General features: G+C 72.4%; 44 protein-coding genes (1 of these 44 only partly in view). 21 read left to right on the forward strand and 23 right to left on the reverse strand.

The features are described 5' to 3' along the window. Positions 1-1387, forward strand: partial view of a bifunctional serine/threonine-protein kinase/ABC transporter substrate-binding protein gene (locus AB0K65_RS16645; protein WP_365717001.1) — the 3' portion only. It extends 1052 nt beyond the left edge of the window; 1387 of the gene's 2439 nt are visible here — the last part of the coding sequence; its start codon lies beyond the left edge, outside the window; its stop codon occupies positions 1385-1387. 247 nt (positions 1388-1634) lie between these two features. On the opposite strand, the gene AB0K65_RS16650 is transcribed toward AB0K65_RS16645, so the two are convergent. The 8 genes from AB0K65_RS16650 to AB0K65_RS16685 form a co-directional block, all read right to left on the reverse strand. After that, a complete protein-coding gene (locus AB0K65_RS16650; RefSeq protein ID WP_365717003.1) occupies positions 1635-1859 on the reverse strand; it encodes a chaplin in 225 nt (74 codons plus the stop codon). 181 nt (positions 1860-2040) lie between these two features. Continuing rightward, the gene (locus tag AB0K65_RS16655; protein ID WP_365717005.1) at positions 2041-2703 is read right to left on the reverse strand and encodes an alpha/beta hydrolase; all 663 of its coding nucleotides are present in this window, start codon (positions 2701-2703) and stop codon (positions 2041-2043) included. Continuing rightward, the gene (locus AB0K65_RS16660; RefSeq protein WP_365717007.1) at positions 2700-3509 is read right to left on the reverse strand and encodes a DUF1295 domain-containing protein; all 810 of its coding nucleotides are present in this window, start codon (positions 3507-3509) and stop codon (positions 2700-2702) included. The genes AB0K65_RS16655 and AB0K65_RS16660 overlap by 4 nt, the downstream gene beginning before the upstream one ends. After that, on the reverse strand, positions 3506-4792 hold the full coding sequence (locus AB0K65_RS16665) for a cyclopropane-fatty-acyl-phospholipid synthase family protein (protein ID WP_365717008.1): 1287 nt from the start codon (positions 4790-4792) through the stop codon (positions 3506-3508). Before AB0K65_RS16665 ends, AB0K65_RS16660 begins: the two co-directional genes overlap by 4 nt. After that, positions 4789-6078, reverse strand: coding sequence for a cyclopropane-fatty-acyl-phospholipid synthase family protein (locus tag AB0K65_RS16670; RefSeq protein ID WP_365717160.1), 1290 nt, complete (start codon positions 6076-6078; stop codon positions 4789-4791). Before AB0K65_RS16670 ends, AB0K65_RS16665 begins: the two co-directional genes overlap by 4 nt. A 35-nt stretch (positions 6079-6113) precedes the next feature. After that, the gene (locus AB0K65_RS16675; protein ID WP_365717010.1) at positions 6114-6815 is read right to left on the reverse strand and encodes a DUF1365 domain-containing protein; all 702 of its coding nucleotides are present in this window, start codon (positions 6813-6815) and stop codon (positions 6114-6116) included. A gap of 56 nt (positions 6816-6871) precedes the next feature. Continuing rightward, positions 6872-8137 carry an FAD-dependent oxidoreductase gene (locus AB0K65_RS16680; RefSeq protein WP_365717162.1) on the reverse strand — a complete coding sequence of 422 codons (1266 nt, stop codon included), beginning with the start codon at positions 8135-8137 and terminating at the stop codon, positions 6872-6874. 397 nt (positions 8138-8534) lie between these two features. After that, complete coding sequence (locus AB0K65_RS16685; protein ID WP_365717012.1) at positions 8535-9305, reverse strand: isocitrate lyase/phosphoenolpyruvate mutase family protein; 771 nt, start codon at positions 9303-9305, stop codon at positions 8535-8537. A gap of 271 nt (positions 9306-9576) precedes the next feature. On the opposite strand from AB0K65_RS16685, the gene AB0K65_RS16690 reads away from it, so the two are divergent. Continuing rightward, on the forward strand, positions 9577-10566 hold the full coding sequence (locus tag AB0K65_RS16690) for a Gfo/Idh/MocA family oxidoreductase (RefSeq protein WP_365717014.1): 990 nt from the start codon (positions 9577-9579) through the stop codon (positions 10564-10566). A 109-nt stretch (positions 10567-10675) separates the two neighbouring features. Here the strand turns inward: AB0K65_RS16690 and AB0K65_RS16695 are convergent, their stop codons facing one another. The 4 genes from AB0K65_RS16695 to AB0K65_RS16710 all read right to left on the reverse strand — a co-directional run bounded on the left by AB0K65_RS16695 (position 10676) and on the right by AB0K65_RS16710 (position 15528). Further along, positions 10676-12118 (reverse strand): GH1 family beta-glucosidase, encoded by a 1443-nt coding sequence (locus AB0K65_RS16695; protein WP_365717016.1) that lies wholly within the window; start codon positions 12116-12118, stop codon positions 10676-10678. An 82-nt stretch (positions 12119-12200) separates the two neighbouring features. Further along, positions 12201-13124 carry a carbohydrate ABC transporter permease gene (locus tag AB0K65_RS16700; RefSeq protein WP_365717018.1) on the reverse strand — a complete coding sequence of 308 codons (924 nt, stop codon included), beginning with the start codon at positions 13122-13124 and terminating at the stop codon, positions 12201-12203. 12 nt (positions 13125-13136) lie between these two features. Beyond that, entirely contained in the window at positions 13137-14129 is a 993-nt protein-coding gene (locus AB0K65_RS16705) for a sugar ABC transporter permease (RefSeq protein ID WP_365717020.1), read from the reverse strand. An 88-nt stretch (positions 14130-14217) separates the two neighbouring features. Then, positions 14218-15528: an extracellular solute-binding protein gene (locus tag AB0K65_RS16710; RefSeq protein WP_365717022.1), complete on the reverse strand. Its 1311-nt coding sequence runs from the start codon at positions 15526-15528 to the stop codon at positions 14218-14220. 292 nt (positions 15529-15820) lie between these two features. Between AB0K65_RS16710 and AB0K65_RS16715 the strand changes: the two genes are divergently transcribed. Both AB0K65_RS16715 and AB0K65_RS16720 read left to right on the forward strand, forming a co-directional pair. After that, the gene (locus tag AB0K65_RS16715) at positions 15821-16834 is read left to right on the forward strand and encodes a LacI family DNA-binding transcriptional regulator (RefSeq protein ID WP_365717024.1); all 1014 of its coding nucleotides are present in this window, start codon (positions 15821-15823) and stop codon (positions 16832-16834) included. A gap of 187 nt (positions 16835-17021) precedes the next feature. Next, positions 17022-17306, forward strand: a complete 285-nt coding sequence (locus AB0K65_RS16720) for a hypothetical protein (RefSeq protein ID WP_365717026.1) — start codon at positions 17022-17024, stop codon at positions 17304-17306. A 252-nt stretch (positions 17307-17558) separates the two neighbouring features. Here the strand turns inward: AB0K65_RS16720 and AB0K65_RS16725 are convergent, their stop codons facing one another. The 3 genes from AB0K65_RS16725 to AB0K65_RS16735 all read right to left on the reverse strand — a co-directional run bounded on the left by AB0K65_RS16725 (position 17559) and on the right by AB0K65_RS16735 (position 31369). Continuing rightward, positions 17559-30131, reverse strand: coding sequence for an amino acid adenylation domain-containing protein (locus AB0K65_RS16725; RefSeq protein ID WP_365717028.1), 12573 nt, complete (start codon positions 30129-30131; stop codon positions 17559-17561). Between the two features lie 312 nt (positions 30132-30443). Continuing rightward, complete coding sequence (locus AB0K65_RS16730; RefSeq protein WP_365717030.1) at positions 30444-30821, reverse strand: FKBP-type peptidyl-prolyl cis-trans isomerase; 378 nt, start codon at positions 30819-30821, stop codon at positions 30444-30446. Positions 30822-31126: 305 nt separating this feature from the next. Continuing rightward, positions 31127-31369 (reverse strand): DUF5302 domain-containing protein, encoded by a 243-nt coding sequence (locus tag AB0K65_RS16735; protein ID WP_365717032.1) that lies wholly within the window; start codon positions 31367-31369, stop codon positions 31127-31129. Positions 31370-31565: 196 nt separating this feature from the next. Between AB0K65_RS16735 and AB0K65_RS16740 the strand changes: the two genes are divergently transcribed. Together AB0K65_RS16740 and AB0K65_RS16745 are read left to right on the forward strand one after the other, a co-directional pair. After that, positions 31566-32489, forward strand: coding sequence for an LLM class F420-dependent oxidoreductase (locus tag AB0K65_RS16740; protein WP_365717034.1), 924 nt, complete (start codon positions 31566-31568; stop codon positions 32487-32489). A 79-nt stretch (positions 32490-32568) separates the two neighbouring features. Further along, positions 32569-33393, forward strand: a complete 825-nt coding sequence (locus AB0K65_RS16745) for a DUF1684 domain-containing protein (protein ID WP_365717036.1) — start codon at positions 32569-32571, stop codon at positions 33391-33393. A 58-nt stretch (positions 33394-33451) separates the two neighbouring features. On the opposite strand, the gene AB0K65_RS16750 is transcribed toward AB0K65_RS16745, so the two are convergent. Continuing rightward, positions 33452-33910, reverse strand: a complete 459-nt coding sequence (locus tag AB0K65_RS16750) for a hypothetical protein (RefSeq protein WP_365717038.1) — start codon at positions 33908-33910, stop codon at positions 33452-33454. A 340-nt stretch (positions 33911-34250) separates the two neighbouring features. On the opposite strand from AB0K65_RS16750, the gene AB0K65_RS16755 reads away from it, so the two are divergent. From AB0K65_RS16755 to AB0K65_RS16765, 3 genes are all read left to right on the forward strand, one after another. After that, entirely contained in the window at positions 34251-35093 is an 843-nt protein-coding gene (locus tag AB0K65_RS16755) for a helix-turn-helix transcriptional regulator (protein ID WP_365717040.1), read from the forward strand. A 95-nt stretch (positions 35094-35188) separates the two neighbouring features. Further along, complete coding sequence (locus AB0K65_RS16760) at positions 35189-35554, forward strand: VOC family protein (protein ID WP_365717042.1); 366 nt, start codon at positions 35189-35191, stop codon at positions 35552-35554. A gap of 591 nt (positions 35555-36145) precedes the next feature. After that, positions 36146-37558, forward strand: a complete 1413-nt coding sequence (locus AB0K65_RS16765) for a non-reducing end alpha-L-arabinofuranosidase family hydrolase (RefSeq protein WP_365717044.1) — start codon at positions 36146-36148, stop codon at positions 37556-37558. A gap of 73 nt (positions 37559-37631) precedes the next feature. Here AB0K65_RS16765 and AB0K65_RS16770 read toward each other — a convergent pair whose 3' ends face one another. Then, on the reverse strand, positions 37632-38663 hold the full coding sequence (locus AB0K65_RS16770; protein ID WP_365717046.1) for a LacI family DNA-binding transcriptional regulator: 1032 nt from the start codon (positions 38661-38663) through the stop codon (positions 37632-37634). Positions 38664-38802: 139 nt separating this feature from the next. Here AB0K65_RS16770 and AB0K65_RS16775 point away from each other — a divergent pair, with 139 nt between their 5' ends. Genes AB0K65_RS16775 through AB0K65_RS16790 form a run of 4 tightly spaced genes read left to right on the forward strand, consistent with a single transcriptional unit; the run spans position 38803 to position 44349 of the window. Beyond that, positions 38803-40107: an extracellular solute-binding protein gene (locus AB0K65_RS16775; protein ID WP_365717048.1), complete on the forward strand. Its 1305-nt coding sequence runs from the start codon at positions 38803-38805 to the stop codon at positions 40105-40107. 32 nt (positions 40108-40139) lie between these two features. Beyond that, a complete protein-coding gene (locus AB0K65_RS16780; protein WP_365717050.1) occupies positions 40140-41075 on the forward strand; it encodes a sugar ABC transporter permease in 936 nt (311 codons plus the stop codon). Further along, positions 41072-41893, forward strand: coding sequence for a carbohydrate ABC transporter permease (locus tag AB0K65_RS16785; RefSeq protein ID WP_365717052.1), 822 nt, complete (start codon positions 41072-41074; stop codon positions 41891-41893). The genes AB0K65_RS16780 and AB0K65_RS16785 overlap by 4 nt, the downstream gene beginning before the upstream one ends. Next, positions 41890-44349 (forward strand): glycoside hydrolase family 3 N-terminal domain-containing protein, encoded by a 2460-nt coding sequence (locus tag AB0K65_RS16790; RefSeq protein ID WP_365717054.1) that lies wholly within the window; start codon positions 41890-41892, stop codon positions 44347-44349. The genes AB0K65_RS16785 and AB0K65_RS16790 overlap by 4 nt, the downstream gene beginning before the upstream one ends. Positions 44350-44435: 86 nt before the next feature. Here AB0K65_RS16790 and AB0K65_RS16795 read toward each other — a convergent pair whose 3' ends face one another. Beyond that, entirely contained in the window at positions 44436-45824 is a 1389-nt protein-coding gene (locus AB0K65_RS16795; RefSeq protein ID WP_365717056.1) for an endo-1,4-beta-xylanase, read from the reverse strand. Positions 45825-46148: 324 nt separating this feature from the next. Then, positions 46149-46589 carry a VOC family protein gene (locus AB0K65_RS16800; RefSeq protein ID WP_365717058.1) on the reverse strand — a complete coding sequence of 147 codons (441 nt, stop codon included), beginning with the start codon at positions 46587-46589 and terminating at the stop codon, positions 46149-46151. Positions 46590-46852: 263 nt separating this feature from the next. Between AB0K65_RS16800 and AB0K65_RS16805 the strand changes: the two genes are divergently transcribed. Then, positions 46853-47587 carry a class I SAM-dependent methyltransferase gene (locus tag AB0K65_RS16805; RefSeq protein ID WP_365717060.1) on the forward strand — a complete coding sequence of 245 codons (735 nt, stop codon included), beginning with the start codon at positions 46853-46855 and terminating at the stop codon, positions 47585-47587. Positions 47588-47711: 124 nt separating this feature from the next. Here AB0K65_RS16805 and AB0K65_RS16810 read toward each other — a convergent pair whose 3' ends face one another. Further along, complete coding sequence (locus tag AB0K65_RS16810) at positions 47712-48590, reverse strand: NAD(P)H-binding protein (RefSeq protein WP_365717062.1); 879 nt, start codon at positions 48588-48590, stop codon at positions 47712-47714. Positions 48591-48653: 63 nt separating this feature from the next. On the opposite strand from AB0K65_RS16810, the gene AB0K65_RS16815 reads away from it, so the two are divergent. Beyond that, entirely contained in the window at positions 48654-49250 is a 597-nt protein-coding gene (locus AB0K65_RS16815) for a TetR family transcriptional regulator (RefSeq protein WP_365717064.1), read from the forward strand. A 252-nt stretch (positions 49251-49502) separates the two neighbouring features. Here AB0K65_RS16815 and AB0K65_RS16820 read toward each other — a convergent pair whose 3' ends face one another. Further along, positions 49503-50249, reverse strand: a complete 747-nt coding sequence (locus AB0K65_RS16820; protein ID WP_365717066.1) for a methyltransferase domain-containing protein — start codon at positions 50247-50249, stop codon at positions 49503-49505. 204 nt (positions 50250-50453) lie between these two features. After that, positions 50454-50963, reverse strand: coding sequence for a DUF6069 family protein (locus AB0K65_RS16825; protein ID WP_365717068.1), 510 nt, complete (start codon positions 50961-50963; stop codon positions 50454-50456). Positions 50964-51489: 526 nt separating this feature from the next. Between AB0K65_RS16825 and AB0K65_RS16830 the strand changes: the two genes are divergently transcribed. From AB0K65_RS16830 to AB0K65_RS16850, 5 genes are all read left to right on the forward strand, one after another. Beyond that, positions 51490-52854, forward strand: coding sequence for an APC family permease (locus AB0K65_RS16830; protein WP_365717070.1), 1365 nt, complete (start codon positions 51490-51492; stop codon positions 52852-52854). Positions 52855-53155: 301 nt separating this feature from the next. Then, positions 53156-54082 carry a Rieske (2Fe-2S) protein gene (locus AB0K65_RS16835; protein WP_365717164.1) on the forward strand — a complete coding sequence of 309 codons (927 nt, stop codon included), beginning with the start codon at positions 53156-53158 and terminating at the stop codon, positions 54080-54082. Between the two features lie 656 nt (positions 54083-54738). Then, a complete protein-coding gene (locus AB0K65_RS16840) occupies positions 54739-54963 on the forward strand; it encodes a DUF5133 domain-containing protein (protein WP_365717072.1) in 225 nt (74 codons plus the stop codon). A gap of 31 nt (positions 54964-54994) precedes the next feature. Beyond that, positions 54995-55450, forward strand: coding sequence for a DUF6098 family protein (locus AB0K65_RS16845; RefSeq protein WP_365717074.1), 456 nt, complete (start codon positions 54995-54997; stop codon positions 55448-55450). 248 nt (positions 55451-55698) lie between these two features. Next, entirely contained in the window at positions 55699-56544 is an 846-nt protein-coding gene (locus AB0K65_RS16850) for an RNA polymerase sigma factor SigF (RefSeq protein WP_365717076.1), read from the forward strand. Positions 56545-56635: 91 nt separating this feature from the next. Here the strand turns inward: AB0K65_RS16850 and AB0K65_RS16855 are convergent, their stop codons facing one another. After that, a complete protein-coding gene (locus AB0K65_RS16855; protein ID WP_365717078.1) occupies positions 56636-57220 on the reverse strand; it encodes a DinB family protein in 585 nt (194 codons plus the stop codon). Between the two features lie 208 nt (positions 57221-57428). On the opposite strand from AB0K65_RS16855, the gene AB0K65_RS16860 reads away from it, so the two are divergent. Beyond that, on the forward strand, positions 57429-57659 hold the full coding sequence (locus AB0K65_RS16860) for a hypothetical protein (protein ID WP_365717080.1): 231 nt from the start codon (positions 57429-57431) through the stop codon (positions 57657-57659). Positions 57660-57671: the final 12 nt, after the last annotated feature.

Raw genomic sequence — 57671 nt, forward strand, 5'->3', positions numbered from 1 at the left:
ACCCGACGACGGTCCCGGCAGGCCCGTACCGGACCGGCCGACCGCGCCGCCCGTGTCCCCGGCCGAGGCCACGGTGCCGCTCGGAGGAGGTGACCGGGACGGGCGGGCGGGGGAGAAGGCCGGCCGGCGGCGGCTCCACACCCGGCGCTCCGCCGTCCTCTCGGTGGCGGTGTCCACGCTCGCCGCCGCCTCCGTGCTGACCTGGACCCTCAACCGCGACGAGACGCCCGGCGACGGCGACAAGACCGGCGGCGGCTCGACGGCTGCCCCCGTCACCGTGGTGATCGGAGTGGACGCACCCCTGAGCGGCAGCCTGTCCTCCCTGGGCCTCGGCATCAAGCACTCGGCCGACCTGGCGGCGAAGACCGCCAACCGGACCCGGCACGTCCCCGGTGTGAACTTCACGGTCCAGGCACTGGACGACGAGGCCCTTCCCGCCAACGGCACCCTCAACGCATCGAAGTTCGCGGCAGACAAGAAGGTGCTGGGCATCGTCGGACCACTCAACTCCGCCGTCGCCCGCACCATGATGGAACAGCTCGCTCAGGCCAACCTGGTCACCGTGTCACCTGCCAACACCAATCCCGCGCTGACACGGGGCCCCCGCTGGGCCGAGGGCGTCACCTCCCGCCCGCACGAGAACTACTTCCGTACCGTCGCGCCGGAGACCGACCAGGGGCCGTTCGCCGCCCGCCATCTCCACCGGGACGCCAGGAAGACCAAGCTCTACGTCATCGACGACGGCACCGCCTACGGCACCAGCCTCACCTCCGGGTTCACCGCCGAGTTCACCCGACTCGGCGGAACCGTCGTCGGCACGGACCGGGTCGAGGCCGGGGAGAGCGACTTCTCCTCCCTGGCCGGGAAGGTCAGGGCGTCCGGCGCGGAAGCCGTGTACTTCGGTGGCGACTACACCATCGCCGGACCGCTCTCCCTGCAGATCAAGCAGGCGGGCGTGCGCATCCCCCTCATGGGCGCCGACGGCATCTTCGACCAGCAGTACCTCACGGACAATCCGGAGGGCGAGGGCGACCTCGCCACCAACGTCGGTGCGCCCGCCGAGAGCCTGGCGGGAGGAGAGGCGTTCCTCGCCCAGTACCGGGACGCGGGCTACCCCGACGAAGCCGGGCCGTACGGGCCCTACGCGTACGACGCGGCCTGGGCCGTCATCGAGGCGGTGAAAGCCGTGGTGAGGGCCAACGGAGGCAGGCTTCCCCAGGACGCCCGGGCGAAGCTGCCGCAGGCGGTGGCCGATGTGCGGTTCGACGGCGTCACGGGCCGCGTGGCCTTCGACGAGCACGGCGACGCGGTCCACCGCCGGCTGACGGTCTACGCCGTACGGGACGGCAGCTGGTCCACCGTCACCAGCGGCCCCAGCGTGCCCTGACCCGCCTGGACGGACGGAGCGCCCGCACGACGGGACACGCGCGGCCGAGGCGGGGCGCGGCGTCGAACGCGGTCGCCCGCGGCCGGCGCGTCGCGGACGGGGCGAGAGGCCGCAGTCGCCTCCCGCCCCGCTCCGGCCCGCACACACCCTCGCTTCGCCCGTCTCTGCCAAGGCGGGCTCGTCACGCGGGCCGGCCGGCTGCCTTCCGCCCCCGCATGTCAGCGGAGGCAGCCGATGTCCTTCACCTTCAGCGGTTCACGCAGACGTTGCCGAACGCGGGGTTCAGCAGTCCGATGACCGACACCGTGTTGCCACAGGCGTTGACCGGCACGTGCACGGGAACCTGGATCACATTCCCCGAACCCAGGCCCGGGGAGTAGGCCGCCGCGCCCTCGGACCAGCTGTCCGCCGAGGCGGCCGACGCTCCCCCCACCACCGTCGCTCCCGCCGCCACGGCCAGACCGGCACTCATCCACATACGAGACATAACTGACTGCTCCTCGTTCACTCGTTCACCGGCGCATGGAACGCCGCACCGACCTCGTCGAGGTCTGCGCACGTGATTCGGCCGTACCGGTGCCGCGGCTTGGATCAGCGCCCCCGTTCACTCGAAGGAGCGATACCGGGCGGGCCCCCGCGGCGCTTCACCGCGGTCAGGCGACCGAGAGCATCGCCGCGGTGAGTTCCGCCGTGCGCCGGTGCCACGCGCCGGCGGTCCGGAGCATGGCGTGGCCGCCCCGGGGCATCGGTATGCCGACGGCATCGGCGCCGGCGGTCCGGGCCCGGCGTACGAAGTGCCACGACTCGGACGCGGAGGTGATCCGGTCGCTCTCGTCGTGCAGGAGGAAGAGCCTCCGGCCGGCCAGGTGCTCGACCGGCTCACCCGGCGGACACCACGGCGCGAGGGCGACCACTCCGCGCACGAGGGGATCCCGGGCGGCCCGGAGAGCCGCGCGGCCCCCCATGGAGTGGCCGACGAGGATCACCGGCACCGCACCGGCGTGCTCCCGGAGGCGGGTGAGGGCCGCGGTGGCGTCGGCGGCGGCGTCGCACCGCGTGCCGTTCCAGCCCCGGTGGCGGTAGCGCACCTCCGCCACCAGGACGTCACGCCCGCGGGTCGCGCGGACCACGGCGCGGGCGAAGGGCCGCATGCGCAGAGCGGGCAGGTCGAGGAGGGGCGGCGGCTCGAGGCCGTCCGAGCGGCCTCCGTGCAGAAGGAGCACCGCGGCCGTCGGTCTCCCCGGCGACGCCCGGAGCACCAGCGTTCCGCCCTCGCGGGTGGCCGGCTGCTTACCGCGGCCTGTCCCGGCGGTCATCGCGGCGTCTTCCGGGGCGGCCGCGGGAAGAACCCGCTGGTGCGTGCGGCGTACTCGGCGAACCCTGGCCGCCCGGCCATGTGGGCCTCCAAGAGCCTCTTGCCGCTGCCCCAGACGAGCAGGGCGCTCATCACCACCGGCGAGACGAGTGTGAGCGCCGCGGTCTGCCAGGTCGCGCAGGCCGTCAGGTAGAGCCCCCACCAGACGAGGAAGTCGCCGAAGTAGTTGGGATGCCGTGTCCAGCTCCACAGACCGCGGTCCATGATCCGGCCACGGTGCGCCGGGTCGGACGTGAAGCGCGCCAGCTGGTGGTCGCCGACCGCCTCGAACACGAACCCCGTCGCCCACACGAGCAGGCCCAGAGACCCCAGGAGCCCCAGATCCTGCGGCAGGTAGGCCGCTGCCTGGACCGGCAGGGAGACGAGCCAGACGAGGCACCCCTGAAGCAGGTAGACCTTGCGCAGCGCGTAGACGCGAGGGTCGCCGGGGGCCTGGCTGAGCATGCGGGCGTAACGGGGATCCTCGCCGTGGCCCCTTCCGCGACGGGCGATGTGGAAGGCCAGTCGCAGGCCCCACACGCAGGTGGCGAGGGTGACCGCGAGACGGCGGCCGTCATCGCCGTACCCGGCCGAGAGCAGCCAGGTGGTGAGTGCCACCGCGGCGAAGGCCACACCCCAGGCGACGTCGACGATCCGGTGCATGCCCTTGGCCAGAGCGACGGCGAAGGTGCCCAGCATGACGGCGAGCGCGAGGCCGGCCGCGACCGCCAGGTTCAGGCCGAACGCGGCCCACGCGTCCCCGGTCACCGGGTGCCCTCGGCCCTGTGCCACGACGGTGTGGCGGGCATGGCGCTCCCGCCGCCCGGGTCGGGACGTACCGAGAGGATCTGTTCCACGCCCATGCGGTTGTGGGCGAACGCCAGAGCGCTTCCGGCGAGGTAGAGCCGCCAGACCCGTGTCGTGGGCTCACCCACGAGGCCGACGAAGTCGTCCCAGCGCTCCTCGAGCGTGCGGCGCCAAGCCTCGATGGTCCAGGCGTAGTGCTCACGCAGGGACTGCACCGAGCGGACCTCGAGTCCCGCCGACTCCAGGACGGCCACGGTCCCGCCGACCGGCCGCATGTGCATGTCCGGAGCGATGTAGGTCTCGATGAACGCACCGCCGCCGGGGGCGTTCGCGCCACGCGACATCTGCTGGACGAGCAGGCGTCCGCGCGGGCGCAGCAGCCCACCCAACTGCCGGGCGAAGGCGGGGTACTCGGCGTCGCCGACGTGCTCCCCCATCTCGATCGCGCAGACGGCGTCGTACCCGCCGCCCTGGACGTCCCGGTAGTGCGCCAGTTCGACCTCGACGAGATCCGCGACTCCTTCGCGTGCCACGCGGTCGCGCAGGTGGTCCCGCTGGCGTGCCGAGAGGGTGACGGCGGTGACCGCGGCCTTGTAGGCGCGTGCGGCGTGGACCGCCACGGAGCCCCAGCCGCATCCGACGTCCAGCAGACGCGTGCCGGGTCCGAGCCCCAGCTTGCGGCAGATCAGGTCGAGTTTGTCGCGCTGCGCGTCGGCGAGGTCGTAGTCGGGTCCTTGCGGGCGGGTCCAGTACGCGCAGGAGTACGCCATGGATTCGTCCAGGAGCAGCTCGTAGAACGCGTTGGAGAGGTCGTAGTGGTGCGCGATGGCCGCCCGGTCGCGGGCCGTGCTGTGGAGCCGGCCGGCCACCCGCGCGCGAGGTGCGGCGGGCGGGGCCGGACGAGGGCCGAGGGCGCCCAGACGGAGCGCCAGGGTCGCGGCGCGGGCGAGGTCGGCGGGACGGGGCCGGACGGCTCCTCGTTCGCGGACGTACCGCCACACCTGCGAGAGACTCTCACCCAGGTCACCGTCGACATCGATCTCGCCGGCGATGTACGCCTCGGCGAGGCCGAGTTCGCCCGGCTGCCACAGCAGCCGGCGCAGCGCGCGGGGCGTCCGGACGAGGACGGCAGGGGCGTCGGCCGGGCCGGCCTGACTACCGTCCCATGCGCGCAGCCGGACGGGGAGCGGGCCGGCGAAGCAGGGGGCGAGAGCGGCGGCGAGGCGCTGGGCGGCGGAGGTCATCGGGTCACCTGCGGCATGGGGTCGGCGGTCAGCAGGAGCTGGCGGACGTCGAGGTAGCGGGAGCGGAACCCGGCTTCGGAGTAGGCGAGGTAGAGCTCCCACAGGCGGCGGAAGGTGCGGTCGAAACCGAGGGCGTGGACCTCGTCGGCCCGTCGGCCGAACTCCTCCCGCCACAGTCGGAGCGTCTCCGCGTAGTGGTCGCCGTATCCGATGTCCGAGACGGTGCTCAGACCTGCGGCGGCGCTCTCCTCGGCGATCGCCTCGCGGGAGGGGATGAGACCGCCGGGGAAGACGTACTTGCTGATCCACGTGTGGGTACGGGCGGTGTGCAGCATCCGCTGGTGGGGCATGGTGATCGCCTGCAGCGCCACGCGACCGCCGGGAGCGAGGAGCCGGCGCAGGGCACGGAAGTAGGCGGGCCAGTACTCCGCGCCGACGGCCTCGATCATCTCGACACTGACGACGGCGTCGAAGGAGCCCTCGACGTGCCGGTAGTCGCGCAGGTCGACCGTGACCCGGTCGGACAGGCCGGCCGCTTCGATCCGTTCGCGGGCCAGGTCCCGTTGTTCCGTGGAGAGGGTCACCGTGAGTACGTGCGCGCCGCGGGAGGCCGCCCGGATCGCCAGCTCGCCCCAGCCGGTGCCGACTTCCAGCAGGCGGGTGCCGGGCCCGATCTCCGCGAGGTCCAGGAGGCGGTCGATCTTCCGGTGCTGGGCTGCGGTGAACGTCGCGGGCGACGCGGGGAAGGCGGCGAAGACGGCTGAGGAGTACGTCATGCTCGCGTCGAGGAAGAGGGCGAACAGCTCGTTGGACAGATCGTAGTGCCGGTGGACGTTGTCCCGGGCCCCTTCGGGGGTGTTGCGGTGGTGCTCGGGACGTCGGCGCACCCACGTGTTGCGCAGTCGGCGCAGTGGGGCCGGGACGAGGTCGTCCACGTGCGCGGCGAGGACGGTCAGGACGCCGGCCAGGTCGTCGCTGTCCCATTCGCCCGCCATGTAGGACTCGCCGAAGCCGATCAGGCCGTCGGCTCCGACCCGTCGGTGGAAAGCGTCCGGGTCGTGGAGGGTCAACACGGGTGCTCCACCGTCCTGGCGCGGGATCGCGGTCACGTGACGCCCCGCGGCGGCGTGCCGTATCCGCAGCGGGAGCCGGGTGAAGGCGCGCTCGACGAGTCGCCGGGCCACGGCGGTGCGCAGGGCGGAGGCACGAGGCAGCCGGGCGACGTCCGGCCAGCGTTCCGGGTCCACCCCCGCCGCGGGTGAGGTGCGGGCTCCGCCGACGGGCACGACGCCGCTCTTGTCGGTGGTGGGGTACGAGACGGTCACAGCATGCCTTCTTGGGGGAGGTGGTCGGGACGGGGACGGACGGGGAGCCGGCGCAGGTAGAGGCGGATGCCGTGCATCCGTATGCCGGCGGAGACCTTGGCCGCGGACCACGGGCGGCGCAGCGCGAGGGCGAGGAGAGTGCGCGGCCCGGCCGGCCGGCGGCATCCCCGCACGGTGGCGGTGAACGGGTGCGTACCGTCGCCGTGCCGGAGCTGCACACTCAGGTCGAGCGTGTCTCCGGGCAGCGGCAGCCGCATGCGATAGGAGCCCTCGACGCCGAAGAACGGCGAGACGTAGAAGTCCTTGGGAACCGAGGCCCGCCCCCGTGCGTCGGGGCGCAGGAGGTAGCAGTGCCGCTGGCCGTAGGTGTTGTGCACCTCTGCGACGACGCAGACCAGTGCGCCGAGGCGGTCGTGACACCAGTAGAGGCTGAGAGGGTTGAAGACGTGCCCCAGGACGCGGGGGTGAGCCAGCATCAGCACCTGCCCGTCCGCGTTGCGCACCCCGTTCGCGTGCAGATACGCATCGAGCGCGGCGCGCAGTGTCGGGGCCCGGCCGCCGAAGTGGTCGCGGACGTCGAAATGAGCCAGCCGACGCAGTCCTCGCGGCAGCCGGGGCGGGCCGTCGATGTCGACCAGCCAGAAGTGGGTGCGTTGCCGGAAGACATGGCGGACGGGGGCGGTCCGGGCGTGGCCCACCGTGCACGCGTACAGCGCCGGGACACGGCGCCGGGACGCATCGGCAGAGGCTGGCCTCACCAGCGCACCCCCAGGGCCGCGGCGGCGGCGACACCGGAGCGGCAACCGTCCTCGTGGAACCCCCAGCCGTGGTAGGCACCGGCGAACGCGGTGAGAGACGTGTTCAGCAGCGGCAACTCCCGCTGCGCGGCGACCGACCGGGGCGTGTAGACGGGGTGCTCGTACTCCATACGGGCCAGCACGGCCCCCGGGTCGACGCGTCCGCCGGCGTTGAGAGTGACGATGTGGGGATCAGCCGTCGCCAGCCGCTGCAGCCGGTTCATGTCGTAGCTGACCTGCACTGCGTCGGGCCGCGCGGTGCAGGAGGGGAGCCAGTAGTTCCAGGAGGCACGCGCGTGTGACGACCGGGGCAGGAGCGACGTGTCCCGGTGCAGCACCGTGGGGTTGCGCGCATAGCCGAACGCCCCGAGGACCCGTCGCTCCTGGTCCGTAGGGTCTCCCAGAATCCGGAGCGCCTGATCGGGGTGGACGGCGAGAACGACGGCGGCGTACGAGGCCGTGTCGCCGTCCGCGGTGGTCACGCGCGCGTGTTCGGCGAAACGCTCGACGACACGGACGGCGGTCGCGGTGCGGACGGCGGGGAGCTGCTTGGCAGCCCGCGCCACGTATGTGCCCGATCCGCCGGTCACGGTCCGCCATCGCGGCGAACCGGTGACCGACAGCAGCCCGTGATGGTCCAGGAAGCGGAACAGGTAGCGAGCGGGGTACAGCAGCGCCGTGTCCGGGGCGCAGGACCAGACGGCCGAGACCAGGGGGATGACGAAGTGACCGACGAAGTGGGCGGAGAAACCCTGCCGCCGCAGGAACCCGCCCAAGGTCGGGGCGTCGTCGCCGGACTTCAGCAGCCGCCGCGCCGCGCGGTGAAACCGGGGCACGTCGGCGAGCATCCGCAGGTGGCGGCCGCGCAGAACGTTGCCTCCCCCCAGCAGCCCGGCCGGCCCCCGGGCCCCGGCGTACTCCAGGCCGCACCCGTCACAGCGCACCGACATGCTCATCTCGGAGTCCTGGGTGGCGACGCCCAGTTCGCCGAGGAGCCTGAGGAACAGCGGATAGGTTCGGTCGTTGTGGACGATGAAGCCGCTGTCCACGCGGACGGTCCCGCCGCCGCGGGCCGGCAGCTCGTGGGTGTGGGCATGACCGCCCAGACGGTCATCCGCCTCGTACAGCACCACGTCGTACGCGCGCTGCAGGACATAGGCGGCCGTCAGCCCCGCCACGCCTCCGCCCACCACAGCGACTCTTTGCCGTGCCAAACCGCTCAGCCCCTCCCCATCAGCCGCGCACCGCCCGTGCGCGCGGTGCGTCGCCCCTACTTCGGAGCCGGGAGGCCGGCGGATGGGAACGACGTGGGGCCGGTGGAGGGGAGCGACGGGGGGCCGACGGCCGGCGGACACCTGTCCGACGGCCGACCGCCATGAGGGCGCGGGCCCGGCGGGGACCGGTGCGCTTCCACGCCACGAGCCGGAGGGTCAATCCGGTCCCGGCGCTCCGTGCCCGCGTGGCGAACCCCTCCGGGTCCGACCGCTCACGTGAGGGGCCGCCGTCGGCACACGGGCCGGGTGACGCGGCGGCCGTCCGGCCGGACCGCGCGCCCGCGGGCCCCCTCCTCCCGTCTGCCGGACGCCTCACCAGAAGGGCGCCCAGCGTCTCTGGCCGCCTCTACCGGGCTGAGGGCAGCCACGGCCCGAGCACGCCCTTCATCGCATCGGTCATCGCGAGTTGCAGCAGCGGGCCGTAGGTGACCCGGCCGACGCCGAGGCGGCGGAAACGCTCGAGATCGTGCTTGACGGGATGGGCCGTGGAATTCACGGGGATGGAGACGGCGCCGGTCACCGCCGTGAGCAGATCGTCGTCGTCCTGGATGCGGACGGGATAGACACTGTCCGCGCCGGCCTGCTCCATGGCCCGCAGTCGCTCGACGGCCTCGTCCAGGACAGCGGAGGGGTCCTCGGCGTGCAGGAAGAGGTCGGTCCGCCCGTTGACCCAGAGCGGGATCCCCGCGTCGTCGGCCGCCGCGCGCAGGCCGGCGATGTAGCTCGCGTGCTCCTTCGTATCGCGCACGCGCCCGCCGTCCGAGTGGACGGTGTCCTCGATGTTGAGTCCGACGCCGCCGGCCTCGGTGAGTCCGGCCACGAGATCCGCGGGCTCCCGACCGTACCCGGCCTCCAGGTCCACGGACACGGGGACGTCGACCGCCGCGGTGATCGGCCTGACGGCGGCGAGTACCTCCTCGAAGGTCTGCCCCTCCTGGTCGTCTGCGCCCCGGGAGGCGGCGAGCGGATGACTGCCGACCGTCAGTGCGGGGAACCCGGCGTCGGCGGCCGTCCGAGCGGACCAGACGTCCCACACGGTCGGCAGGACGAGCGGCTTGTACTCGGCGTGCAGCTGCTTGAGGCGTCGAGCGCGCTCGACGGTGGTGCGAAAGTCCATGCGAGGACGTTACCCCCGGATCGCCACCGGCAACGGACCGGCGGGGCGCCGCCCGTTGAAGGACGGCTGCGCGCGGCCGCGCGGGCCGCGAGGATCCCGTACACCGAGGCTGTCGACGAGGTGCCCGGCTGGTGCACAGGTGCCTCGTGTCCGGAGGGGCCGCCACCCCGAGGGGCCGACGCCGCCGTGCCCACGAGACCGTGGCCACGGGTGGGAACGTACCCATAGAGTTGCGACCGAGATCTACGTCGTGTTCCGAACAGGAGTCGTCATGAGCGAGCGGTCCATCCGCTGGGGAGTTCTGGCCACCGGCGGCATGGCAGCCGCCTTCACCGAGGACCTGCTGCGTGAGCCGGGCGCCCAGGTGGTCGCCGTCGGGTCGCGTTCGGAGGCGGGCGCGCAGCGGTTCGCGCAGCGGTTCGGCATACCCCGGGCGTACGGAAGGTGGCAGGACCTGGCGGCCGACCCGGAGGTCGACGTGGTCTACGTCGCGACGCCCCACGCGCACCACGTGACGGCCGCGACGGCCTGTCTGGAGGCGGGCAAGCCGGTGCTGTGCGAGAAGCCGTTCGCGCTGAGCGGCCGGCAGGCCCGCCTCGTCACCGAACTCGCCGCCAAGCGGGAGCTGTTCCTGATGGAGGCGATGTGGACGTACGTGAACCCGCTGGTGCGCCGGGTAGCGGAACTGACCTCCGACGGCGCCATCGGAGAGGTACGAGCGGTGCACGCCCACTTCGGCGCGCGGGTGTCGGTTCCGCCGGAGCACCGGCTCTGGGACCCCGCCGCCGGTGGGGGCGCACTGCTGGATCTGGGCACCTATCCCGTGTCGTTCGCGCACCTGCTCCTGGGTGCCCCGGAGTCGGTCACGGCCCATGCACGGCTTTCGCCGCAGGGCGTCGACGAGCAGACCGGCATCCTGCTCGGATACGCCGGCGGGGCCATGGCCGTGCTGACGTGTTCCCTGCTCGCCGACGACGAGCGCAGGGCGGTGGTGTACGGCACGCGCGGACGCGTCGAGATCCCGGCCGACTTCTACAACCCGCCCGCCTTCGTGCTGCACCGCGACGGACACGAGCCGCGGACGTACGCCGCGACGCCGCAGGAGGGCAACGGATACGGCCACCAGGCACGGGAGGTGATGCGGTGCCTGGGATCGGGACTGACCGAGTCTCCGCTGGTGCCGTCGGCCGGCACCCTCGCGGTCATGGACACCCTGGACGCGGTGCGCGCTCGGATCGGCGTGCGCTACCCGGGGGAGTGAGGGGCGGGACAGGCGAGCCTGCCCCGCGCCCCCGGATGAGGGGGCGGGGGGCAGGCTCGTGGGGTGCGGCACCGCGCGGAGAGGGGAGCGGGCGCCCCGCCGGGCCCGGTCAGGCGCCGGGCAGGACGCCGGTACGGGCCACCTGGGAGTACCAGCGGGCGCTGGCCTTGGGGATGCGGGTGCCGGTCGGATAGTCGACGAAGACCGCGCCGAAACGCTTGCTGTATCCGTGCGCCCACTCGAAGTTGTCCAGGAGCGACCAGAGGAAGTAGCCCCGCACGTCCGCGCCGTCCGCGATGGCCTGGTGGACGGCGGCCAGGTGCCCGTGCAGATAGGCGATGCGGGCGGGGTCGTTGACCTGGCCGGAGGGGTCGGCGTAGTCGTCGAAGGCGGCGCCGTTCTCGGTGATGACGAGCGGCACGCCCGGGAAGTCGGCGTCCAGTCGGCGCAGGAGGTCGTACAGGCCGCTGGGGTCGACGGCCCAGCCCATGGCGGTCGTGTCGCCGGGGGGCTGGTGGAAGGCGACCTGATCGGCGCCGGGCCACGGGCTGTGGGTGCTCCTGCCGTGTCCGTCCGACGTGTGGGTGCCGCTGCCGTCGGCCCGGGAGACGAGAGTGGGGGTGTAGTAGTTGACCCCGAGGAAGTCCAGGGGCTGGTGGATCTGCCGGAGGTCGGTGTCGCGGACGAAGGACCAGTCGGTCAGCGCCGCGGTGTCCTTGAGGAGGTCCTCGGGGTAGGCGCCCCGCAGCATCGGTCCGGTGAAGACCCGGTTCGCCAGTGCGTCGATACGACGGACCGCGTCGGCGTCGGCGTCGTCGCCGGAAAGCGGGCGGACGTGGTGGATGTTGAGCGTGACCGAGCACGCGGTGCCGGCCGGGGTCCGGTCCCGGACCGCCTGGACGGCCAGGCCGTGGGCCAGGTTGAGGTGATGGGCGGCGCGCAGTGCGGCGACCGGGTCGGTCCTGCCGGGGGCGTGCACCCCGGAACCGTAGCCGAGGAAGGCGCTGCACCAGGGTTCGTTGAGGGTGGTCCAGGTGCTCACCCGGTCCCCCAGCGCGTCGGCGGCCAGGGCGGCGTAGTCGGCGAACCGCTCGGCGGTGGCGCGTTCCGGCCAGCCGCCGGCGTCCTCCAACTCCTGTGGCAGATCCCAGTGGTAGAGGGTGGCGACCGGCCGGATGCCCTTGCTCAGGAGTTCGTCCACGAGACGCCGGTAGAAGTCGAGGCCCTTCTGCACGGCCGGGCCGCGCCCGGTGGGCTGGATCCGCGGCCAGGCGAGGGAGAAGCGGTAGGCCCCGATGCCGAGGTCGGCCATCAGAGCGACGTCCTCGCGCCAGCGGTGGTAGTGATCGGTGGCCGTGTCACCGGTGTCGCCGTTGCGGACACGACCCGGCGTGCGGGCGTAGGTGTCCCAGATGGACGGCGTGCGACCGTCCTCCGCGGCCGCCCCCTCGATCTGGTACGAGGCGGTCGCGGAGCCCCAGAGGAAGCCGTCGGGGAAGGCGCGGGAGGGCTCAGGGGTGGAAACGGTCGGCTGGTGGGCTGCGGTGACCACGAAAGTCCTTTCACGGTGAGGTGTTCGGGGTGAGGGGCGGCCGGCCGTCGGCGAGCGAGGGCCGGCCGGTCGATGAGGCGGGTCAGCCCTTGACGGCGCCGGCCATGATGCCGCTGACGATCTGCCGTCCGAAGACGATGAACATCGCCAGCAGCGGCAGCGTGCCGAGCAGAGCGCCCGCCATGATCAGGGACTGGTCGCGGACGTATCCGGCGCTGAGCTGGGTGAGGGCGACAGGGACGGTCGGATTGGTCATGTCGAGCACCACGAAAGGCCAGAAGAAGTCGTTCCAGGCGTGCACGAACGTGATCATGAAGAGGACCGCCATCGCGGGCCGCGCCACCGGCAGCACGATGCTCCAGAAGATGCGCAGGGAGTGCGCGCCGTCCACGCGGGCGGCCTCGACCAGTTCGTCCGGCAGCGCTTCCGTCAGGTACTGCCGCATGAAGAAGACGCCGACCGCGCTCACCAGGGTCGGGAAGATGACGGCGGGTAGTTCCTGCGACCAGCCGAGTTCGGACATCATCATGAAGAGCGGGACGACACCGAGCTGGGGCGGCACCATCATCGTGCCGATCACGAGCATGAGCAGGATGTTGCGGCCCTTGAAGCGCAGCTTGGCGAAGGCGAACCCGGCCAGCGTCGCGAACATGACCGTGGACAGGGCGATGACACCGGCCACGATCAGACTGTTGACCATGGCCTTCCCCATCGCCGCCTCGTCCCAGGCACGGGCGAGGTTGCCGAAGAGGTTCGGGCCGGGCAGGAGTGGTGGCGGCGTCTGGCTGACACGGGTGTTGTCGGTCGAGGCGGCCACCAACGTCCAGTACAGCGGAAAGATCGACACGACGGCCGTGATCGAGAGCAGGACGTAGGCGAGGGGGCCCGCGTGGTGCTGCCGGCCGGCCCGCTGGCCGAGCATCCGGCGGCGCGCGCGGCCGGCGGGCTTCTTCGGGGTGGTCCGGGCCGGGGTGTCCGTCCGGACCGGGAGGCTCTGTGTGGTCATGGGGACTCCTGGTCAGGACGCGCGGGAACGCAGGCGCTGGATGAGGCGCTGGGCCACGAAGACGAGGATGAGCAGCAGGAACATCGCCCAGGCGACGGTCGCCGAGCGGCCCATCTGGTAGTTCTTCCAGCCCTCCTCGTACAGCAGCAGACCGAGGGTCTGGTACTGGTTGTCCGCTCCGCCCGTGACTCCGTTGGGGCCCTGTCCGAAGATCAGCGGTTCGCCGAACAGCTGCGTCGCGCCGATGGTGGAGAGGACGATGGTGAAGACGATGGTCGAGCGGATTCCGGGCACGGTGACGTGGGTGAACTGCTTCCAGCGGGAGGCTCCGTCGATGGCGGCGGCCTCGTAACGCTCGGCGGGGATGGCCTGCATGGCGGCGAGGTAGAGCAGCGCGTTGTATCCGGTCCACCGCCAGATGACGATGGTGGAGATCGCGACCTGGGCGGGCCACTTGTCCGCCTCCCAGTCCACCGGGTCCAGGCCGACGAGTCCGAGCGCCCAGTTGATCATGCCGAAGTCGCGTTCGAAGAGCATGGTGAACACGAGGGCGGCGGCACCGACGGAGGTGGCGTAGGGGACGAGCGAGGCGATGCGGAAGAAGAGCGAGCCCCGCATCTTGTAGTTGAGCAGGTGGGCCAGGCCGAGCGCCATCAGCAGCTGCGGCACCGTGGAGATGACGCCGATGGTGACGGTGTTGGCCAGGGCGTTCCAGAACCGGGGGTCGCTCCAGAGTTCGACGTAGTTGTCGAACCGCACCCACTCCATGACGTCGAGAGTGGCCAGCTCCACCCGGTGCAGGGAGATCCAGGAGGTGTAGACGAGGGGGTAGAAGCTGAACGCGGCGAACACGACGAAGAACGGGGCGACGAAGGCGTACGGTGCGCCCTTGACGTCCAGCCGGTGGAGCAGCGCGCCCCGCCGCCGGCTCGCGTCGCCGCCCGGCGCGCGGGACGGTCCCCGACGCTCCTGGCCTGCCTGGGCCTTGGTGGTGGAGGTGGCCACCGGAGTTCCTTCCTGAGACGGAGATGTGAGCCGCTGCCGGGGCCCGCCCGCGTGGTGCGGGCGGGCCCCGGCGGCCGGAGGGCGACGGTCAGCCGACGGCCTTCTCGATGCGCTGCGCGGTGGTCTGCCAGGCCTTGTCCCGCGAGGTGCCCTGCTCGACCAGGGTCAGCCCCTGGGAGAAGGTGTCCTTGATCGTGCCGTCCTTGCGGCCCAGGACCTGCTTGTCCGGGATCTCCCGGGCGGCGGCGCCGAAGATCTGGCCGATCGGGGCGTTGTCGAAGTACTCGGAGGTCCCGTTCCGCACCTCGGCGGACTCCAGCGCCTTCTTGGAGGACGGGACGCTGCCCTGCTTCTGGAAGATGTGCGCCTGCTGCTCGGGGGCGGTCAGCCAGGCGACGAGCTTCTTGGCCTCTTCCTGCACCGGGCTCTGCTTCACCACGCCGAGGAAGGAGCCGCCCCAGTTGGCGCCCTTGGGCGCCTTGGCGACATCCCACTTGCCCTTGTTGGCAGGACCCGCCTTCTCACCGATGTGGCCGAGCATCCAGGCCGGGCAGACGGTCGTGGCGAAGGTGCCGTTGGCCAGGCCCGGGTCCCAACCGGGCTGGAACTGGCGCAGCTTGGCGGTCAGCTGCGCCTCGGCCGCGTCGGCGGCCAGGTTCCAGGCTTCCCTGACGACGGGGTTCTTGTCGTAGATCAGGTCACCCTTGGCGTCGTAGTACTGCTCGGAGTGGCCGTAGACCATGGCGTTGAACAGACCACTGGCCGCGTCCATGAAGGCCACGCCGTCACCCTTGAAGCCCTTCTGGAAGGTACGGCCGACCTCCACGTACTTCTTCCAGTCGCCCTGCCACAGCTTGGCGACCTCCTCGCGGTCGGTGGGCAGACCGGCCTTCTCGAAGTGGTCCTTGCGGTAGCAGACGGCCATGGGGCCGATGTCGGTCCCCAGGCCGAGCACCTTGCCGTCGGCGGTGGTGATCTGGGACTGCTTCCAGGGCAGGAAGTGGTCCGTGCCGCTGAGGCCGGCGAAGTCCGCGAACTTGTCGGCCTGGGTGTCGACGATCTCCTTGGCCCGGCCGATCTCGATGCCCTGGATGTCCTTCAGGCCCTTGCCTCCGGCCAGCCGCGTCTGGAGGGCGGTGTAGTAGGTCTGCTCGTCGCCGGCTATCTCGGCCTGGATGTCGACGTTCGGGTTCTCCTTCTCGTACTGCTCCAGGAGGCCCGTCTCCTTGAAGCCCATCACGCCGTACATGCCCATGGTGATGGTGACCTTGCCGTCCTTCCTGCCGCCGCCCGTCGCCGAGTCGTCGCCGGCTCCGCAGCCGACGACGAGCGCGAGCGCGCCGACGGCGGCGGTGACCGCGACCGCCCTGGTGCGCGGTGTCCTGCGAGCAGTGCTCATGACTTTCCTCCTCGTGACGGCGCTGGGCGCGCCGGGGTGGCGGTGGGGGCAGGGGGCGACGGCGGCTCGGTGGGAACGTGCCCATCGCGGGGTGGGAACGTGCCCACCGATGGGTCGAAGACTCGTGGTGTCGAGCCCTTCATGTCAATGGCTTGTAAACAATTCGCTGCGAAACCGGGCGCCCGGCGTTCGTTTCATGGCCATGGGAGGGTGAGGGCGCCGCCATTCCGTCTGCCACAATTGCCGCTGGTCACGTCCGCCGCGTCGCCGCGGCAGCCGCTCGGAGGAGCACATGACAGGGAACCGCCAGCCCACGATCAAAACCGTCGCCGCTCGTGCCGGGGTCGGGCGGACCACGGTGTCCCGCGTGGTCAACGGCTCCGATCTGGTGAGCCCGGAGGCCCGCGAGCGCGTCCTTGCGGCGATCAAGGAACTGAACTACGTTCCGAACTCGGTGGCCCGGGGGCTGGTGACCAGTCGCACCGACTCGGTGGCCCTCGTGATCCCGGAGTCCGAGAGCCGGCTCGGCTCGGAGCCGTTCTTCGCCGCCTTGATCCGCGGCGTGAGCGCGGCGCTGGCCGACACCCGGACTCAACTGCAGCTGACACTGGTCCGCGACCGGTCCGAGCGGGACCAGATGCTCGCCTCGGTGACCACCCGCCGGGTCGACGGCGTGCTGCTGGTCTCCGTCCACGCGGACGACCCGCTGCCCGGCATGCTGGAGGAGATGGGGCTGCCCACCGTGCTGGCCGGCCGCCGGGGCGAGGGGGAGGAGCTGAGCTACGTCGACTCCGACAACGCGGGAGGCGCCGCCGCGGCCGTCCGGCACCTGCTGGACACCGGCCGCCGCCGCATCGCCACCATCACCGGGACGCTCGACATGGACGTCGGCCGCAGCCGCCTGGCCGGATGGCGCGACGCCCACCGCAGGGCGGGCGTGCGGGCGGACGAATCCCTCGTGGAGAGCGGCCACTTCACCGAGGAGGGGGGTCGCCGCGCGATGCGTTCGCTTCTTGAACGCGCGCCTGACCTCGACGCCGTGTTCGCCGCGTCGGACCTCATGGCCGTCGGCGCCCTGGCCGAACTCCGCGTCCAGGAACGGCAGGTGCCGCGCGATGTCGCCATCGTCGGTTTCGAGGACTCCATCCTCGCCCGCCACGCGCACCCTCCGCTGACCACCGTGCGTCAGCCGGTCGAGGAGGTGGGGCGGACGATGGCCCGGATCCTGACCGACATCACCCGGCACGGCGCGGAACGGCAGCAGGTGACGTTGCCGACGGAGCTGATCGTGCGCGAGTCGTCATGACGCCCACGCCGACGGGACGGTGCTCGGAGGGGGCGGGAAGGCCGGCCGGCGACGTCCTCCCGGCCCCGGCGGCCGGAGCCGGGAGACGTCCTTCGGATCGCCTCGCCGGGGGAGACCCGAGGCGGATGCGGGGGGCTCGAAGTGGGGGCGGGTGACGGGGGCGGTTGCGGAGTGACACCCTGGGGCGATGCCATCCGAGACCTGCACCGAGAACGGCCTGCGGCATCTGCTCAACGAGTGGGATCCGATCGGTGTCGCTGACGTCGTGCGAGACGAGTACGACTGCATGCTCGACCCTCTCCTCCGACGGCTCCGCAGTGGCGCCGGCCGAAGAGAACTCGCCGAGTTCCTTCGGCGCGAGCTGACGGACCACTTCGGTCTTACGGTGCCGCCGTCGCAGCCGGAAGCGATGGCTGCCCGCCTGACGTCATGGTGGGCAGCTGCCGGCAGGGCGGACGGCACCGGCCAGTGAGCCACCTCTCGACAGCGACACCTCGTCCCATCAGCCCCGTCCGAGCGAGCACTCCATGCGCGCCGCCGGGACGAGAAGCCGCTCGCGCGCCGGCGAAGGGAGAGCGGGATCGCGACGTGCGAAATGCCCGGGGCGAGGGCGGATCGCGACGCACCCGGCGGCACGGGGGCGCGGGGATCACCCGCTTCGTCCGCGCCGGTGGCCGTGCCCGGGCGTGGACGGGAGCCGGCCGACGGGCCCCGCGTCGCCCGGTCACGTGACGCCCTCGGCGTCGGCGGTCACGAGGCCGGGCGGCTCCACCCCGAGGGAAGCCAGGGCGTGGCCCAGCAGGTGGAGCGGCCCGGCGGTGATGCCCGCCGCCCGCACCGCCCGCCAGTAGGACAGGCTCGTGGGAGCGTCGACCAGGCCTCGGACCAAGGGCACGTCCGCGCCGGACGCGTGCAGGAGGGACTCCGCGCGGCAGGAGGCCAGCGTGCCGGCGATCCCGTGCTGGGCAGCCGCCTCCGCCGCGGCGACGATGCCGGGCAGGCCGTCCGCAACGGTGCGCCGGGTGTCGCCCACGGACATCAGCCCTCCACCGACGACGAGAACGTCGCCGTGCTCGCGCATCCGGGCGAGCGCCCGGCCGGTGTCGAAGCAGTGCGGGAAACTGTCGTCCACGACGACGGCGCCGGGCCGCAACCGGTCCACGTCGAGGAGAGCGCGGTGCCCGCTGACCGCCGCGACGACCAGCCCCGCGCCGTACACGGCCTGCGGCAGTTCCGGGTCGGAGGGGTGGACGGCGATCTCCCGGGCCAGCCCGCGTTCACGCAGGGAGCGGGCCAGCTCCCGAAGGCGCGGACCGCTGCCGGGCACGTCGCACAGGACGAGCCGGGCGGGCGGCCGTTCGGCCAGGGTGAGCAGCAGCTCCAGCGACGAGGCGCCGATGGATCCGAGCCCCACGACGGCCGTCTCCAGGTCGGCCAGGTCGCGTCCGCTCGCGGCCAGCACGGCGTGCACCGTGCTCACCACGGAGACGACCGTGGCCGCGTGTCCGGTGGTGACCGAGGTCGTCGCGATGCGCTCATCGCGCAGCACGTCGAAGCCGTAGCCGGTCAGTGAGGGGATCATGCCGGCCAGGGAGACGCAGCGGGCGCCGTGGGCAGCGGCCGTCCGTACGGCCTGCGCGGTGCGGGCGGCCAGGGCCCGGTCGCCGGCGAGTTCGTCGGCGAACAGCGGCAGCGCGACGAAGCCGGAACGGCCCAGCGGCGTGGAGGTCGTCTCCAGCAGCCGCGGCTCGCCACCCGGGAACAGCAGGCGGCGGAGGTCCTCCCGCGCCGCGGGGGTGTCCGGCAGGCCCGTGAACCGGCTCAGCTGGGCGGGCGCGGGCAGATAGCCGACGAGTGCGGCGTCCAGGTCGTCCCCTGCGAGGCGCGGGACCCGCCGGGCGGGCCGGAAGGCCGGGGCACGATGGTCGGCGGATGGCGCGGTGCAAAGGAGCCGTTCGCGCAGTCCGTCGGCAAGGGCGGTGAGCGCGGCCGGGTCGAAGGCCGCCGCCGCGCCGCGCAGCGTGACCCTGAGCCGGTCCCCGTCGGGCCGCGCCGCCAGGAACACGTCGGTCCCGGCCGAAGGCGGTGTGAACCCGCTGTCCTCGGCCTCCTCGTCCCAGCGCACGGCCAGGACGTCCCCGCCCTGCGGGCCCAGCGCGCCGAAGTCGAGGAAGGTGAAGAAGAACTGCGACGTCAGCGGCAGGCCGTTCACGTCACGTGGCACGACGTCCTCGTGCACGCGCGCGGCGATCGTCTCCTCCACGACCCGGCGCAGGCGGCTCGCGAAGTCGTCGCCGCGGGGAACGACCGCGTCCGGTCCGAAGGGACGGACGGCGACGGCGGTGGCGTACGGCCCGAAGACGCGGTGGATGTCGGGCAGGGGATGGTCGCGCCCGGACACGGCCATGCCGATGACCAGGTCCTGCTGCCCGGTGTGGGCGGCGAGCACCTCGTGGTAGGCGGTGAGCACCGGAGCGTAGAGGGCGGAGCGCGCGTCGGCGGCGATCCTGCGGAGCGCACGGGTGGCGGCGGCGTCGAGGACGAAGCCGCGGGAGTGGAACTCCGGCGAGGGCGACGGTGGCCGCGCCGTCCCGTCGCGGTCCGGTGCCGTGCGCAGCTCGGGCCTGGCGTAGGGCGCGGACAGCACAGCGCGCCGTCGCCGCGCGTCGGCCGCCTCGGCCCGCGGCTCCCCCGCCCGCCCGGCCAGCTCCTCCGCGAACGCCCGGAAGGTGCCCCGCAGTCCGGGCAGCTCGGGTGCCCTGCCACGGCTCAGCGCGTCGTACACGGTGGTCAGTTCACCGAGCAGCAGGGCGGCGCTGTAGCCGTCGCCGATCACGTGGTGGGCGTGCACGACGAGCACGTGCTCACGAGGGGCCAGGGTGAGCACCCGCAGCCGCAGAAGCGGCCAGGCCCACGGCTCGAAGCGGCGGGACCGTTCCTCCTCGCACCGCCGCGCCGCCTCGTCCGGCCCGGACACGGCCGCGAAGTCGACCGGCAGCCGCAGCGACGCGGGCAGCTCCTGCTGCACCGGCGGCCGCGCCCCGGCCGGGAAGACCGTGCGCAGCATCGGATGCCGGGCCACCAGCACGTCCACGGCCCGCTGGAACAGCTCCCGGTCGAGCGGACCGGTCAGCCGCAGCCGGGCCAGCCAGGAGGCCCCGGTGCCGGGGGCGAGGGCCTCGGCGAGCAGGAAGCCGCGCTGGCTCGGGGTGACCGGGTAGGCCGACACCCCGGCAAGGTCCGACACCCCGGCGCCGGCGAGGTCACCCGTACCCGCCCCCGTACCGTTACCGGCACCCGTAGGACCCGTGCCGGCACCCGCCCCCGCACCGCCGGGGTGGTCCCCACCGGCTCCGCCGTCAGCCTCGGACCCGGCCCCGGCCGCACCGGCGGCCCGGTCGATGGCCCCGGCCGCACCGGCGGCCCGGTCGATGGCCCCGGCGAGCGCGGCCAGGGTGCGGTGCCGGTACACGGCGGTGGGCCTGGGCAGCGGACCGACGCCCAGCCCGGCGAGCCGGCCGAACACCCGCAGCGCCAGCAGCGAATCGCCGCCCAGCTCGAAGAAGTCGTCGTCCGCTCCGACCCGGTCGACGCCGAGCAGCTCGCACCAGATGCGCCCCAGCCGCTCCTCGGTGCCCATGGTGGCGGACGGCGGTACGTCCGCCACCACGGCCCGCTCACGCGCCGTCGACAGCGCCCGCCGGTCGACCTTGCCTGTCCCGGTCAGCGGCAGCGCGTCCAGCACCGTGACCTGCGCCGGCACCATGTAGGGCGGCAGCGTCCGCGCCATGTGGCGCCGCAGCGCCACCGCGTCCACGTCCGCCCCGGCAACCGGGTCCCGGAGCACGGCGAAGGCGACCAGCCGCCCTTCGGCGGCCATGACGACCGCCTGCGCGACGTCGGCACACGAGCGCAGTACGGCCTCCACCTCGCCGGGCTCCACCCGGTGGCCCCGAATCTTCACCTGGTCGTCGAGGCGGCCCACGAACCGCAGCGCACCGTCGGGCAGCACCTCCACCCGGTCACCGCTGCGGTACCAGCGGCGACCGTCCCGCTCGGTGAACGCGGCCTGGGTGAGCCCGGGTTCGCCGAGATATCCGGCCGACAGTCCCACGCCCCCGATCAGCAGTTCGCCGGTGCCGCCCGGGCCGAGCGGCGCCCCGTCGGGGCCCACGACGAGCAGCTCGGTTCCGAAGAGCGCACGGCCGATGGGCAGTGCCGCGACCTCCTCGCCCGGGCGCTCGGTGACGACGTGGAAGGTGGCGTTGATGGTGGTCTCGGTCGGTCCGTAGAGGTTGACGATCGTCTGCCCGGGCCCGAACAGGTCGTACCAGCGGCGCACCCAGTCCGCCCACAGCACCTCACCGCCGACGTGGACGAGGCGCAGCGCGGACAGGTCCGGCAGCGGCTCACCACGCCGGACGAGCTCCTCGGCCGCGCACAGCAGCCGCTCCCACAGCGACGGCACCGAACTCCACACGGTGATCCGGGACCGCGCCACGTGGTGCAGCAGCAGCTCCGGGTCGCGTACCAGATCGCGGTCGGCGGTCACGACGGTGGCACCGGTCAGCAACGGCGCGAGCAACTGCCGCACGGAGGCGTCGAAGCAGGGCGAGGACGTGTTGGCGAGGCGGTCGCCGGGGCCGTAGCCGAAGGTGGCCGACGCCCAGTCGAGGTAGTTCTCCATGGCACGGAAGGTGATGGGCACGCCCTTGGGGCGGCCGGTCGAGCCGGAGGTGAAGATGACGTACGCCGTCGCGTCGGCATCCGCCGTCCCGCTCGGGACGTCCTCGGCCGGCCCGGCGCCCGCGGCCGGGTCCGCCACGACCACCGGCACGGCCGTCAGGGCGGTGATCGCCCGCGCGGTGGCGTCGGTGCGGTCGTCGTGCACGACGAAGCGCACCCCGCACCGCCCGGTCTGGTCCGCCAGCCGGGCCACCGGGGACTCGGCGTCCAGCGGCACCCATCCCGCGCCCGCGCGGAGGATGCCGACCACGGCGATCACGGTGCCGGGGCCTGGCGTGGTGAGCATGCCCACCAGGTCGCCCCGGCGTACGCCCTTCTCCCGCAGACGCCGGGCGAGGGCACCGGTAGCCTCGTCCAGTTCCCGGTACGTCAGGGCGCGTCGGCCGTCGTCCACGGCGACCGCGTCGGGGGCGGTGCGGAACCGCTGCAGGAGCCTGCCGACCACGGTCGACCGGCGTCCGTCAGCCGGGCCAGGAACGGGTCCGGCCTCCGGGGCGCGCAGCTCCCGCTCGAAGGCGGCGGCGAGACGGGTGACCGTCGCGGGGGTGAAGAGGCGCGCGGGGAAGTTCCAGGAGAGCCGCAGCGCGTGCCCGTCCTCCCAGCAGAGCAGACTCAGCCGGGTCGCGGCCGACCCGGTGCCCGCCGCGGTGGGCCGCACCGTCACGGGGCAGCCCGGGTCCAGGGGCGCGGGGAAGTGGGCGTAGCTGAAGCTCGCGGGGCTCACCGTCCGCGGGCCCGACGCTTCGCCTGGCAGCAGCCGGGCGAGATCGAGGCTGCCGACCGAGGCATGCCGTTCGCTCTCCAGCCAGGCCGTGCGCACCCGGGCCGCGAGCCGGGGGAGTGGCTCGTCCGGGCCGGCCTCCAGCAGCACCGGCAGGGTGTCGGCGAGGGGGCCGACCAGCCGGTCGAGCCCCGGGAGCCGGGCGTCACGGCCGGCGCGGGCGACGTTGACGGCGACATCGCGCTGTCCGGTCCACCTGGCCAGGCAGCGGGCGTAGGCGGCGAGCAGGAGGTGGAAGAGGGAGACGTCCCAGCGGGCGGCCCGCTCGCGCAGGACGGCGACGAGGGTCTCGTCCAGGACACCGTGCTCGGCGACGAGCGGTCCGGAACCCTCGTCGGGGTCGGGACGTCCGTCGTAGGGCAGCGTCAGGGGGGAGCGGTCCGCCAGGCGGGCCGTCCAGTACGCGGTGTCCTCGGCGCGGACGGCGGGCACTCCTCCCTCGGCGACGGCGGCGAAGGCGGCGAAGTCCGCGCCGGGCGGCAACGGGGCCGGGCCGCGGCCCAGGACGAGGTCGGTGTAGATCGTCCAGAGTTCCGTACAGAGGATGTTGAGGCTGTAGCCGTCCGCGGCGACGTGGTGCACGGCGAGCACCAGATGCGCCACGTCGGGCTCCCCGGTCAGCAGCAGCGCCCGCAAGGGCGGCTCCTCCGCGAGGTCCAGCGGCCGGTTGGCCAGCTCCGTCTCGAGCGCTTCGAGGGCATCCCCGCTCTCGGGACACGGCCGGGTCTCGAACCACACGGAGGGTTCGGCGCCCGGTGTCACAATCTGGTGCGGTGCGCGGGAGGGACCGTCCTCGTCCAGCCCGATCCGCACGCGCAGCATGCCGTGCCGCTCGGCGAGCGAGGCGAGGGCGCGGCGCAGCAGACCGGGGTCGAGGGGCCCGTGCACGGTCTGCCGCACCCAGCCCCGGGCCGGGGTCTCGGGGTAGAGGACGCTGCTGGTGTACAGGGCCAGTTGTACGGGGGTGAGGGGGAACGGCACGCCCTCCGCGACACCGCCCGTCGTCCCCTTCGAGACGGGGCTCCGCGTGACGGTGGCCGAGCCGGGGCTCCCCCGCTCGGCCGGCGCGGCGGCGGCGTCGAGGTGGGCGCAGAGTTCCCGCACCGTCCGGTACTCGAAGAACAGCGTCGTCGGCAGGTCCCGTCCCAGCGCACGTTCCAGCCGCCGCACCAGATCGACCGCGGTGAGCGAGTCCAGTCCGAGGGAGAAGAAGGCGGCGTCCTCGTCGACCGCCTCGGCTGACAACCGGAGGGCGTCGGCGAGGAGGGCGCGTACGAGCGAGCGCGTGTCACCCGCCGTGCCGGCTGACGCGGCGTCGGCCGGAGCCGGAGCCGGAGCGGGGAGGGAGGGGCGAACCGGAGCGGGCGCCGAGCGCCGGGGACGAGGTACGGGTGCCACGAGGCCGCTGTCGCCGGCGCCGCCGGAAGCACGGACATGGCCGGTGTCGCCGCAGCCATGGAGGTCGGCGACCACAAGCTGAGCGGCGTCTGCGGAGCACGCCGCACGCACGGCACGCAGCGCTTCGGCCGGCGTGAGGGGTGCGCCTCCGGCGCGCAGAGGCATGCGCTCCGCCGCCGTGGCGGCGAGCCCCGTGCGGGCGACGGCGCCGAGGTTCAGCGCCAGCCACCGGCGGCCCGCAGCGCGTTCGGCCGCCGCGAAGGCGTCGAGGTAGGCGTTGGCAGCGGCGTAGTCGCCGAGGGCTCCCGCCGCGCCGGGGAGCACGGAGGCCACCGAGGAGAAGGCCACGCACAGCGCCGGACGGTGCCCGTGGCGGCGCAGCGCGCGGGCCAGGAGTCGCGTCCCGAGGGTCTTGGCGGCCAGGGAGCGCCCGGTGTCGTCCTGGTCGGTGCCGCGCAGGGAGCCGGGCGTGACCACCCCGGCCAGATGGAGCACGACGTCGGGCGCCGGGACGTGGGCGAGTACGGCGTCGAGCTGTCGTTCGTCGGTGACGTCGGCCTGCCGGTAGCGGGCGTCCGCACCGAGCGCGACGAGTTCCGCCAGCAGGGCGGCCGGGGGTCGCGGGGACCGGCCCGTCAGGACGAGCGTGGGGCGGCCGCGCCCGGCGAGATCCCGCGCGAGGGCGGCGCCGAGACCGCCCGCGCCACCGGTGATCAGATAGACACCGTCCGCGGGCAACGGGCCGACCGGACCGGCCTGGTCTCCCTCCCCAGCCCGGCAGGCTGGGCCCTCGCGTTCGGCTCGGTTCGTCGACGTGGTTCGGTCCTGGCGTTCGGCTCGGTTCGCCGGCGCCGTTCGGTCCTGGCGTTCGGCTCGGTTCGTCGACGTGGTTCGGTCCTGGCGTTCGGCTCGGTCCGTCGGCGCCGTTCGGTTCTCCCGTGCAGCCAAGCCTGCCGACGCCCCATCGTCCGCCCGCACCGCCCGTCCAGCCGGCTTCGCTCGGTCCGGCGTGGCGTCGCCGGGCCATGGCTCGACCCCCCGCACCAGCCGCGTGCCGCCGCGCCAGGCGGCCACGGACACGTCGCCGTCCGACGCGGACAGCTCGGCCACGACGCTCGCGAGTCTCCGTTCGGGCGTGTCCCGCGAGGACAGGTCGGCGCAGACGAGCCCCGCGCCCTCGGTCTCCTCCGGGAACGCGAGAGCGAGCCCGGTGAGCAGGGCCTGTCCAGGACGCGGCGCCGCCTCGTCCTCCGCGCCCGTGTCGTGCGCGTCCTCGGTGAGCAGCAGCAGCCGCCGCGCCCCCGCCCGGTCGAACTGGAGCAGCGTGTCCCGGAAGGCGGCCACGGCCTCCGTACCGGTGGTGTCGTCGTCCGTCGTCCGCGCGAGGTGGACGACGGTGTGCGCGGACTGCGTGCCCGCCTCGGCCACCGGCACCCCCTGGTCGGCGAGCCGCGCGGACAGCTCCCGCACCGCCTTACCGTCGGGCCCGGCGACCAGCGTGAGGGGCATCGGCCCGACCGCCCGCAGCGCCTCGGTGAGCGGAACGGGCGTCCACGCGACCCGGTGCAGCAGCCGAGCGGCGTCGGGGCCGGGCCAGTAGGCCCGCCGCTGGAAGGGGTAGGTGGGCAGCGGTACGCGTCGTCCCGTCGGCGCGAGGGCGCCGAGATCGACGGTGACTCCGCGTGTCCACAGCCGCGCGACGGTTCGTACCAGCCCGTCCCGGCCCCCGCCGTCCTCTCCGCGCGGGGCCGACAGGGCGGAGAGCGTGACCGGCGCCGTCCCCGGCCGGCCGGCCGCGGCGAGACGCACGGCCCCCGGCAGATCGGTGCCCAGCCCGATCTCGACGAACGTGTCGAAACCGTCCTCGACGAGCCGCCGGGCCGCGTCCTCGAACACCACCGGCCGCAGCGCGTGCTCCCGCCAGTGGGAGGCGTCGGGAGCCGGCGCCCAGTCGCCCGTGAGCGTACTCAGCAGCGGCACCCGGGCGGTCCCGGGCGTCAAGGCGCGGGCGGCGTCGTGCAGCGCCCGCGCGGCCGGCTCCATCAGCGGCGAGTGGAAGGCACGCGTGACCGGGAGGCGGCGTGCGGCGACTCCCCGCCCGGTCAGCCCGGCCACCGCGTCCTCGACCGCGCGCACGGTCCCGGACAGCACCCGGCGGCCGGGGGCGTTGCGCGCGGCGACGGTGAGGGCGCCGTCGGACGCGGCGACGAGCGCCTCCACCGCGTCGTCCGCCCCATGGACGGCGGCCATCGCGCCGTGCTCGGTCAGCTCGGCGAGGAGCCGGCCGCGTTCGGCGGCGAAGCGCACCGTGTCGGACAGCGACAGCCTGCCCGCCACGCAGGCGGCGGCCAGTTCTCCGACGCTGTGGCCGCAGACGGCGTCCGGCGCGACGCCCCACGCCCCCAACTGCCGGGTGAGCGCCACGGCGAAGGCGACGAGGGCGGGCTGGGCGATCTCGGTGCGGGCCAGGTCGGCCGGGTCGACGCCGGGGTCGACGCACCAGTCGGTCAGCGCACGGCCGTGCAACGGGCCGAGGCAGGCGGACGCTTCGTCGAGGGTGTCCCGGAACACGGGGGCGGTGGCGTACAGGTCCGCCGCCATTCCCGGCCGCTGCGTGCCCTGTCCGGGAAAGAGGAAGGCGAGGCGGGGGCGTGTCCGCACGGTGCCGGCGGACACGCCCGGTCCTCGCGGCGGGAGGGCGGCGGGACCGTCGGGTGCGGCGAGAGCGGCCAGACGTGCGCGCACGTCTCCGTCGCAGACGATCGCGAGCCGGTGGGGGTGGGCGTCGCGGGCCGTCCCCGCGGTGAGGCACAGGTCGGCCTCGGTGATGTCCGGGTGGGCGGCCACGTGGGCCGCAAGGTCCCGGACGAGGGCGCGCAGCGCTGCCGGTGTGGTGGCGGAGAGCGCGAGGAGGTGAGGGCTGTCCGCCGGCCCCTTCACCCGACCCGTACGGCCGGAGAGCGCGGAGGTCACCCGAGCCGTACGGCCGGAGGGTGCCGGTGTCGCCGGATCCGTACGGCCGGGTGCGGGAGCCTGCTCCAGGACGGCGTGCGCGTTGGTGCCGCCGAAACCGAAGGCGTTGACGCCCGCGAGGAGCGGGCCGCCCGAGTCCGGCGCGGGCCAGGGCACGAGCCGGCCGGGCACCTGGAACCCGGACCCCGCGACCGGCGCGGCGGGCGGCTCGGCGTGCAGCGAGGGCGGCACCTGACCGTGGCGCAGCGCCAGCACCACCTTCACCAGGCCGGGCAGCGCGGCGGCGTTCAACAGGTGGCCGATGTTGGTCTTGGCCGAGCCCAGCAGCCGTGCGCGTCCGCCGGGCAGGGGCGGGAAGGCGTGCGCGAGCGACGCCAACTCGACCGGGTCTCCGAGGGCCGTACCGGTGCCGTGCGCCTCGACGTACGTCACCTCGGCCGGGTCGACGGCCGCGGCGGCGTGGGCGGCGGTGATGACCTCGCGCTGGCGGGCGGGGTTGGGCGCGAGCAGGCTCAGGGAGGTGCCGTCGTTGTTGACGGCGGTGCCCCGGACCACGGCGAGGAGGTCGTCCCCGGCCCGCCGGGCGTCCGCCGCCCGCCGCAGCACGAGCACCGCGCCGCCCTCACCGGGCGCGAAGCCGTCCGCGTCGGCACCGAAGGCCCGGCTGCGGCCGGTCGGCGACAAGGCCTGCGCGGCGTGCAGCATGCGGTGAGCGGTCGGGGTGAGGTGCAGGTTGGCCCCGCCGACGAGGGCGAGGTCGCACTCGCCGTCCGCGAGGCTGCGGCGGGCCAGGTGGAGGGCGACCAGGGCGGAGGAACAGGCGGTGTCGACGGCGAGGGCGGGACCGTCCAAGTCGAAGTGCTGGGCGATCCGGGCGGCGAGGAGGTTGGGCAGGTTCCCGGTCAGCGCGGCCGGCGGCAGCTCCGTGCCCTCGGCCCGTGCCGCCCGCTCCAGCAGTTCCCGGTAGCCGCTGTCCCCGGCCGTCATGAAGACGCCGATGCGCCGGCCGCGGCGGCGCGGACCGGCGTACCCGGCCCGCTCCAGGGCCTCGTGGGCCAGCTCCAGCAACAGCCTGGCCTGGGGGTCGAGGGCGTGGGCCTCCGCGTCGCCGATCCCGAAATGAGCGGCGTCGAATCCCGCCGGGTCCTTCAGGAACGCCCCCCACCGGGCCGCGGGCACGTGCTCGTCGGCCCACCGGTGGGGCGGTGCCGGTGTGACGAGGTCCCGCCCTTCGGAGAGCAGCCGCCAGTACGCGTCGGGGGTGGCGGCTCCAGGGAAGCGGCAGGCGAGACCGACGACGGCGAGGGTGCCGTCCGCCCGCCGGCCGGGCTCGCCGGAGCCGTCGGTTCCTTCGGCGCGTTCCGCCTGTCGGCGGTCCGGCCGCGTCTCCCCTTCCGTCCGTTCCAGCAGATGGTCGACGACACCGGTGACGGTGTCCGCCGCCCCGGCGCGCAGCGTCGCCGTCTCCAGCGGTACGCCGAAGACGTCCTCGAGCGTGACCAGTACCTCCATCGCCTTCAGCGAGGTCCCCCCGAGAGCCCGGAACGACGTACGGGTGCCGATCCTCTCCGCGGGGAGCCCGAGCACGCCGGCCCACACCTCGCGCACGGCGCGTTCGACCGCCGCCCGCGACCGGGGCACACCCCGGCCGCCCGTCTCGCGCCCGGCGGGAGGGGGCGCCGTGTCGCCGGGGACGCGGGCGACGACGCGGGTGTAACGGCCGGCCTCGAACCGGTCGCGCAGCACATGGCGCCGTATCTTGCCGCTGGTGGTGCGGGGGAACCGGCCGGGCGGCAGGGCGACGACCCGTACGTCGTCGTGGAAGAGGGCCTCGCCCACCCGGTCCGCGACGCGTCGCAGGACCTCGTCGGCCGAGCGGGGCGGACGGGCCCAGGCGACGCACACCACCACGCGTTCGTGGCCCGTGACGGGGTCGGTGGAGCCGACCACCGCCGCCGGTCCGGCCGGCAGCCCCGGTGTACCCGCGGCGACCTCCTCCAGGTCGGGGGCGTGGAACTTCAGCCCGTTCAGGAAGAGCACGTCCTTGTGCCGGCCGCTCACGCACAGCCGACCTTCCCGGAGGAATCCCAGATCGCCGGTGCGGAGCCAGCCTTCGGCGGTGAAGGCCGCGGCAGTGGCGTCGGGCAGTCCCCGGTAGCCGCGGGCGAGCTGCGGCCCGCGCACCTCGACGTGTCCCACGCGCCGCTCCCCGAGCGCCCGTCCGTCGTCGCCGACGATCCGTACCGAGCAGCCGGGGACGGGGTGGCCGAGGTCCATGAGCTCCACGACGTCACCGGCCGCACCTCCCGCCGCATCGGAAGAGGCGGAGGCGGTGGAGGTCTCGCCGGGTCCGGAGGCGTCCACCACCCTGCCGCGGCCGAGCGCGCCGCGCCGCACCGCCACCGGCACGGCGACCTCGTTCGGCGGCGGGAACGTCACGGCGAGCGTCGCCTCGGCCAGTCCGTAGACCGGCTGGAGAGCGTGTTCCGCCAGCCCCGCCGGTCGCGTACGGCGGACGAAGTCGCGCCAGACGGTGGCGGAGATCGGTTCGGCCCCGACCACCAGGCGCCGTACGCTTCTCAGGTCGAAACGCGCCATGTCGGCGTCCGGTATCCGCCGGGCAGCCAGGGCGAGCGCGAAGTTGGCGGCTGACAGATGGGTGGCGCGGTGCGCGGTGGCCGTCTCGAACCAGATCCCCGGCCGCCGGGCGAACGCCATCGGCCCGATCTTGACCTGCCGTGCACGGGCGGCGAGCGGCGCGAGATGGGTGCCGATCAGCCCCATGTCGTGGAAGTACGGCATCCAGCTCACCACCACGTCGGCAGCGCCCAGATCGGAGACGGCCACGATCTGCCGCAGGTTGGCCGTCACCGCGGCGTGGGTCAGTTCGACCCCCTTCGGCTGTCCCGTACTGCCCGAGGAGAACTGCACGAACGCCGGATCGTCCGGCCGGCACGGAACGACCGCGCCGTCCCCGTCCGGCGCCTCGCCGTCCAGCAGCCCTTCCACCCGCACGACGGCAGGCTCCGCGTCCGCCGTCAGGTGCGCCGCCACCTCCGCCCCCGCCGCGTCGACGAACAGCGGCGGCCGGCCGAGATGCTCCCATACGGGCACCACCCGCCGGGCGTCCGCGGCGAGCGGCACCGGGACCAGACCGGCACCGATCAGCCCCCAGAACATCATCTGGAAGTGCTCGCTGCACTCGGCGACCAGCGGAACACAGGTGCCGGGGGCCACACCGGACGCCCGCAGACCGTGGGCGATCCGCACCGCGTCCGCCAGCAACTGCCGATAGGGCACGACATGTTCCGTGCCGTCGCCCCGCACGTGCACGGTCACCTGCTCGGGAGCCCGCCGGGCGGCGTCCCGTAGGACGTTCCAGAGGATGTCGTCGCTCATGTCGTCCGCTCACAGCAAGTCGAAGGAGACCATGCCGCGGGTGGGGCGGCACTCCGTCCGCGAGTCCGCGTGACGGAGCCGAGCCGTACGGCAGGGGGCCGGGCGGCCCACACCGTCGCGAGCCGTCCGTACGGTAACCCAGCGATCTTGTCGCCAGCGAGGTCGGCCTCGGCACCGGGCGCCCGAAACAGGCGTCCAGGAAGCCCGGTCGGTGCGTGCGCGCGATGGTCGACGCCGCACCCGTCCGTGCGGCCGGGCAGGTGCCGCCCTGCCCGGGTACCCACGGAGCTGCCGGGCAGCGGCGGAACGACCTCAGACCACGGAGAGCAGGTCCACCACGAAGACGAGCGTGGAACCGGCCGGGATCAACGGCGAGGGGGACTGGTTGCCGTAGCCGAGGCGTGGCGGCACGATGACCTCGCGCCGACCGCCGACCCTCATCCCCCTGATTCCCCGGTCCAAGCCCTTGATGACCCTGCCGCCGCCCACGGCGAACTTGAACGGCAGCCCCTGGTCCCACGAGGCGTCGAACTCCCTGCCGGACGCGAAGGCGACCCCGACGTAGTGAACCTGGACAACCCTGCCCGGCCTCGCCTCGGGCCCGTCCCCGACGACGAGGTCCCGGAGGGTCAGCTCCGAGGGAGCGTCGCCTTCCGGAAGGCCGATCGCGGGTTTCGTCGGTTCACTCATCGCCGTCTCTTCTCTCTCCGCCGGAAGCGCTGCACGGACCGGCCGGGCAGGTGGCCGGCCCCCCGCCGTACATGATGACGCTGCGGAGAACGCCGATCGACCGGACTCCGTCCCACCCGGCGGCGCACGTCGCGAAGCATCCGGGGCACGACGTTCGGCGAAAAGGCCTACGTCGCCGGGACTGCGGCGGGGTCTCCGCGTCCCGTGCCGCGCCACCGCGGCGCCGGCGGAACAGCGGGCGGAGGCGTTTGAAACGCACGGCCGGGACTTCGCGAGGACGTCCGGCCGCGCGGGACCGCCGTGGCTCAGCCGCCGCTCTTGCGCCTGAACGACCGCTGGCTCGAAGCCGGTCCGTGCGCCGCCCGGACCTTCGACCCACCCGGTCTGGCGGCGACATCGGCCGCGTCCGCCTGCGCACCGCGCTTGTGCGCGAGGGCTTCGCGGAACCTGCGCTTGAGATCGTCGGTGCCTTCGCCGTCCGGCACCAGAGGGGACGCCTCGGAGGCGGTCGGCTCCGAACCTTCCGTGGGCACGGGCTCTGCGGTCATGGTGACCTCCTGGGGTTCGGGGACGGGCGAGCACAGCTTGTCATGCCGGGCCCGGTGCGGGGTGCCGGCACCCTCATCCCGATCCGTTTCGGGGGGTATGCCCCGGCGGAGGGCACGGCCTCCGTACACATGAATGACAAGAAGCTGTCACACGCGGACCGGAATGCGGGTCCGGCGGACGTCCGTTCTGCATGGCATGACTGTTGGAGTAGCACTCAACGCCTCCGGCGCCCGGAACCAGGTCGACGCGAGCGTGGAGCTGGCCACGGAGGCCGCGGCCGCCGGGCTGCGTTCGGCCTGGTTCGGCCAGACCTTCGGCGCCGACTCACCCCAGCTCGCCGCGATCGTCGGGCGCGCGGTACCCGGACTGCAGGTGGGCACCTCCGCGATCCCCGTCTTCGGCCGCCACCCGCTCCTCGTCTCCAGCCAGGCCCAGACCGCCCAGGCCGCGACCCACGGCCGCTACCACCTCGGTCTGGCCCTGGGCACCAGGCTGCTGACGGAGACCGGCTTCGGACTGCCCTTCGAACGCCCCATCGCCCGCTTACGCGAATTCCTCACCGCATTCACGCAGTTGACGCGGACCGGCACGGCCGACTTCCACGGTGAGCTGCTCACCGCCACCACCCCGGTCCCGGCACGGGTACCGGGCGCCGAGAGCGGCGTCCCCGTGCTCGTCGCCGCGATGGGGCCGCAGGCGCTGCGGGTCAGCGGTGAGCTGGCCGACGGAATCCTGCCGTACCTCGCGGGCCCGCGCGCCCTGGCGGACCACATCGTCCCCGCCCTGACCGCGGCGGCGGAGGCCGCCGGCCGTCCCGCGCCCAGGATCGTCGCCCTGGTGCCCGGCGTGGTCACGGACGACGTGGACGCGGTGCGGGTGAAGGCGATCGACAACCTCGCGTTCTACGAACAGATCCCGTCCTACGCGCGGGTCATCGAACTGTCCGGCGGCCGCCGGGCCGCCGACGTCGCCGTGATCGGCGACGAGAAGGCGGTCGAGGCCGAAGTCCGACGCTACCGCGACGCGGGAGCCACCGAAGTCGTGTTCTCGAGCACCGAGATCGCGGGAGAGGCGGCCCGGCGCCGCACGTGGGCGCTCCTCGGCCGACTCGCCGGATGAGCAGGCCCCTCGGGTATCGGCCCGGCCGCTGCCCTGCACCCCTGTGCGAGGCCGAGCCTCGCGTGACGAAGGAGAACGCATGACCACCGAAGTGACCACGACCGACCTCCAGGCCTTCGCCGAGAACTGGGCGGAGTGGTACCGCGCCCAGGAGGCGAGGCTCGCCGACCCGCACGGGTTCCTGGCCATCACCGGCCTGCACTGGCTGGACGACCGGCCGCAGCGCTTCCCCGACGCGCCCGGCGCGTGGCACACCGGCCGCGACGGGGTCACGGTACAGCTCGACGACGGCGAGGAACTGGTCATCGGTGGTACGCCGGTGCGCGGTGAACACCGCTTCGGCGTGCTCGCCGAGCGCAGTGGCATCGACGCGGTCTGGGGGGACGCCGTCATCGAGGTCGCCAAGCGCGGCGGCCACGACATCCTGCGCCCCCGGCACCCGGACGCGCCGCTGCGCACCGCCTTCGCCGGGACACCCGCCTACGCCCCCGACCCCCGCTGGTCCGTGACGGGCCGGTACGTCCCCTTCGACGAGCCGCGGCCGACCACCGTGGGCGCGGCCGTCGAGGGCCTTGAGCACGTGTACGACGCCCCCGGCAGGATCGAGTTCGAGCTGCACGGGCGCCGGCAGTCCTTGACCGCGTTCCCCGGACATGGTGGCGGCCGGCTGATGGTGCTCTTCACCGACGCGACCTCCGGGGTCACCACCTACTCCGCCAACCGGTCCCTGACCGTCGAGCCGCCCGCTGCCGACGGCACGGTGGTGCTCGACTTCAACCGCGCCGCGAACCTGCCGTGCGCCTACACGGACCTGGCCACCTGCCCGCTTCCGCCGGCGGAGAACCGGCTGCCGGTGGCGATCGAGGCAGGCCTGAAGATCCCCCGCGAGCGCGGCGGTTCGTGAGGCCGGGCCGCGGGGGCCACGGCGAGGCGGAGGCCGGGGGAGTGGTCTCCCGGTCGTTCTACCCGCAGCTGTCGGCCTGCAGAGAGACCCGGTCCGGGCCGTGGGCCACGTGGCGGCGCAGTACGTGTGCCCGGATGAGGCGGACGCGTGGCGGAATGGGGACGCGGACGGGTTCGCGGCTCCAGCGGACCCACAGGGACAGATGGCCGAGTTCGGCGGCTTGCGTGAGCTTGTCGAGCGAGAGGAGCTTGCTGGTCCGGTCGATCTCGATGCTGATGGGCGCTCCTTTGCCGGAGCGGTGCCTGAGCTGAAGATCGAGCCGCCTGGCGCGTGGGGCGTCCGGTCGGGAGGGCAGGAGGACCTCCCGCCGGGCGTCATATCCGAGGCCTGTGGCCCATGCGGATATCGAGTCGGTGAAGAACCTGGTCACCTCCGGCGCGGACAGGTCGGTGAACTGCCGGCTGTTGAGCCAGGCCCGTAAGGAGACGGCGGCGGCATCGAGTCCCGAGTGCGACATAGTGCGAGTATCCGGTGCGGCACTGACACCGGGGGAGGCCTGCAAGAGCGGGTCCCGGCTGCCGAACCCCGCTGACGCGTTTCGTCGGCGCCGGCCCGACCCCGCCACCCGCCCCGGTCCGCCGGCGGAGATCCGGCCCTGCGAACCCGTCCGCGCTCCGACGAGTCCTCGTCGCGCCGGGTGGGGCTCCGCAAAGGGCATCGCCGAACGGCAAATTACATCGTCACAATCCATTTCCGCCCCGGGTGGAACCGGCGGCACGGCGCTTGATCAACAACTGCTGCTCCATGCCACTCTTCTATCGAACGCACAGGAGTTTGGAGCTGGAGGTACGCCACCCGTGGCGGCGAACAACATCCCCACCGTCAAGGGACGACGTCTGGGAGCGGAGCTGCGCCGGCTCCGCATGGCCAGCGGCCTGACCGGAGTCCAGGTGGCGGCACACCTGCTGATCTCCCAGGCCAAGGTCAGTCACATGGAGACCGGCCGCCGTGCCGTCAGCGCCCGCGACGTGCGCGACCTGTGCGAGCTCTACGGTGTCACCGACCAGAGTGTCGTCGACTCCCTGATGGAACTGGCCAGGGCGGCGAGCCGGCAGGGCTGGTGGCACTCCTACGGCGACATCCCCCACAGCATGTACGTCGACCTGGAGACGGTGGCCACCTCCGTCGACGCCTACGAGCCCATGCTGATCCCCGGTCTTCTCCAGGCCCCCGCCTACGCGGCCGCCGTCATCGACGAAACGATCCCCCTGCTCACGGTCGAACAGGCCGCCGCGTGCCTGAAGGTGCGGCTTCGCCGTCAGCACCGGATCTACGACCCCGCCCGCGGCCTTCGCCTGAGCGTCGTCCTGGACGAGTCGACCCTGCGGCGCGTCGTCGGAAGCCGGGAGATCATGCGCGAACAACTGGACCACCTGTACACACTGAGCATCGAACCGCACATCACCGTGCAGGTCCTCCCTCACGCCGCGGGCGCTCACCCGGGCATGCTGGGGCAGTTCTCCATCCTGCGCTTCCCCGACAGCCGCGAGCCGGTGGTCTACCTGGAGAGATTCACCAGCGACATGTCCCTGGACCGGCCTTCCGACGTGCAGCAGTACCGCACGGCCTACGCACGCCTGCAGGCTCAGGCCCTCAGTCCGGCCGACTCGCGGCATTTCCTGAGCGGTCTGGTCGGATGACCCGAGGTCCCGTCCGGCGTGCGTGCCGGGGTGGACGTGGCGTACCACGCGTGGGGAGCCACAGAGAAGCAGCTCGTTCTGACGTGGAGGCGTTGATGGCCGTTCGCCGAGTCGTACCCGACATCCGGTCGGAGGCAGCCCAGGAGAGCCGGGAGTTCTACGGCCTGCTGGGCTTCGAGGAGGTGATGAACCTCGGCTGGATCATGACCCTCGCCTCCCCCTCCGCCCCGGCGGCACAGATCAGCGTCATGTCCGGTGACAGGACCGCGCCCGTCACACCGGACATGAGCATCGAGGTGGACGACGTGGACGACGTGGACGACGTGGACGCGGCCTACGAGGCCATGCGGGGGAGCGGTGCGGAGATCGTGCATCCCTTGCAGGATGAGGAGTGGGGAGTGCGACGCTTCTTCGTCCGCGACCCCGGCGGACGGGTGGTCAACGTCCTGAGCCACCGCTGACGCCCCACCCCCGGGAGCCCCCGCCAGGCGGTCGACGGACCCGCCCCTGCCCGGCGGTCCGAGAGGAAGCGAAAGGTTTCGACCGCCTCTCGGCCGGTCTGAGGCGCCATCGACGCGGCGCGGCGGTGACGATGCCCTGCCGTGTCCGCGAATCGTCGCGCCACCCTCCTCGAATGCCTGTCAAACGCCCAAGTCGGCACCCGCTTCCCCGTCGTGTGCCCCGCGAAGTTTTCGGCGTCCTTTGCGAATCATGCGCGAGGTGTTGACGTCGTTCGCCCGCTCCCTATGATTCAGGTTGCCCGAAGCGTCGAACTGCGTTCGATATATCGGACAGGCGGCGCTGGTCGCCGTGTGAGCGGGGCGTCGCGGGAGCCCGTGCCCGCGGCGACGCGACACCGCGAGGATGGCGCCGCTGTATGTCATGTACAGGCAAAAAGGAGGGGCGGTTCCCGTACCGGTCATGCCGGGGACCGCCCAGGGGCAGCCGTGGTGACGGGCCACCACGGACCGCCGGAACCACGCCACATCGACAGTCCGGGCAGCCTCCGACGGGCTGACCCGGAACCGTTGACTCACAGTCGAGGAAGTCCCATGCGCAGTGGAAGTATCGGCCGCGGACGCCTGTCCGCGGTGCTCACAGCCTGCATCGTGGCCCTGGTCGCACTGGCGGCGACGCTCGTCGCCGCCCCGGCTCAGGCGGCCACGAGTGGCGCTTTACGCGGTCTCGGGTCCGGCCGTTGTCTCGATGTGCCCGGCGCCGCCCAGGCCGACGGCACGTACCTGCAGATCTACGACTGCTGGGGCGGAGCCAACCAGCAGTGGACGCTGACGGACGGCAATCAGCTGACCGTGTACGGCGGCAAGTGCCTGGATGTCCCGGGGCACGCCACCACGGCCGGCACGCGCGTGCAGATCTGGACGTGTTCCGGCGGAGCCAACCAGCAGTGGCGGGTGAACGCGGACGGCACGGTCGTCGGCGTGGAGTCCGGGCTCTGCCTGAACGCGGCGGGCTCCGGTACGGCCAACGGTACTGCGGTGGAGATCCGGACCTGCAACGGCGGGAGCAGCCAGAAGTGGACCGGCCTCTCCGCGGGCGGCACCTGCTCCCTTCCGTCGACATACCGCTGGACGTCGACGGGGGTCCTGGCGCAGCCGGCGAACGGGTGGGTCTCCCTCAAGGACTTCACCAGCGTGGTGCACAACGGCAAGCGCCTGGTCTACGCGTCCAACTCCTCGGGGACGTCGTACGGTTCCATGATGTTCAGCCCCTTCACGAACTGGTCGGACATGGCCTCGGCCGGCCAGACCGGGATGAGCCAGGCCGCCGTGGCGCCCACGCTCTTCTACTTCGCGCCCAGGAACATCTGGGTGCTGGCGTACCAGTGGGGTGCGTCGGCCTTCGTCTACCGCACGTCCGGCGACCCGGCGAACCCCCACGGCTGGTCCTCGCCGCAGCCGCTGTTCACCGGCAGCATCTCCGGCTCCAGTACCGGCCCGATCGACCAGACCCTGATCGGCGACGGGCAGAACATGTACCTGTTCTTCGCCGGTGACAACGGCAAGATCTACCGGGCGAGCATGCCCATCGGGAACTTCCCGGGGAACTTCGGCTCGTCGTACACGACGATCATGAGCGACACGACGAACAACCTCTTCGAGGCGGTGCAGGTCTACAAGGTCCAGGGCCGGAACCAGTACCTCATGATCGTGGAGGCGATAGGCGTACAAGGCCGCTACTTCCGCTCGTTCACGGCCTCCAGCCTGAGCGGTACGTGGACTCCGCAGGCCGCGACCGAGAGCAACCCCTTCGCGGGCAAGGCCAACAGCGGCGCCACCTGGACCAACGACATCAGTCACGGTGACCTGGTGCGCGACAACCCCGACCAGACCATGACCATCGACCCCTGCAACCTCCAGTTCCTCTACCAGGGCAAGTCACCCACCGCCGGCGGCGACTACGACCGACTGCCGTACCGGCCGGGCGTTCTCACCCTGCAGCGCTGACGCTCCGGGCCCGGTCCACGAAGCCGATGCCGGCCCGCGCCGGGCGCTCCGCTTGTCGACCGGGTCCTGACGCTCACTTCGCGGGCGGCGGCGCCGTGCTCTTGCGTACGACCAGGCTCGTGGCCAGCTCCAGCCGCGTGGACACCGATTCCTGGGCCCGTAGCCGCATCAGCATCTGCGCCGCCTCCTCCGCCATCTGGCGCAAGGGCTGGTGGACCGTGGTCAGTGCCGGACTGGCCCAGCGGGCGATGGACACGTCGTCGTAGCCGACCACCGAGAGGTCATGGGGGACGCGCAGGCCCCGCACCCGGGCGGCTTCCAGCACGCCCAGTGCCTGCAGGTCGCTGCCCGCGAAGATCGCGGTCGGCCGCTGCGGCAGGGACAGCATCTCGGTGGCGCGGTCGTGGCCGCCCTCCACGTGGAAGTCGCCGAACAGGATGAGGCCGGGATCCACCTCCAGCCCGGCCATGGACATCGCCGACCGGTAGCCGTCGAGCCGGGCGCGGGAGCAGAGCATGTCCTCGGGTCCCGTGATGATCCCGATGCGTCGGTGCCCGCACTCGATGAGATGGCGGGTGGCGGCCAGTCCGCCGTTCCAGTTCGCCGAGCCGACCGACGGGACGTCCGGATCGGGGTCGCCCGCCGGGTCGATGATGACGAACGGGATCGAGCGCGCCCTGAGCTGCTGTTTCACTTCGACGGGCAAGGCGGAGAAGACCAGGACGACGCCGAGCGGCCGGCGCTGGAGCATCGCCTCCATCCACTCCGGGCCGGGCGAGTGGCGCGTTCCGCTTTCGGTGAGGACGACTCCGGCGTTGTGGGCCTTGGCGACGTTCTCCACCCCCCGGATCAGCTCCATCGCCCAGATGCTCTCCAGCTCGTGGAACACGATCTCGATGAGCGGCGCCTCGCGGGCCGACCGTGTGGTGCGCCGGTACGCATGGGCCTCCAGAAGGCGCTCCACCTTGGCCCGTGTGGGGGGTGACACGTCCTGTCGCCCGTTGAGGACCTTCGAAACTGTCGAAATGGAGACGCCGGCCTGCTGGGCCACCTGGGCCAGGGTGATGCGGCCCATCTCCTCGTCATCGCGCATGGCGAGGAGCATAAAGCACCCGGCAACTGCCGCCGAGGCGTAACGCTTTGATAACGCGGTGACCGAGGGTTGACCCCCCAGGTGTGGGGTCCTAGCGTCCCGACTCATGAAGTTTCGGTGCTCACGCCGAAAAGTTTCGAGAGGCGAGTCGATGAAGCAACGCGCACGGTTCTCGCGGACCGTTGTCGTCGGTGGTGCCGCGCTGGCCCTGGTGCTCTCCCTGTCCGGGTGCGGAGGAGACTCCGGCGCGGCTGGCGGGGACGACACCATCCACGTCCTGGTCTACGGGGACGCGGCGAACAAGGTGGAGAAGGAGCTCGTCGCCACCTTCAACAAGACATCGAAGGTCAAGGTCGTCCTGGACACGATCCCGGGCGCCGACTACCAGGCCAAGCTGCAGACGATCATCAGCAGCAAGCAGGCGCCGGACGTCTTCTTCAACTGGGGCGGCGGCAGCATCAAGCCGTTCGTCGACGCCGGTCTGCTGCTCCCGCTGGACTCCTCCATCGCCAAGGATCCCGACCTCAAGGCGAAGTTCCTGCCGTCCGTGTTCAACAGCGCGGTGGTCGACGGACGTTCCTACGGGGTCCCGATGCGCGGCACGCAGCCGGTGCTGCTGTTCCACAACGCCAAGGTGCTCAAGGAGGCGGGTGTCGAACCCCCGAAGACCTGGGACGACCTGCTCGCGGCCGTCAAGGCGCTGAAGGCCGACGGCGTCACCCCGATCGCTTTGGGCGGCGGCGACCGGTGGCCGACACTGATGTGGTTCGAGTACCTCTACGACCGGATCGCCGGCCCGGAACTCTTCCAGAAGGCCCTGGACGGCGACAAGGACGCCTGGGCCGGCCCGGACAGCAGGAAGGCTCTGGGCAAGATCAGGGAACTGGTCGATGCCGGGGCCTTCGGCACCAACTACGACTCGGTGAAGTTCACCGACCAGGGTTCCCCCACGCTCCTGGCGACCGGCAAGGCCGCCTTCGAGCTGATGGGGTCGTGGGAGTACTCGACGCAGCAGGACGCGCACCCCGAGTTCGCCAAGAGCGACCTCGGATACAGCGCCTTCCCCTCGGTCGAGGGCGGCAAGGGCGACCCCGCGAACATCGTCGGCAACACCAACAACTTCTACTCCGTGCTGAAGAAGACGAAGCACCCGGAAGCCGTCGCCGAGTTCCTGAAGCTCATGTACTCGGACCAGTTCGTCAAGGCGCAGCTGGCGATCGGCAATCTGCCCACCACCACGAACACCGAAGGCTTCCTGGACACCGCCGCCAGCCCCGGGTACGCGAAGTTCCAGTACGACCTCGTCAAGGCGGCCCCGGCGTTCCAGCTCTCCTGGGACCAGGCGTACCCCCAGTCGGCGGCCACGACGATGTACCAGGCCCTGCAGCAGTTCTTCAACGGCTCGATGGACGAGGACGCGTTCATCAAGGCCATGCAGGCGCTGCCGACCTCGTGACCTCCCTGAAATCCGGACCCGGAACACATGACATGACCCGAACCGCCGCACCCTCCGACGGTGGCGAGAAGGTCGAGAGGGCCGGCTCGTCCGGCATCGGAGCGGGCCGCCCGGGATTCCTCTGGGCGGCCCCCGCCGCCGTCTTCTTCGGCCTCTTCGCCATCGTCCCGCTCCTCATGGTCGCCGTACTCTCCTTCGCCAGCTGGGACGGGCTGGGCGACCCGGAATTCACCGGCCTCGACAACTGGAAGCAGCTCCTCGACGACCCCGTCATGATCAAGAGCCTCTGGCTGAGCGTCCTGCTCACCGTGCTCGGGGTCGTCGTCCAGACCCCCCTGAGCATCCTGCTCGGCGTCTGGGCGGCGGGGCACCAGCGCAACCGGGCCGTCCTGTCCGCCATCTACTTCGTCCCGATGCTGCTGTCCGTCGCGGCCGTGTCCGTGCTGTGGCGCGCCGTCCTGGACCCCAACTTCGGAGTCCCCGCGCAGGCCGCATGGCTGTTCGGCGACGGCAACCTGTTCGGGAGACAGGCCAGTGCGATCGGCGTCCTGGTCTTCGTCAGCACCTGGCAGTTCACCCCCCTGCACACGCTGATCTACCAGGGCGCGGCCCGCGCGGTGCCGCCCGTCCTCTACCAGGCGGCGCAGATCGACGGCGCGGGCACGGTGCGCCGGTTCTTCCACATCACGCTGCCGCAGCTGCGCAACTCGATCATCACCTCGATGATCCTGATGGTGGTCGGCGGACTCACGACCTTCGACACCGTGCTCATCCTGACCCAGGGCGGACCGGGCAGCGACACCACCATCAGCGCCTACTACATGTACCAGAAGGCGTTCAAGAGCTTCGACTACGGAGCGGCGTCCGCCATCGCCCTCCTCCTGGTCCTCGTCTCCACGGTCATCTCGCTGATCGTGGTGCGGCTCTCGGGCTACGACAAGATGCGCAGCACCATGGAGGGACTGTGAGGAAGAGCCGTCCCAACTACCTGGCCGGCTTCGGCTCGCTGGTCTGGCTCCTCGTGGTGGGGCTGCCGCTGTACGTGATGCTCGTCGCCACGTTGCAGTCGCGTCCCGACTACGCCGCGAACGGCCCGCTGGCCTTCCCCGAGCACATCACGCTCGACAACTACGTCAACGACCTCGACAGCGGCTTCGCGCAGTACTTCCTCAACACGGTCATCGTCACCGTGTGCGTGGTGGGCATCGTCGTCCTTCTCGTCCCACCGCTGGCGTACACCATCGTCAGGAGCCGGGGCCGGGCCACCACCGCGGTCTTCCGGATGTTCCTCCTGGGTTTGGCGATCCCCTCGCAGGCGGTCATCGTCCCGATGTTCTTCGTCATCAGCGAGGCCGGTCTCTACGACAACCTCATCGGGGTCATCCTGCCGACGGCGGCCTTCGCCATGCCGGTGTGCGCCCTGATCCTCACGGGCGTGATGCGTGACATCACTCCCGAGCTGTACGAGGCGATGACGATGGACGGCGCCTCGCCCCGGCGGGTCTTCTTCCAGCTGGTGCTGCCGCTGTCCAAGAGCGGGGTCTCGACGATCGTCGTCTTCTCCGCGCTCCAGGCGTGGAACGGCTTCCTCTTCCCCCTCGTCCTGACGCAGTCGGCGGAGACCAAGGTCATCACCATGGGGCTCTACGACTTCCAGACGGAACACGGAGTCGACACCCCCGGCCTGCTCGCCGCGGTCGTCCTGTCCATGCTCCCCATCCTGATCGTCTACCTGTTCGCCCGTCGCGCCCTCGTACAAGGGCTGATGGGGGTCGGAGGAAAGTGACCGCCAACATCGACAACGCCGGCGTGCAGACAGCCGCCGAGGCCGCCGACTCCCGGGCGCCGGTGTCCGGCACCACGGACCACCGCACCGGACCCTGGCACGACCGCACCCTCGCGCCCGAGGCCAGGGCCGACGCCCTGATCGCCGCCATGACCCTCCAGGAGAAGATCTCCCAGCTCTTCGGCGTCTGGGTGGGCGCGTCCGACGAGGGTGCCGAAGTCGCCCCTTTCCAGCACGACATGGAGGAGGCCGTCGCCCTCGACGACCTCCTTCCGCGCGGCCTCGGCCAGCTGACCCGCCCCTTCGGAACGGCCCCCGTCGACCCGGCCGTGGGTGCCCTCTCGCTGGCGCGCACCCAGGAGCGGATCGCCGAGGCGAACCGATTCGGCATACCGGCGCTCGCCCACGAGGAATGCCTTGCGGGCTTCGCCACCTGGGGCGCGACCGCCTACCCGGTACCGCTGTCCTGGGGCGCCACCTTCCATCCCGAGCTGATCCGCGAGACGGCCGCCGCGATCGGCCGCGACATGCGCTCCGTCGGCGTGCACCAGGGCCTCGCCCCGGTCCTCGACGTCGTCCGCGACGCACGCTGGGGCCGTGTGGAGGAGACGATCGGCGAGGACCCCTACCTGGTGGGAACGATCGCCACCGCCTATGTGCGCGGGCTGGAGTCGGCCGGGGTCGTCGCCACGCTCAAGCACTTCGCCGGCTACTCGGCCTCGCGCGCGGGCCGCAACCTCGCCCCCGTCGGCATGGGCGCGCGGGAGCGGGCCGACACCATCCTGCCCCCGTTCGAGATGGCCGTACGCGAAAGCGGCGTACGGTCCGTCATGCACGCCTACACCGACACCGACGGAATCCCCTCCGCGGCCGACGGGCCGCTGCTGACCGGCCTGCTCCGCGACACCTGGGGCTTCGACGGGACCGTCGTCGCCGACTACTTCGGCATCGCCTTCCTGAAGACGCTGCACGGTGTGGCGGCGACCTTCGGTGAGGCGGCCGGTGCCGCGCTCAGGGCCGGTGTGGACGTGGAACTGCCGACCGTCAAGACGTTCGGCAGGCCGCTGACCGACGCGATCGCCGAGGGACGCGTCCCCGAGGCGCTGGTGGACCGCGCGGTACGCCGAGTACTCGTACAGAAGGCCCAGCTGGGGCTGCTGGACGCGGACTGGAGCCCGGTGCCGCCGGTGCTCGCCGGAGCCGCGGCCGCGCACGGCCGCGCACGCGCGAGCTCCGAGGCGTTGCGCGGGACCGTCCGCCTCGACACCGACGAGAACCGCGCGCTCGCCCGCCGCGTCGCCGAACAGGCCGTCGTCCTCCTGCGCAACGACGGCATCCTGCCCCTGGCGGCGGCCCCGGCCCGCATCGCACTCATCGGGCCCAACGCCGACGACCCGACGGCCGTCCTCGGCTGCTACGCCTTCCCCGTCCATGTCGGAGGCCGGCATCCCGAGACCCCGCTCGGCATCGAACTTCTCACGCTGCGCGAGGCGTTGAGCGCGGAGTTCCCCCACAGCGAGATCGCCACCGCCCGGGGCGCCGACATCGACGGCCTGGCCACCGGCGGGTTCGCCGAGGCCGTCGAACTGGCCGGGAGCGCCGACCTCGTGATCCTCGCACTCGGCGACCGGGCCGGCCTCTTCGGGCGGGGCACGAGCGGGGAGGGGTGCGACGCGGAGAACCTGGCCCTCCCCGGCGTGCAGCAACAGCTCCTCGACACCCTCCTCGACACGGGCACCCCCGTCGTCGTCACGCTGCTCGCCGGACGCCCCTACGCCCTGGGACGTGCGGCGGACGAGGCGGCCGCCATCGTGCAGTCGTTCTTCCCCGGCGAGGAGGGGACGACGGCCATCGCCTCGGTGCTCAGCGGCCGCACCGAACCGTCCGGCCGGCTCCCCGTCAGCGTGCCGCGCCACCCGGGCTCCCAGCCCTCCACCTACCTGGCGGCCCGGCTGGGTCACTCCAGCGAAGTCTCCAGCGTCGACCCGACCCCCGCCTTCGGGTTCGGCCACGGTCTGACGTACACCGCCTTCGAGTGGAGCGGCCTCGTCGTGGAGCGGGGACGGGCATCGACGGAAGGGGAGCTCGCGCTCTCCTGCACCGTCCGCAACACCGGCGCCCGGAAGGGCACCGAAGTGGTCCAGGTGTATCTGCACGACCCGGTCGCCTCCGTGGTCCAGCCGGTGCAGCGCCTCATCGGGTACGCACGCCTCGACCTGGAACCCGGGCGGGCCGCCAGGGTGCGGATGACGGTCCCGGCGGACCTCGCGTCCTTCACGGGCCGCGAGGGCCACCGGATCGTCGAGCCTGGCGACCTCGAACTGCGGCTGAGCGCGTCGAGCACCGACATACGCCTCACGGCACGGGTCACGCTGACCGGACCGGAGCGCACGGTCGACCACACGAGGCGGCTGCACATGGATGTCGCCACGGAACTCCTCGTGGAGGCGTCGTAGTCCGGCGGGCGCCGACCGGAAGGGGCCTTCGCGGGCGGGACGACCACCCGCGAAGGCCCTTCCGTCCCTGGGGCCGGACGTTCCGGTCAGGAGGCGGTGCAGGCGCTGATGACGGGCGGGGCCGTGTCGCCGTTCGTCATGACGGTGAAGCCGAAGCTCGTCGTCCCGCCGGCCGCCAGGCTGCCGTTGCCGTTCGGGGTCATCGTCATCACCTTCCCGGTGCTGTCCCAGCTGGGCGTGCCGTTCCAGGTGGCCGAGATCCACTGCGCCGAGGCGACGGTCACCCGCACGTTCCAACCGCTGATCGGCGAACTCCCCGCCGTGACGGTCACCTTGCCGTTGTAGCGGTCACCCCACGTCTCCTGCTTGGCGTACGAGACGGTGCACGTGCGCGTGCCGTTTCCGCCGCCATCGCCGCCGCCCGTACCGCCCAGCGTGGACAGCACGGCGTCGTAGGCCGGCTTCTTGCCGTAGTTGCCGTCGAAGAGCAGCGGGGTCCCGCTCGCGCGCCACGAGTACTTGTCGGTGACGCCCCAGACGGTGATGCCCGTGCAGCGCGTCACGGCGAGGCACGCCCTCACCACGTTGGCGTAACTCGTGGCCTGCGAGGTGCCGGACCCCTCGATGTCCAGTTCGGTGATCTGCACGTCGACGCCGAGGTCCGCGAAGCGCTGCAGGTTCTGCTGGAAGTCGGCGGGGACGGGGGACTGGCTGTTGAAGTGGCTCTGGAAGCCCACGCAGTCGATGGGCACACCGCGCTGCTTGAAGTCCTTCACCATGGCGTACACGGCGTTGGACTTCGCGTTCACCCCGTCGGTGTTGTAGTCGTTGTAGCAGAGCTTCGCGGCCGGGTCGGTGGCCCGGGCGGTGCGGAAGGCCTCCTCGATGAAGCCGTTGCCGAGTTTGTCCTGGAAGGGAGAACTACGGCGGGCGCCGCTGCCGCCGTCCTGAAACGCCTCGTTGACGACGTCCCACGAGTGGATCTTGCCCTGGTAGTGCCGCATGACCTGGGTGATGTGGTTGTTCATCGCGGAACGGAGGTCGCTCGCACCCAGGGACCCCACCCACCCGGGCAACTGAGAGTGCCAGACCAGGGTGTGGCCCCGCACCTTCATGCCGCGGGCCTGTGCGTGGCCGACGATCCGGTCGGCCGCGCCGTAGGTGAACGATCCCCGGGACGCCTCCAGCGCGTCCCACTTCATCTCGTTCTCGGGTGTCACCGAGTTGAACTCCGCGTTCAGCGTGGCGGCGTAGGGCGCCTCGCCGAGGTGGTTCGCGGCCACCGCCGTGCCGAAGTAGCGGCCCTTGGCGGCTGCCGACTCACCGAGGGTGCTCGCCGCGTGGGCGGTGCCGGCCAGGGCGACGACACCGGTGGCCGCGAGCAGGCCGGTGAGGGAGACGGCCAGTGCCCTGCGTGCGGAGGCGCGCAGGGGGGCGCGGCCTTCTCCGGGGGCGATCCTGTTTGTCCGGATCATGACAACCTCTTCCGTCTGGGGGCGGATTGTGTCGGGATGCAGGCGAAAGTTTTCAGGAGGTGGACAGGCCGGTCTTGCCCGCCTCTCGCACGGGAAGGCGGCTGCCAAGGAGATCCTGGGGGATGCGCGACGCCGAAACAATGGCGCGGTACGACCGAAACAATTTCGTACCCGCGGGCGGGGCGACAGTCGGCCCGGTCGAGGGAGACCGGGGCGCCGGGTCCCTTCTTCAGGGACGGCGGTCCGTCCTCATGCCGTATGCGGAGCCACGCGCGCCGCACCGTCGCCCAGGCAGCCTTCGGCTGCGCGGTTCGGCCGCTTCTCTCAGCGGAGCTGCTCGGCGAGCCCCACGATGATGCCCTCGGGACCGCGGAGGTAGCAGAGCAGGTAGCTGTCCTCGAACCGTGCGATCTCGCCCACGAGTTCGGCGCCGTGAGGGCGCAGGCGGGCAACGGTGTCCTCGAGGTCGTCGACGGCGAACATGACGCGGTGCGTGCCCAGGACGTTGTGCGGCCGGCTGCGCGGGCCGGCGCTGATCGGTGCCGGGCTGCGGTACTTCGCCAGCTCGAGCCGGCTGTGACCGTCCGGTGTCCGCACCATCGCGATGTCACAGCGGACGCCGTCGAGGCCGGTGCACTGGTCGGCGAAGGCGCCCTCGACCTCGGCCCTTCCCTCCAGCTCCATACCGAGTTCCACGAAGAACGCGAGGGCGGCGTCGAGGTCCTCGACGACGATGCCGACGTTGTCCATCCGCTGAATCGCCACGACGGGCTCTTCCCTTCTCCGTGCGGCCGGGCTCGGCCGCTGACGTCCTGGGACGGAGCCGGAGGCGCGATCTCGACATCCTCACGCCGCCGGCTCGTCTGGATCAGCATCGAGCCTCGCGATCCGTTCCGGGCGTCGGGACACGACCGCACCGGTTTCCGGGCCGGAGGGTCCGTACCGGCTCACCCCGACCCGGGTGATCGGGGCGGGCCGAAGGTAAACGCGTCGACAGCGGCCCTCCCCACCGGGCAGAGTGGCAGCCCGTGACGAGCAGTGAGCTGTGGACCCGTGCGAGCGCCGAGCGGTACGACGCCGAGGAGACTGCCATGTCCTCGGCGGCCGTTCTCGGGCCGACTCTCGCCTTTCTCGCCGAGCTCGCCGGAGACGGCCGGGCGCTGGAGTTCGCCATCGGGACCGGACGCGTGGGCGTCCCGCTCCGGAAGCGCGGCGTGCCGGTCGTCGGCATCGAACTGTCCGAGCACATGGCTGCGGTGCTGCGGCGCAAGATCGACGAGGACGCGCTGCCGGTAGCCATCGGGGACATGGCCACCACCGTCGTCCCCGGCGAGTTCACCCTGGTCTACCTCGTCTACAACACGATCACCAATCTGCTCACCCAGGATGAGCAGGTCGAGTGCTTCCGCAACGCCGCACGCCATCTGGAGCCCGGCGGCCGATTCGTCATCGAGCTGGGCGTACCGCCGCTACGGTTCCTGCCGCCCGGCCAGGTCGCGGTGCCGTTCGACGTCTCCGAACGGCATCTCGGCTTCGACACCTTCGACCTGGTCGAGCAGGTTCTCGTCTCGCACCACTTCACCCGCGACGGCGACCGCTTCCGCCGCGGCGCATCCCGGCACCGCTACGCCTGGCCGGCGGAGCTCGACCTGATGGCACGGCTCGCGGGACTGGAGCGGGAACGCCGCGTCGCGGACTGGGACGGGGCGCCGTTCACCCAGGACTCCACGAAGCACATCTCCGTATGGCGCAAGCCGACCTGAGGCCGGAGCGGCGGGGTCTCGAAGATCCGCGGGCTCCGGGTCTGTTCGATCTGCGCCTTGTCGCGCGTGGGGGTCGCGCCGGTAGGGAGCCGACTCGCGTGGTCATCCTCGCCGGGGAGCGTGCTCAGGCGCCTGCCGTGAACGCGGCGGCGTGGTCGGCGGCCCACTGGCGAAATGTTCGCGGTGCCGTCCCGAGGATGTCGGCCACCGCGGTGGTGACGTAAGCGGGCTGCCCGACCGCTGCTCTCCACGAGGAGAGCAGCATGTCGACGACCGCACCGGGTGCCGTACCCTCCGACAGCTTCCGGAATTCGTCCGGCGTCATCTCCTCGAAGGCGATGCGGCGCCCCAGGGCATCACCGATGACCTCCACCTGCGCGGCCTGGGTCAGCGATTCAGGGCCCGTGAGTACGTAGTCGCCTCCCACGTACCCGTCCTGGTGGAGCGTCCGCGCCGCGACGGCTGCGATGTCGCGGTCGTCGACGGGTGCCGTCTCGGCGGCTCCGTAAGGCCACCGGACGACCTCGTCGGCCCGGATCGCGGCAGCCCACCACGCCAGCGAGTTCGACGCGAGCATCCCCGGCCGGATGATCGTCGCCTCGAGTCCGGTGTCCTCGATGAGCCGCTCGATGTCGGCGTGCAGCACTGCCGCGGGATTGGGCTGCTGAAAGAAGGGATGTGGTGTCTGGTGCGGGGAGGAGAGGAAGACGATCCGCCGCACGTGGGCCGCCAGCCGCCCGATGACCGCCGGGGCGGTTCGAGGCGGGGCGGTCCAGACGAGGAAGACCGCGCCGGCGCCGTCCAACGCCGGGTCGAGCGACTCGGGCACGGTGAGGTCGCCGGTGAAGACCTCGACCTTCGCCGGCAGTGTCGCCGCTGCCTCGGAACGACGCGCGAGGGCGCGGACCGGCACGCCCGCGCTGAGGAGGTGTTCGGTGACGATGCGGCCGACCCGGCCCGTGGCCCCGGTGACGAGCACCGGAGGAATGTCCGTCTGCTTCATGCCACCCATGGAAACGTTACTCGGTTAAAAATGCAACTCGGTCACGAATGTTAGGGTGGTCGGATGAGCGAGGCGACGGGACTGCGGGCCCGCAAGAAGGAGCGGACGCGCGACGCCATCGGTGATGCGGCCGTTTCGCTGTTCCTCCAGCGCGGCTTCGACGGTGTCTCGGTCAACGACATCGCCGCGGCCGCCGAGATCTCCAAGCCGACCCTCTTCCGGTACTTCCCCAGCAAGGAAGACCTGGTGCTGCACCGGTTCGCGGACCACCAGGGAGAGGCGGCGCGCGTCGTGCGCGACCGCCGGTCAGGCATCAAGCCGCTGACAGCGCTGCACCGACACTTCCGGGCCGGCCTCGACCGGTATGACCCTGTCACCGGTCTCAATGATCACCCCGAGGTGGTGGCGTTCCACCGGCTGGTGTTCACCACTCCAAGCCTCGCGGGACGGCTCACGCGGTACCAGATGGAGGATGAGGAAGCCCTGGCGGACGCCCTTGGCGAAGGCATCCAGGCACGTGTGCGCGCCGCCCAGGTGCTCGCGGTGCAACGGGTGCTCGCCCGGACCAACTGGCAGAGGATCGCCGACGGTCGAACCGCCCGCGACGTGCATCCCGAGGCCGTATCAGACGCCGACCAGGCATTCGGCCAGTTGCGCTGACAGGCGGCGTTCCTGGGCGGAGAAGCCTCCGCGGTCTCGTGCACGCGCCGCCGCGGCTCGGTCAGGCCACTCGGGGGAGTGCGTCCAGGCGACTGCCTGCCAGGTGGCCGCCGGTGAGGAACCCGCGTCGGCCCGGGCCACCAAAGCCCTCCGTCGTCCGCCACGGGCCCGCCCTGCCGGAGCATCGAGGTGTGGCGCGCCACGGGTGGGCCCCGGCAGGTGGTGCTGCCGGGGCTCACGAGGAGGGCTGTGTCAGCGATCCATCAGGACGAACACGCCCCATCCGAGGTATTCGCGCTGGTACCTGACGTGTCGGACGGGTGCCTCAGTGAGTTCCGCGCGCAGGGTGTCTGCGAGCTCGTCGTCGGGGTTGGCGTCGAGCCAGCGTCGGATGTTGAGCCATTGCGCCGCGACGTACCGGTCCCAGCTGTCCTGGTCGGCAAGGACCATCTCGACGACATCGCAGCCCAGGTCCCCGAACCGCGCGAGCAGTTCCGGAAGCAGGAGCAGGTCGTCCTTGCGGGCCATGTGACAGCCCTCGACGACGGATTGGTCCTCCGGCTCGCGGCGCCAGTACGGTTCGCCGATCAGCATCATGCCGCCGGGAGCGAGGCTGCGCCGCAGGAGGGCGACCGTGCCCGCCACGCCGGAGCCGATCCAGGTCGCACCGATGCAGGCGGCGATGCCGACGGGATCGGTGGCGACATGGCCCGAGGCGTCCGCGTGCACGAAGGCGACTCGGTCGGCAACGCCCAGCTCGGCCGCCCGCCCTCGGGCCGCGCCGAGGAAGACGGTGCTGATGTCCACGCCTGTGCCGGTCACACCGTGGTCCCGTGCCCAGGTGCACAGCATCTCGCCCTTGCCGCAGGCGAGGTCGAGCATGCGGGTGCCCGGCGGCGGGCTGATGGCCTGACCCAGGAGGGACAGCTTCTCGCTGGTGAACGGGTTGCAGATGCGATGGCCGCTCTCGCGGATGGTGAAGCTACGTGGCAGATCCACTACAAGGGTTCCTTCGGTCCGTGGAGATGATGACGGCGTGGCCAGGCGGCCGAGGGGAGTCGGCCGCGCCTACCTGGACCGTCATCAAACGCACCTCTTCGGACATGTGAAGGCTGGGACCGGTCGAGTGTACGGACACCGGGATCATCGCGTCCATCGGATTTCACGGCCCTCCCGCCCCGTCCTGCGTGAAGGTCCGGCCGGTCAGCTCACACCGGCAGGGCCGTTCAGAGGGCCCTCGACGGGCTGCTGACCGGTGCTTCTCGTGTGGCGGCGGTGGAGTTCCAAGGTGGCGACGACCGCCACGCCGAGGGTGACGTGCATGAGGGACAGGGCGGCCACGGTGCCTCCGTCGGCATCGGACGACAGCGGGCCGGCGACCGACAGCAGTGCCAGCCCACCGCCCACGTACTGCGCGAGCCGCAGAAAGACCGGCTTCCACAGGGCCAGCAGCATGGCGGCGCCCGTGCCGACGACCAGCGGGACGGTGGAGGAGCCGAGGACACCCCCGATCGTGATCGGGTGCTCCTGGCCGGCGTCGACGACGACGAGCGAGGCACCGGCCAGCTTGGCGACGCCCAGAACGACCAGATTGACCAGGGCGGCGGCGGCCGCGCCGGTGACCAGGAGCTTCCACCAGGTGAGGCCGGAACGCGGGACCGAGGGTCCGGCGGGCACAGCGGGGCCGGAGTCGGGAACGGTACTGCTTGACATGGAAGCTCCTCCAACGTGTGAAGTGCCGCGCTCCGTATGACCGGCGGCGTACGCAGAAGCCTCCAACCTGAACTTCGGTTGAGGTCAAGCCTCTTATCGGGGCCGGACCGGAAGTCCAGGCTCATGGCGTCGCCCGGCTTCCAGAAACGCCCGCGTGTCAAAGGGCGTTCGCCCGCCTTCCACCGCGTGCTTCCGGTCGAAGGCGCGCCGGGGGAGTGGCCGAGCCGGCGGCTGTGATGCCTCCGCCCGCGAGGAACGTACGGGCCGCCGCCGGTGCGCGCTAGGGATCGCGAGCGGCGTTCGTCATGCCTGGCCCGCGCCCTCCCGGACGCCCGCGGCCGGAATCCGCGGCCTCCCTGGTCGATCACGCCGGGGCATGACGGGCGCAGTTCGAGGGCACCCGTCGACTCGGGAACCCCGGCCCGCCCGTCCGCCCCACGCAGACGCCGACGCCGCCCTGATCCCGACGTCCCGACGTCCCGACGCCCCGAGACCCCCCGGTCCCGAGACCCGAGAAACAGAGAACATGAGACTGCCCCCCACCTCCGCGCCCCAGGCCCCGCTCCGCAAGGTCCTCACCACCCGGCTGCTGTACTTCTTCATCCTCGGCGACGTCCTCGGCGCCGGGGTCTACGTGCTGATCGGCGAAGTCGCGGCCGCCTCGGGCGGCGCCGTGTGGGTGCCCCTCACCGTGGCCCTCCTGCTCGCACTCCTCACAGCCGCCTCGTACGCGGAGCTGGCGACGAAGTACCCCCGCGCGGGAGGCGCCTCGCACTACGCCACGCGCGCCTTCGGCCCGGCGGCCGGGTTCATCACCGGATACTGCATGCTGGCCGCCGGCATCGTCTCGGTCGCGGCGCTGGCGCGCGGCTTCGCGGGCGACTACCTCAAGGCGTTCGTCTCCCTGCCGCTCGTCCTGGTCGCCGTCGCCTTCCTCGCCCTGCTGGCGCTGCTCAACGCCCGCGGCATCCGGGAGTCGACCCGCGCCAACACCCTCGCCACGCTGGTCGAGGCCGGTGGACTTCTGATCATCGTCGGACTCGGCGTGTGGATCACCGTACGAGGCGACGGGGACGTCGGCCGGCTGACGCGGCTCGGCACGGCGTCGGAGGCGCCCGTGGCAGCCGTGCTGAGCGGTGCCGTCATCGCCTACTACTCCTTCGTGGGGTTCGAGACCTCCGTGAACGTCGCCGAGGAGACGCGCGACCCCGGCCGGTCCTACCCCCGCGCCCTGTTCGGCGCCCTACTGACGGCGGGTGCGCTGTACGCGGCCGTCGGGGCCGTCGCCTCCGCGGCCGTGCCGACCGGGACGCTCGCCGCGTCCGACGGCCCGCTCCTCGAGATCGTCCGGGCCGCGGGGCACGTACCGGTGCAGCTGTTCGCCCTGATCGCGCTGGTGGCGGTGGCCAACGGAGCCCTCCTGACGGGCATCATGACCTCGCGCCTCGCCTACGGGATGAGCCGGGAAGGCCTGCTGCCGGGCTTCCTCGCCCGCGTCCTTCCCGGCCGGCGCACACCCTGGGCGGCGATCGCCGTCACCACGGCGCTCTCCGCGCTGCTCGCGACGAGCGGCGGGATCGACGTCCTGGCAGGCACGCTGGTGCTGCTCCTGCTGGTCGTCTTCTTCGTCGTGAACCTGGCCGTCCTCGTACTGCGACGCGACGGCGCGGCGGGTACCAGCCACTTCCGAGCGCCCACGGTCGTCCCCGTCCTCGGCGCGCTGTCGTGCGTCGCGCTGGCGACCCAGGTGGAGGCGCCGGTGTGGTGGCGAGGCCTGATGCTGCTGGCCGTGGGTGGCGTCCTCGGTGCCTTCACCCTGTGGCGGCGTCGGCACGCACCTGCGCCGGCCGAGCAGCCCGCGTCCGTCGAGCCGCCGGCGTCACGGGTCTGAGGCCGGAGCCCCGACTCCGTGCCCCTTGGACGGTGGCACTCGTTCGTCCGAACGGGGCGCGGGGCCCGCGAAGCCCTGTCCGTCACCGGCTCGGTGCGGCAGGCCCCGGCACGGCGGCCCGAGGCGGGCGCTTCACCTCGCCCGCGCCGCCCACGCACGTGGCGGCGCGCCGGCCTGCCGCGAAGCCCCGCTGACCCGGTGGCCGGAATGTCCGGTTTCCGGACGTGTCGAAGCGGTTACCTGCTTCACCATGAACGCATCGCCGCAGCCCGAACGCCGTGCCCGCACCGACAGCACCGGAATGCGCGCCGTCAGGAGCGTCCTGCCGTCGGCGTCCGGCCCCGGCCGCGTCCTGCGGGGCATGGACCGCCTGGAGCGCGCCGCCGTGCTGGACGGCGTCGCGCACCGCGTCAGGGACGCGGTGCGCGCGCTCCCGCTCGGAAAGGGAAGGGACGTCCTGCACGGCCGGTGGCTCGGGCATCCCGTCCATCCCCTGCTCGTCCAGGTCCCGATCGGCACCTGGGTCTCCGCGGCGGTGCTCGACCTCCTCCCCGGACAGCGCAGGGCGGCGCACGTGCTGGTGGGAGTGGGGCTCGCCGCCGCCGCTCCCGCGGCCGTCTCCGGCTGGGTGGACTGGGCGGAGCTGCGCCGCCGGCAGATGCGGGTCGGACTCGTGCACGCGGCCATGAACATCACGGCGGTCGGACTGTACGCGGCGTCCTTCACCGAGCGGGCGCGGGGCAGGGCCGTCCGGGGCAGGATGCTGGGCTTCGCGGGGCTGTTCTCCGTGGCCGTCGGAGGGGCGATTGGCGGGCACCTCGCCTACCGGCAGGCGTCCGGCGCCAACCACGCGGAAGCGGTACCCGATCGGGTGCGGCCGGGGTGGCACGAGATCGGTGCCGTGGCCGACCTTCCCGTCGGGCGGCCGGTCCGACGCGAGGTGGGCGACATCGCCGTCGTCGTCGTGCGGGAGAGCGGCGCACAGGTGCGCGTCCTCGCCGACTCGTGTGCGCACATGGGCGGCCCCCTGTCGGAGGGCACGGTCGCCGACGGCTGTGTGCGGTGCCCCTGGCACGGCAGCGTGTTCCGTCTGTCCGACGGCTGGAACGTACGAGGACCCGCCACCGCGGCGCAGCCGTCCTTCGAGACACGCGTCGTCGGCGGCCGCGTCGAGGCACGCCTGAACGCACCGGACCTGGCCCCCACGGAGCCCGTGACCACCGCGTGACCATCCTGTCCGCGCGGCGCTGAGAGGGCAGTGAGAGACCTGATGACTCCGCACCGGGAGCGGGGCGTTGCAGCACGTCCGGCGCGGCGCGAAGGGGCGGACGGAACATCGAATGTCGGCCCGTGAGCGGCCGCCACGGCGGGGCCTCGTCCCCGGCTCCACCCGTACGGGCACCCAGAGCTCCCGCCCCGGAGCATCCACGTCCCGCCTGGCCGCGCCGGGCAGCAGCGCGGCGTGCGTAGCCGGCGCGTTCCCCTCAAGCCGGGGGGCGACGCGCTGCCGGGTTCCGTCGTCCGGGGGACAGACAACGGCCGGTCGGGCGTGTGCGCTGGCGGTCCGCCGGGCACCGGCGGAGGATGGCCCCGTGGGGCCCGTTCGGCCTCGGACTCCATGCCCTCCCGGCTGGCAGGTCTCCCGTCCGCCACCCCGTAGCAGCGCGGGTGAAGGACACGACGTGGTCGCCCCGACGGCATGGTCGCCGCCCGGTCGACGTGGCGCGGGAAGTCGGCCTGACGAGAAGGCCGGCGACCGGCCGGAGGCCCTGTCCACCCCCTGCACGCGACCCCCTCGCCGGCCTCGGGCCGCCCGCTTGAACCGCGCGGTTCGGGGCACGCGCGCGTCTGAGTGTCCTCTGTTCGGAGCAAAGGAGAAGTCCGATGTTGATGGCGCATCCCGCGGTGCTGAAAGATCTCGTCGAGCGGTACGAGACGCTGCGGATCCTGCACGCCGAGGGCGCCTCCGCCGAGGTGCGCCGACGCATGGAGGACGTCACGTACACCCTGTGCGTGTCCACCGGCACCCGCGACATCGACGCCGCCCTGGCCGCCGCCCACGGTCGGCTGTCCGCTCTCCCGGGTGGGGACTTCGCGCTTGCCGGCTGACCAGCACCACGCACGGGAACCGATGCACACCATGCCCTTGACCACTCTCGCCAGCCTGGAGGACCTCTGCCGGCTGGTCGCCGACCGCCACGACCTGTACGTGCGCTGGTCCCGGGGTCCGGAACCGGATCTCGCGAGCCTCTTCAGTACGGACGATCTGACGGGCGTCCGGCTGCCGGGACTCTCGGCCAGCGCGCTGGGCGTCGAGGAGTGGTGGGGGCGACGACCGGCGCACGTGTGGATCGCCCGACGCCTGTACGACTACTGCCACCTGCCGCGGGTGAAGGCTCCGGATACCCGGCCCTGGGTCCTGCGTGGCAGGGAAGTGGGCCGAGGCCCGGACAACGAGCCGCTCGTCGCGGACGTACAGCCGCTCGCCTGGATCGGCGACGGCGCGATCGCCGAAGCCGTCGACATCATCGAGCACCAGCCCGGGCGCTGGGGCCCGCTGGACCGCGACAGCACCGGCCACCGCCGTACGAGGTGAGGCGCGCGTCGCCCGGCGACGGTGAGCAGCGCCGCGGGGCGGCGACGTGCCCGGCGCCGCTCTCCGGCCGGGCTGCGTTCGCTCGCGTGGCCGGGGCGGGGGCCGCGTCGCCAGGATGGGGAGGGAGGACCTTCCGGCACTCATGGGCGAAAAGGCGTGCGTGGATGGGCGATGTCGGGGCAGGCGGTTCGTCGTCGGCTGCTGATCCGGCCGACCGCCGGCGGCGGGTTTCCACTGGGAGGGAAGACATGGCACTCACGAGCATGGTGACGGCGAAGACTCGGACGGCCGAGCTGCCGGAGGTCGCCGACCCGTCCGGGGTGGCGCCGAGGGACGCCCGCGAACTGTCGAAGCTCTTCTTCCGGGAACTGGCGGTGCTGGAGGAAGGGACAGCCGAGTACCAGTACGCGCGGAACACGCTGATCGAGATGAACATGTCCCTGGTCCGCTTCGCGGCCGGCCGCTTCCGCAGCCGGGGGCCGGAGGAGATGGAGGACATCGTCCAGGTCGGCATGATCGGACTGATCAAGGCGATCGACCGCTTCGAGCTGACCCGGGAGGTGGAGTTCACCTCCTTCGCCGTCCCTTACATCGTCGGCGAGATCAAGCGGTTCTTCCGGGACACCTCCTGGGCTGTGCACGTCCCCCGGCGGCTGCAGGAGGCCCGTGTCCAGCTCGCCCGTGCCACCGAGGAACTGCGCAGCCGACTCGGCCGCACCCCGACGGTCAAGGAACTGTCGGAACTGATGAGCCTGCCCGAGGAGGAGGTCCGCGAGGCACGCGTCGCCGCCAACGGCTACAACTCGTCCTCCCTGGATGCCACGATCAGCGGCAGCGAGGACGGCGAGGCCGCGCTGCAGGACTTCATCGGCACGCCGGACACGGCGCTGGAGCTGGTGGAGGACTTCCACGCGCTGGCCCCGCTGATCGCCGAACTCGGCGAGCGCGACAGGCAGATCATCCACATGCGGTTCGTCGAGGAGCTCACCCAGAGCCAGATCGGTGAGCGCCTGGGCCTGTCCCAGATGCACGTCTCCCGCCTGCTGTCGCGTACCCTCGCCCGGCTCCGCGACGGCATGCTCACCACCCGCTGACACCCGCAACCCGCCTTCTCGGCCGGCCGCCGCTCATGGGTGAGTGAATCTCCGGCGACGACGGCAGACGCCGGTTCGGGCAGAGCCGCTGCTAAGCCCTGATCGGTGCGGCCGCCCTCGCCGCCTGCTCGATCTTCGCGCGGTGGGCCGCACGGGCCTCCTCGTCGATCGGCTGCGCGTGTCCGGCGCGCAGCCCGGTCCGGCCGTCGAGGCCCTCCCGCAGGATGTCTGCGTGCCCGGCATGCCGGATGGACTCGCCGAGGACATGGACCATGACGGCGAACAGGTTCGTGTCGCGATAAGGCTCCTGCCACCACGGCACGTGGCCCGGGGCGTCCAGGGGGAGTTCGTCGATCGTCGCGTCCGAGTGCTCCCACGTGCGCCGGTAGAAGCCGACGATCCGATCGCGCGTCTCGTCCTCGGCCGCCCACAGATCGCTGCCGTCGTGATCCTGCCACCGGGGCAGCGGTTCCGGGAAAGGACGGTCGAAGACCTCGCCGAAGTAGCGCGCCTCGACGGCGGCCAGGTGTTTGACCAGGCCGAGGAGGTTGGTCCCGGTCGCCGTCAACGGCCGGCGGGCGTCGTATTCGGACAAGCCGTCGAGTTTCCAGAGCAGCGCCTCGCGGTCCCGCCGCAGTCTGCCGTGCAGGTGGTCTTTCGCGAACTCGTCGATCATGCGGCACGAGCCTGCCACGGGCTGCTCGCGGTCTCAAGATCCCCTACCGGGTTCGCAACGGCCGGCAGGGCCGGGCCCCGGCGCGTCCAGCCGGCGGCAGGGAAAAGGGAACGCTCCGGCGTCGGACCACGTGCGTCCGGATCGATCCCCGCCCACGGAGCCGGGCGATACCGTGAGGGGACACGTCCGTAGAGTCCAGGAGTCCCGGATGAGCGAGCAGCCGGCCACCGCGCCCGACCGCCAGCCCCTCGACGAGCACGCCGCCGCCTCCGCCCGTGCGTACGCGGCCGAGCAGCGTGCGAGGGTGGACGTCCTCGCCTCGGTACTGGAGGACATCGCGGCGAACGGTTACCCGGCCCCCGAGACCGGTGTTCCGTGGGAGGACGCCCGAGACGCACACCTGGAGCGTCTCGCCGGTGAGCCCCCCCGTATCGCCTGACCACGGCGCACG

This window comes from Streptomyces sp. NPDC053755, from assembly GCF_040677675.1.
In the GTDB taxonomy this organism is placed as follows: domain Bacteria; phylum Actinomycetota; class Actinomycetes; order Streptomycetales; family Streptomycetaceae; genus Streptomyces.

Coding starts and splice junctions, on each gene's coding strand:
- AB0K65_RS16650 (WP_365717003.1), bottom strand. CDS start 1,859: ATGAGTGCCGGTCTGGCCGTGGCGGCGGGAGCGACGGTGGTGGGGGGA.
- AB0K65_RS16655 (WP_365717005.1), bottom strand. CDS start 2,703: ATGACCGCCGGGACAGGCCGCGGTAAGCAGCCGGCCACCCGCGAGGGC.
- AB0K65_RS16665 (WP_365717008.1), bottom strand. CDS start 4,792: ATGACCTCCGCCGCCCAGCGCCTCGCCGCCGCTCTCGCCCCCTGCTTC.
- AB0K65_RS16685 (WP_365717012.1), bottom strand. CDS start 9,305: ATGGACTTTCGCACCACCGTCGAGCGCGCTCGACGCCTCAAGCAGCTG.
- AB0K65_RS16690 (WP_365717014.1), top strand. CDS start 9,577: ATGAGCGAGCGGTCCATCCGCTGGGGAGTTCTGGCCACCGGCGGCATG.
- AB0K65_RS16700 (WP_365717018.1), bottom strand. CDS start 13,124: ATGACCACACAGAGCCTCCCGGTCCGGACGGACACCCCGGCCCGGACC.
- AB0K65_RS16710 (WP_365717022.1), bottom strand. CDS start 15,528: ATGAGCACTGCTCGCAGGACACCGCGCACCAGGGCGGTCGCGGTCACC.
- AB0K65_RS16715 (WP_365717024.1), top strand. CDS start 15,821: ATGACAGGGAACCGCCAGCCCACGATCAAAACCGTCGCCGCTCGTGCC.
- AB0K65_RS16720 (WP_365717026.1), top strand. CDS start 17,022: ATGCCATCCGAGACCTGCACCGAGAACGGCCTGCGGCATCTGCTCAAC.
- AB0K65_RS16725 (WP_365717028.1), bottom strand. CDS start 30,131: ATGAGCGACGACATCCTCTGGAACGTCCTACGGGACGCCGCCCGGCGG.
- AB0K65_RS16730 (WP_365717030.1), bottom strand. CDS start 30,821: ATGAGTGAACCGACGAAACCCGCGATCGGCCTTCCGGAAGGCGACGCT.
- AB0K65_RS16735 (WP_365717032.1), bottom strand. CDS start 31,369: ATGACCGCAGAGCCCGTGCCCACGGAAGGTTCGGAGCCGACCGCCTCC.
- AB0K65_RS16740 (WP_365717034.1), top strand. CDS start 31,566: ATGACTGTTGGAGTAGCACTCAACGCCTCCGGCGCCCGGAACCAGGTC.
- AB0K65_RS16745 (WP_365717036.1), top strand. CDS start 32,569: ATGACCACCGAAGTGACCACGACCGACCTCCAGGCCTTCGCCGAGAAC.
- AB0K65_RS16750 (WP_365717038.1), bottom strand. CDS start 33,910: ATGTCGCACTCGGGACTCGATGCCGCCGCCGTCTCCTTACGGGCCTGG.
- AB0K65_RS16760 (WP_365717042.1), top strand. CDS start 35,189: ATGGCCGTTCGCCGAGTCGTACCCGACATCCGGTCGGAGGCAGCCCAG.
- AB0K65_RS16765 (WP_365717044.1), top strand. CDS start 36,146: ATGCGCAGTGGAAGTATCGGCCGCGGACGCCTGTCCGCGGTGCTCACA.
- AB0K65_RS16770 (WP_365717046.1), bottom strand. CDS start 38,663: ATGCTCCTCGCCATGCGCGATGACGAGGAGATGGGCCGCATCACCCTG.
- AB0K65_RS16775 (WP_365717048.1), top strand. CDS start 38,803: ATGAAGCAACGCGCACGGTTCTCGCGGACCGTTGTCGTCGGTGGTGCC.
- AB0K65_RS16780 (WP_365717050.1), top strand. CDS start 40,140: ATGACCCGAACCGCCGCACCCTCCGACGGTGGCGAGAAGGTCGAGAGG.
- AB0K65_RS16795 (WP_365717056.1), bottom strand. CDS start 45,824: ATGATCCGGACAAACAGGATCGCCCCCGGAGAAGGCCGCGCCCCCCTG.
- AB0K65_RS16810 (WP_365717062.1), bottom strand. CDS start 48,590: ATGAAGCAGACGGACATTCCTCCGGTGCTCGTCACCGGGGCCACGGGC.
- AB0K65_RS16815 (WP_365717064.1), top strand. CDS start 48,654: ATGAGCGAGGCGACGGGACTGCGGGCCCGCAAGAAGGAGCGGACGCGC.
- AB0K65_RS16825 (WP_365717068.1), bottom strand. CDS start 50,963: ATGTCAAGCAGTACCGTTCCCGACTCCGGCCCCGCTGTGCCCGCCGGA.
- AB0K65_RS16830 (WP_365717070.1), top strand. CDS start 51,490: ATGAGACTGCCCCCCACCTCCGCGCCCCAGGCCCCGCTCCGCAAGGTC.
- AB0K65_RS16835 (WP_365717164.1), top strand. CDS start 53,156: ATGCGCGCCGTCAGGAGCGTCCTGCCGTCGGCGTCCGGCCCCGGCCGC.
- AB0K65_RS16840 (WP_365717072.1), top strand. CDS start 54,739: ATGTTGATGGCGCATCCCGCGGTGCTGAAAGATCTCGTCGAGCGGTAC.
- AB0K65_RS16845 (WP_365717074.1), top strand. CDS start 54,995: ATGCCCTTGACCACTCTCGCCAGCCTGGAGGACCTCTGCCGGCTGGTC.
- AB0K65_RS16850 (WP_365717076.1), top strand. CDS start 55,699: ATGGCACTCACGAGCATGGTGACGGCGAAGACTCGGACGGCCGAGCTG.
- AB0K65_RS16855 (WP_365717078.1), bottom strand. CDS start 57,220: ATGATCGACGAGTTCGCGAAAGACCACCTGCACGGCAGACTGCGGCGG.
- AB0K65_RS16860 (WP_365717080.1), top strand. CDS start 57,429: ATGAGCGAGCAGCCGGCCACCGCGCCCGACCGCCAGCCCCTCGACGAG.